We start from the raw sequence: 57,671 nt of genomic DNA on the forward strand, positions 1-57,671 counted from the left end.
CCACAAACCAGAGTTACTTTTCCCCTATAAGCGCATATTTGTTCTTACAGCGAACTTTCGAGCGTGATCTCACGACGATTCCACTCATTAAGCACATATGTGTGCTTAACCACCACAAACCAGGGTTGCTTTTCCTCTATAAGCGCATATGTGTTCTTACAGCGAACTTTCGAGCGTACTCTCATGACGATTCCACTCTATAAGCACGTATAGGTACTAACGCACCACAGTCTCCTATTGTCGTCTCTTATATAGCGACGTTTTCTGCGAATAGCCGCACAGATCAAAAAAGGGTTTCCCATAAAGTCTAGTTAGACTCTATGAGACACCCATCTCTAGTGGATCATATTATTTGATTGCTGCGAAGAACAAACGCTCTGACTCGCTGTCAGCTGGCTTCAGCTCAAAATCTGCGTAACGGTCAACCGTTTTAAAGCCCGCACGGTACAGAGCTGACTCGATCCAGTCTGGATCGTAAGCGCGCTGCACATGTGATTCTTCAAACCGATAAAACTTTGAATCGCGGTCACGCGAGAATATCGTTAGGTTATGCTCAATCTCGCAGCGCTCCTCTTCAAAGTCGCATGTCCATATATAGGCTACATCACGCTCATCAAGCACAAAGGGCTGTTCTTCCGCATAACGAATGAGCTGCTTTGGCGGATGCATATCGAATAAAAAGGAACCGCCGCTGCGAAGGCCAGCATAGGTAGCGCGGAAAGCCGCCTCAATATCCTCTTCCTCCGTCAAGTAGTTCAAGCAATCACAAAACGAAATGACCGCATCAACGGGCTCTTGCAGCTCCCATTCACGCATATCCTGTTGCAGCCACCGAATCGAACCGGAGCGCGGTCTCGTAACAGCCTGAGGCGTCTCATCCCACTTGCTGCGTGCAACGGTAAGCATGTCCGATGACAAATCAATTCCATACACATGGAAACCCGAGCGTGCTAACGGAATCGAGATGCTCCCTGTACCGCAACCAAGATCTACGACAGTAGCAGGCATGCCATAGCGCGACCAGCCGGCCCTTGCGAAGCCCAGCCATTCTGCATAGGGCATATCCTCCATCAGCTGATCATAGACAGTAGCGAACTGTCCATAAGAGCGTGTCATTGCCCGTCAGCTCCTTCAGCTGAGGAGCCTGAAGCGTTCGCTTGCTCTCCTGCTTGCTCCGTCGTCGCATCAGACGGTTCAGCCAAATAAGTCCAGCTGCCTTTCTGAGTGACAAGCCTTTCTCTCATCAGCTTGCCTAAAGCGCGTTTGAAGGCACCTTTGCTAATCCCGAATTTTTGTTTAATAATGTCGGCATCCGTCTGATCAGAGTAAGGCATTCCACCGCCTGGTCGTTCTTTAATGAAGGCAAGCAGTCGATCAGCATCCTCCAAACGTCCTACTTCCTTACGCTGCGCCATGGAGAGGTTAGCTCTGCCATCCTCACGAATGAAAGTAACACGAGCGCTTACACGCTCACCAAGTCTAAGCGGACGGATTCGTTCTGCGCTTGGAATAAGCCCATAAACGCCAAACCCTACAACGCCGCCATCAATCATGACGAACGAGCCGAGCTGCAGCGTTTTTGTTACCCAGCCTTCAACCCATTGATTATTCCAGCTCTCAGGTGCATGGAAGACAAGCTCCGAGAGTTCCTCTTCAAAAGCAATTTTCGCTACGAGTCTTCCTATTTTGTCATGCTTCATCACAACAAATACTTCATCGCCAGGAAGAGGTCTGTACTCAATGCTCTCCGGCAGCTCCGAAAGCGGAAGCAGCAATTGTCTGCCAAGCCCCATTTCTAGGAAGCAGCCAAGCCTTGGATGAACGTCCGCTACTTTCAGGCGAGCAAGCTCACCTAGCTGGAGAAGCGGCTTCTTCATCGTAGCAGCCAATCGATCCTCGGAATCGTAAAAAATGAATACTTCTACTGCATCGCCGATTTTTGGCTTAGAGCCTACAAGCTCGGTATAATGCATGAGCACATCCGATTCTTCATCGCTCAAAAAATAGCCGTAGGGCGACACCTCGCGTGCCACCCTTAAAGTCAAAGTTGTTCCGGCTACAAAACTCATGCAAACTCCACAACCTTCGCATCGGACCATAGCCGCTCAATGTTGTAATATTCACGCTCATCGCGATGGAATACGTGAACGATAACGTCGCCGAGGTCAATCAGCACCCATCTTGCCGAATCCATACCTTCGATTCCGCGCACGCGATTGCCATTTTTCTCAGCTTGTTTCCGAATTTCTGTTGCGATAGCTTGTACTTGTGTATCCGAGTTACCGCTGCAAATGACGAAATAATCCGCCACCAAGGAAATTTCTTTTAAGTTCAAAGCAACAACGCGCACCGCTTTTTTGTCTTCTGCTGCTGCGACTGTGATTTGAAGCAATTGATCCGAATGTAACGCCATAGCTCAGCCTCCTGTTAAATATTATTCTAATAAACTATTTCTTGCTTCTATTGTTAGCGGAAATATTCGTTTTCCTTTTTCTAATAAGAAGGAAATTGTAGAGTTAAAGCCAGCAAGCAATGCTTGATCCAATGAATGCTCGCTAAGCTCGCGAATTTTGTCTACTCCTGGAAACTCTCGCCCTGGCTCCATATAATCGGCAAGGCAAACAATTTTCTCAAGTTTCGACATGCCGCGGCGACCAGATGTATGGTAGCGAATAGCGTCCAGCACTTCGGTGTCCGCCACACCAAATTCATGTTCGGCTACCCACGCCCCAACGGGTGCATGCCACAATTCTTTATCATAAAGTAAAAGCTCTGCTGGCAATGCTTGATCGCGAATGACCTTCTGCATACGATCGACATTCCAGTACTTAGAAACATCATGCAAAATGGCAGCAAGCTCAGCTCGTACAGCATCTTCGCCAAACCTATTAGCTAATATGACCGCAGTTTCCATAACTCCCTGTGTATGCAGCCATCTTCGCTCAGGCATTTCCGCTCTTACTTTTTCGATCATTTGCTCACGATTCATACAGGTTGTACCTCCTCATGTAGCTATTCACCGAATCAGGCACTAAGTATTGAACAGACTGCCCAGCTTTCACCTTGCTCCTAATCGCTGTTGAAGAAATCGCAATGGCAGGCATGTGAACCAAGCTGACCCGCTCCTGCAAAAAAAACGGCAGTGCGGATATATCGACCGGATTGCCTGGACGCTCTAATCCAATAAATGATATCCGAGCAGCTAGCTGCTCGATTTCATGCCACTTCGGCAGGTCGTTGATGCGATCTGAACCGATAATATAAGAAAAAGAATGGTTCGGATAACGCCCCTGCAGCTCTACGATCGTATCGTAGGAATAGCTCACACCACCACGCTGCAATTCAACATCAAGCGCTCGAAAGGCCTTGTTGCTCTCGATAGCATCGCATACCATTTCGTAGCGCCGCTCTCCGCTAACGCCTGGCTCATTCGCTTTGAGCGGTGGTCCGTATGACGGGATAAACCACACCTCGTCCAAGCCGCTCTGCTCTCGTGCAGTTTCTGCAGCAATCAAATGACCGATATGGATGGGATCGAAGGTGCCGCCCATAATTCCTATCTTACTCACTTGTTGAACGCCTCCCTATCAAGCAAAGTCGAAGCGTTAACAGCTATCGTGTCTTCTAGTATGCCCTTTATGACAAAAAGCTGCATTCGCCGCACAAGTCTCGGTCCATATTATTTGCGAGCAGCTGTAGGAAGCTCGATTTGTTTGTTGTCCTTCGATTCTTTGTACAGAACGATCGTTTTGCCGATCACTTGTACAAGCTCCGCGCCCGCTGATTTAGCAACTTCAACGCCGATTTCCTTAGGATCGTCTAGACAGTTGTTAAGAACAGAAACTTTGATAAGCTCACGCGACTCAATTGCCTCCTCGATATGACGAACGAGGTGATCGTTAGTACCGCCCTTTCCGACTTGGAAAATCGGTGTCAAATGATGAGCTAGCGCTCTTAAATATCGTTTTTGTTTGCCTGTAAGCATAATAAGTGTTCCTTCTTTCATCTCAATAATTCGTCTGTTTGATTGCTTCAATAAATAAGTTTAGCCTTGCAATGAAGCAAGTACCGTTTCGCGCATCGCTGTGACGGGTGCTGGCTGGCCTGTCCAATATTCAAAGGCATATGCGCCCTGATAAATAAACATGCCAAGCCCGCCATGAATGCGGCAGCCGCGCAGCTCTGCTTGCTGCAAAAATTTCGTTTTCAAAGGATTGTATATTAAATCACTTGCAACCGCGCCCAGCTTCAGCCAGCTTGCATCAATTGGCGTCTCCTCCGTATGAGGGAACATGCCTACTGATGTCGTGTTAATCACGATATCGGCTTGCTCGCATGCGGTTTGCAGCTCATCATTCGAAATCGCTTCAATATCTACTTTATTTTGCAATGAATCTGCAAGCTCTTTTGCCCGGTCTACGGAACGGTTGGCCACCGTAATTCGCGCAGGATTCTCGCTTGCTAGAGCATAAATGATGCCGCGGGCTGCGCCGCCTGCGCCGATAACGACGATTCGTTTCCCGGCAAGCTCACGCTCCGCTTCTTCCTTCAACGAACGCACATAACCAATGCCATCGGTATTATAACCGATTAGGCGGCCAGCGTCGTTGACAATCGTATTAACCGCGCCAATCGCCTGCGCGCTTGCATCGATCTCATCAAGCACGGACATAATGTCCAGCTTATGGGGGATCGTAACATTAACACCTCGAATGCCCATTGCACGAACACCAGCGGCAAAATCTCCGATACGATCACTCGTAACATGAAAAGCAGTGTATACACCGTTAATTCCCGTTTCCCGAAAGGCACGGTTCATCATAATAGGTGATTTCGAATGCCTTATCGGATCGCCGATGACGCCGAACAAAAGAGTATTGCTGTCAATCTGGTTTCCTGCGCTCATATTCGTCACAGTGAATTCCCCTTCCAAGTGACATGTGTTTAGATCATCGAGTCGCGAAGCATGACCTTAACGCCCTTCGGCGCATAGATGTCAATAACAGCTCCACCAGTACCGTTCACTTGTATCCAGCCAAGACCGGATATAAATACGTCCTTATTCAAGCCGCGCTTAACGCGAAGTGAATGCCTAGTCCAAGCAGGAATCGTTTCTAGTTCTTCAAGCGATGGTCCTCCGAGCAATTGTCCACGGTGATCTGCATACAACTCATCCGCCCGCTCCAGCTTCGTACGATGCATGTTGAGCGCGTTTGAAACATAGAACGTAAAGGATTGGCGATCACCCTCAACAAAATCGAATCGAACAAGGCTGCCAATAAACAGCGATTGACCTGAGTTCAATTGATAGACGAGCGGTTTAATTGGCTTGTCCGGCAATAGTGAGCCTAGGAAGCTCCGCGGTACAACTTCTGTCATACGTGTCGTATAGACGATACCTGGGGTATCAATAATCGCTTTCCCATCCTCAAGCGGAATATGAACGGCATCAAGCGTTGTTCCCGGATAACGAGAAGTAGTCAGCTCACGTTCCATATCGCTGTAATCTCGAATTAGACGATTAATCAAGGTTGATTTGCCGACATTCGTCGCGCCAACCACATAGACATCTCGGCCATTCCGGTACTGCTCAAGCGCTTCAATAACCCGCTCGAAGCCCATATTCCGCTTCGCGCTGCATAGGACCACATCGACTGTGCGCAGTCCCTCTTCCTTTGCTTGCTTCTGAACCCAATTCCGAAGTCGATTGACGTTCATCGCTTTCGGCAGCAAATCAATTTTGTTCACGACTAGCAGCACTGGATTGTTTCCGACAAAACGCTGCAAGCCCGAAATCAAACTTCCTTCAAAATCGTACAGATCGACAATATGCACAACGAGGCTATCCGTATTTCCGATGCTGCCAAGCAGCTTTAAGAAGTCATCCTGATCAACCGCTACGGATGAAGCTTCATTATAATTGCGAATTCGGAAGCATCGCTGGCAAATAACCGGTTCGCGACCGACAGCCGCCTCCGGCAAATAACCTGGCAAATCAGAACTTTTAATCTGAAGCGCCACTCCACAGCCCGCACATGATCCATATGCCTGACTAAGTTGTTGTTCCATCACTTTGTTTCCCCCTCATACCATAACCCTTTTTTCCTTAAACGCACTAACGCTATTCGTTCAATACGACGATTCACTCGTGTCATTATACCTTCATCAGCAGGAGCGATTGGTGTGACAAGGATGGTGTATAACCCCATACGGTTACCCCCAAGCACATCCGTCAGCATCTGATCTCCGATTACGACGGTTTCCTCAGGTGCAAGGCGGAGTACACTAAGCGCTCTCTTGAACGATTTGCCAGCTGGCTTGCGAGCAGCATGAATATATGGAATATTCAGCGGCGCAGCAAACTTCCCGACGCGTGTCTCGTTGTTATTGGATACGATAACAACCTGAAAGCCCCGAGAACGTACGTAATCAAGCCACTGCACAAGCTCAGGCGTAGCTAACGCCTCCTTGGCACCGACAAGCGTATTATCCAAATCCGTAATGATGCCGCGAACGCCTCTTGCATGCAGCTCATCTAAGTTAATTTCATATACTGTATTGACGCGCATATGCGGCAACAGCCGTTCAAACATAATGGATATCCCTCTGCTTTCTGCTTGCTATCTTACGAAACTATACCATACAAACTAAATTTGTTGCAAAAAAATACCGCTACCAATTTCTCTGGCGAGCGGTATTTGTTCGTATGTTATCTTAATTGATCAATGAGTGAGCGTACTTTAACGACGAATCGATCCGCTTCTTCGGATGACGCCATAACAGGGCTGTATTTTGCTTGCTCAAACCCATTCAGCACAATTTTAAAATCTTCACGCAGCCGCTTCTGATTTTGCGACCAGCGCAATACGGCCTCGCGCAGCGTCTCATGGTCTTCGCGCTCCATTCCACGCTTTTTGCAAATGCGCAGCAGCTTTTGCGTCTCAAGTACGATTCGATCATTTGTTGTGTATGATCCATGGCGGAGCTTTCTCCAAGAAAAGATAAGCTTGTCACGACGAATAATGAGCCATGCAATTGCAGCAACGATGAGTAGTGATATGGAGCTCCATAACCAAACCTGCGAGCTTGATGAGCCTTCTGTATCTCCTGCTGCTGCAGCATCGTTATCGCTTAGTTCCAGATCTGGCAAAGCAGCAACCTCTTCTTCAGGCAGCGTATACGGGAATGAGAAACCCGCTGTTGCTTCGAAAGGAATCCAGCCAGTACCTTCAAAATAAATTTCTACCCAAGAATGAGCATCTGAATTTCGAACCGTGTAGGTGCCTGCTCCGCTTGGATTTACTTCTTCCTCCCTGTAACCGCCTGGAGGGCCGAAGTCACTAGCTGGCAGCGCACCAGGAGCAAATCCTTTAACCCATCTCGTCGGAAGGCCTAAGCTACGCGCCATAACGGCCATTGAAGTGGAAAAATAATCGCAATAGCCTTCTTTTAGCTCGAACAGAAATTGATCAACGAAATCGCTGGTAGATCCTGTGAGCTTCGATTCATCGGGCAAATTATTATAGTTGTAATTGAGCCTTAAATACGACTCCAACAATCTAGCTTTATCATAATCATTAGCAGCCCCAGCGGTGACCTGCTCTGCAAGCTGCTTGACTCGATCCGGCAATGATTCAGGCAATTGCAAGTAAAATGAATGGCGTGAAGCCTCTCCCTTATCTGACCAGCCAGCTTTGGATGTCCTCAGCAGCGCTTCATCTAAAACAGGTACTGACGACGTAACCGAATACGTTTGCGGGTATTTGCGGTTTTGCATGGACCAGTTCAGCAGCCGCAGCTCGCCTGAGCTAGGCTCCCATCTCAAGCTGGTTGGAATAGCTGCCTCTTCATTTTCAATCCAATTGATCTTCGAAAGTGGTGCAGCAGCAAAAAGAACCGGATAAACATCCTTTCGAATCATTGTAACAATCTGATTGACTTGCTTAACCCCAGCTTTTGGCGGATCATCTAATGAAGGGAATACTTCTCCCTTTACAACTGAAATATTTTCTTCGCCAGCAAGCCTGGGACTTACATCAATCCATCCGTCACCCGTGTAAAAAGCTTTGGACTCCCCGCGCCAGTAGCTGCGATGCGAGGTCGTGACGGTCATCATCGGTGAATAATCAAATTCAAATCCACCACCAAGCTTATCGTCGCTTCGACTATATCCGGAGCTCGCATTGCCTGATCGGTTCGGCGATATCACATCTGTGCCCTTATCGCCTAAAAACACCTGAACCCTCTCCCCTTTAGCTTCCTTCCAGATCGTATAAGGATCCTGAAGAATAGGAGCAATTGAGGGCATATTCAATCCTACAATCATGAGAATAGATAAAACGAGTGCAATCGGCACCATTAATCGCAGCGGATACTCGATTAGCTCTTTCCAGCTATTCGGATGCTCGCGCTTCAGCCTCGACAAGTGGCCAGCGACCATCCAGAGCAAACCAATAAAGACGACCATCCCTACTTCATCCCACAGCCAGATCGGCGTAAAGGAATCTGCGATGGTTAACACCAAAATGCTTACGCCTACAAATCCGAACATTCGAACTCTTGTGATCGTCCATATTCCAAACAGCACGTAGAGCATAAGCATCGCCCCACTTATCCATATAAATGGATTAAGCTGAACGAGATGTACCTGCAGCCACCACAGCCACTCTTGCCAGCCCTGTGGACTTGCAACAATCCATTCCATTCTTGCCCATTGCGTTGTAATAAAAATAGCTGCCATTACTTGAAAAAGAAGCTTCAGAAATTTCCAGCGGGGAGGAAGCAATATATCAATTGCTGCCGCCGCAAATAAAGTGTAGTAGGCAATGGCGTACGTTTCGTCCCACCAATAACCTTCAAATATTGTAATTACATTCGCTAAAATAATGGCAATAAATATAGATCTCAGCTTCTCAAACCAGTTCGTCGTTAAATACACACCAATTGATTTCATCATTTGCTTCATGCAATTCCGCTCCCTTCCAATACCGTTGGGAGCTCTTGCAGCTGACGAACTTCAAATACAGGCCAGCCGCGTTCGCGCAATACACGTTTCCAAGAAGTATTATGGCTTAATAAATCAACCGACGAGGAGATATGAATCAAGCAAGGGGTAATTCCTTTGCGTGAGAGCCACTCCATGCTTCGAATGACATCCGCGCCAGTCTCAGGAGTAATGAGGACTGCAAAACTTCCGGCTTCAATCGTAGAATCAGCTTGCTGAAGCGACGGATACAAAGGCCTCGCTGCATTTGCATCTACAAAGGTTAAATGCCTCATCACCATATTTCGTTGATCAATGCCTGATTTGGGTGTAACGAATGTCATGGAGTCTCCAATGGAGAGCAGCCCCATTGCCGTATCACTTTTGAGACCGTTCTCGAGCAATGAAGCTGCAACGGATACGGCTAATTCGAAGCGAGTCGCGAGTTCACCTTTGTAGCTGCTTGAATGTCGATCAAGGATGACTAGCGTACGCGGCAATGACTCACGCTCGAAAGCTTTCGATTTCCACTCGCCCGTCTTCGCCGTCGCATTCCAATGGACACGTGACAAACGGTCTCCGTATAAATATTCACGAACGCCGTTAATTTGTGTCGTTTCCTTCGCTGAGCGTGACGCGATGGCATGAGAGTAAGGACCGCGAATCCCGCGCTGAATGCCATTCCACTGCCTAAGCGGAACTGTCTGAGGCAGCACATTAAGCACCGTCTCTGATCCGAATTTCCCTGAATGCTCGAACAAACCGAAAACATCATAAGACAAGCACTCTGTATGAGTAAATCGGTACTCGCCGCGCTGCAGCGGAGGCGTTTGATACACGACATGGCCCGCACGCTTCCAATTCGGCACGAAGGAAGTCTCGAATGCCAGCCTTTGTCCATTATGACGATGCAGCTGATCTCTAACAATGACGTATGGAAGCGGATAATAGCCAGGTATTTTCATGGAAAGGCTTACTTCTAGCGTGCTGCCTGCTGATAAAGATTGATCGATTGTTGTTGCTCCAGGCATCGCATACACTCTGCTGCCCGTCACCTTGTTAATTCCGCTCCACCTGCCAAGCACTAAATAAATAATTAATAAATTCAAAATCATGAAGAGCATCATCGCGGTTTTGCCGCCTTGAAATAAAAAGTAGAACAGACTGGTCAAATAAATGACTGCGACAAGCTGCATCCGCAGCTTCGAAGATTTGGCCGCTGTCATACGACTAACGCTCTAGCCGAACCGGTACTTTCGTGGACTGAATCACCTGCTCGATGATATCCTCCGCTTTAAGACCGTTCATTCTAGCTTCCATTCTCAGAAGAAGTCTGTGCGAAAGCACGTATGGAGCAAGTTCCTTCACATCATCAGGCGTTACAAACTGTCTCTGCTGAATATAAGCGCTCGCTTTAGCCGCTCTTGCCAGCGCTAGCGCTGCACGAGGACTTGCACCGAGCATTACATTCGCGTTTTCTCTCGTTCCTCTTATTAATGAAACTAAATATTTGCCTACGGCGTCATCAATATGCACCTTAAGCGCTTGGTCCTGAATTTGGATCATATCGGATATATTAATCATTTGCTGAATGCGATCAGATGGATGTATTCCTTCATTAGAGAGCACCATTTGCTGCTCATCTGTTTCACTTGGATACCCGAGCGACAGCTTCATCATGAACCGGTCCAGCTGCGCCTCCGGAAGCGTATAAGTGCCTTCAAATTCAATTGGATTTTGGGTAGCGAGCAAAACGAACGGACGAGGCAGCTCATATGTATCGCCATCAACCGTTACATGTCCTTCTTCCATCGCCTCAAGCAATGCAGATTGTGTCTTCGTTGTTGCGCGATTGATTTCATCGGCTAGCAATATATTGGCCATAATTGGACCCGGACGAAATAAAAAGGTTTCTTGTTTGGGATGGTAAATGGAAACGCCTGTTATGTCAGTTGGCAGCAAGTCGGGATTGCATTGTATCCGGCGGAACTGGCCGCCTATTGACTTTGCCAACGCTTTCACTAATTGTGTTTTGCCCGTGCCTGGCACGTCTTCAAGCAGAACATGTCCACCTGCAACGACGGCAATTAACAATCTTTGGATCTCTTCCTGTTTGCCGAGGATACAAGATTCTAAGTTTCGGAGAATAGTAGAACATAATTGCATGTCTGCAGGACGAATATCCATTTCATAACCTCCCGAAATAACGCATGAGTTAGTATTCAATACTACTATTTTACAGTACTTCCTTTACAGTACACAAATTTTTTCGCTACAAAAAAAATTGGAAGATCCCACAGGACCCTCCAACTTAAGTGTATAAATGGTTATCCTTTTGGCCTGACGACAAGTGCTGCCAAGAAGGAAAATATAATCGCTGCCGAAATGCCGGCACTAGTTACTTTAAAGATACCCGATATAACGCCAATCCAGCCTTGCGTATGCAATTCGGTTAATGCGCCGTGTACGAGGGCATTACCAAAGCTTGTTATCGGAACCGTAGCTCCCGCTCCAGCAAACTTGACGAGCGGTTCATATAAGTCAAAACCATCAACGATAGCGCCAATGACCACTAAGGTCGACATCGTATGGGCAGGAGTCAGCTTAAGAACATCAAACATCAGCTGACCGATCACACAAATTCCTCCACCAACTAAAAAAGCCCACAAAAAGATCATATATGCTTGCTCCCTCCTGCGCTAATGGCAACAGCATGTGCTATACATGGAATACTCTCGCCTTGCTGGAACGAGAGCGGCGATAATAATGCGCCCGTCGCCACGACTAAAATTCGGTTTAATTCGCCTTTCTTGATTCGTTTGAGCAGATGTCCGTAAGTAACGACGGCTGAACAACCACATCCACTGCCCCCTGCCTGTACCTTCTGCTTCTGAACGTCATATACCATAAGGCCGCAATCGCCAAACACTGTTTCGTTCATCGGAACGCCGTTTTTCATAAGCAATTCCTTTGCAATGGGATGCCCTACTCCAGCCAAATCACCCGTTACAATTAAATCATAATCACGAGGAGATCGGCCTGTATCGTTAAAATGGGCTTGTATCGTATCTACAGCTGCGGGCGCCATTGCAGCTCCCATATTAAATGGATCTGTGATGCCGAGATCTATGACTTTCCCGATGGTTGCACATTCCACGACTGGGCCGTCACCTTCTGCAGCGACAACAGCTGCGCCAGAACCCGTAACCGTAAATTGAGCGGTAGGCGGCTTCTGTGAGCCATATTCCGTTGGATAACGAAATTGCTTCTCAGCTGTGCAATTGTGACTGCAAGTGCCTGCCAGCACATGAGTGGCTGAGCCTGAATTCACGAAGAGCGATGCAAGCGCCAATGATTCCATCGAGGTGGAGCATGCGCCAAATACGCCAATGTACGGTACTCCTAGTGATCGAGCAGCAAAGCTATTGCTAATAATTTGATTCATGAGATCTCCGCCGACAAAAAACTGAAGCTGGTCGCGTTCGATGCCGGCATTTTGAATTGCAAACTCCGAGGCTTGCTCCAGCAGCAGCCGCTCTGCCTTCTCCCAGCTTTTTTGCTGCATGTCTAGCTCAGGATGGACGAGATCAAAATCGGCTGCAAGCGGACCATCTCCCTCATCAGGACCGACCACGGTCGCTTCGCCGATTATTACCGGGCGTTTCTCAAACCACCATGATTGTTTCCCTCGCAGCATATTACTGACCCCCAGTTCCGAGAATAAGATGAGCGATACCTACGAAGAAAGCTGCGACTGTACCGAAAACAATCACTGAACCAGCCAGCTTAAACATATTGCCGCCAACACCAAGCACAAGACCCTCGCTCCGATGCTCCAAAGCAGCCGAACACATGGAATTGGCAAATCCGGTTACAGGCACTGCTGAGCCAGCACCAGCCCATTGCGCAATTTTATCGTACACGCCTAGGCTCGTTAAAATAACGGATATCAAAATAAGCGTGGCAACGGTTGGATTGCTTGCCGCTTCTTCGCTCATTCCCATCAAATGGACATAAAGCTCCTGTATAACCTGTCCAAATACACATACTGCCCCGCCGAAAACGAATGCTTTCAAACAATTCCCAAGTACAGATCGAGGCGGCTCCATCGTTTTTGCGAACGATTGATATTCTTTTGGTGACATGGACATTTTTTTGTAATGACTTTTGCTTTTGGTCGCCACAAAACCATCCTCCTTTTCCGCTACGGTTTTTCTCTATGCCTGAAGCTAAAGTTCCGTAACCGCTTTGCTTTCTTCTGGTTCATTATTTGTAATAGCAGGTTGCAATATTCCAACACAAACAAAAACGCCATCAATGTCCTCTGGATGCTGCATCAGCTTTGACGGAGATATACAAGATAATCTGGAGCAAATAATATTCTTTCTTACATTAAAAAAAGGATTGCCCCCGACTAATGATTTAGTCGCAGGCAACCCTTTATTTAAAGAAATATGGCTAATAACAAAAGAACGAGTAAAACATACATTATGAGCACGAGCAAGCTCAATAAATGACGTTGCCGCTTCGTAGACAAAAGTGCAGCTCCCCTCACACCGGGCTTTTATCAACAGCATATGCCAAACACCCAGCTGCGGAGCTTATCCAGGGCGATTTCAATAACGATTTCAATAGGCAAATGTTTTATTGTTCAATAATCATAACGCCTTTAGCAGATAAGCTGTAAGTGCCGCTGACAATCTCACCCGTGAGAAGCTCTGTTCGCTGCTGAGCGCCAAGCTGAAGCTCAGAAGGCTCAGAGTTATGGTTCAAAATAAAAGTAAAGGATTTCCCATCTTTATTTCTGCGTGTTACTTCGACCCCTGTATGTACGGACAAGATTGGCTCAATCCCTTTGTCCTTGCATAGGTTCGTGAGCAGCGACTGCAGAAACTCTTTATCAGGACTGGAAGCTATATACCAAGCTTCCCCGCTGCCAAATTTATTAACGGTAACCGCTGGCATGCCTTTATAGAAATCTGAGCCGTACTCAGCAATAACCTCAGCACCTTCAGAATGGATCAAATCACATAGCAGACTGCATGTATAGGTGCCGCTGAGAGCCCCATCAACTTTTTTCATCACCATTTGGTTGTGTTGGCCTGGCAGCAGCGCGTCGATCTCCTCCGCCCAAATGCCAAGAACCTTGCGCAGCTTGCCTGGATAGCCGCCCGTAGTTACGAGATCATTCTCATTAACGATGCCGCTGAAAAAAGTCGTAATGAAGGTGCCCCCGCGCTCCACGAACGCTTCAACCTTCTCCGCAAAACCCGGTTTAATCATATACATAACCGGTGCAATGACGAGATCATATTGCTCGAAATTTTCTTCAATGCTGATCATATCGGTTTGAACATTCAATTCAAACAAGGCATCGTAATACTTATGAACCTCGTCCACGTATTTTAAAGCTACGCTTGGACCGCTGGATAGCTCAACTGCCCAGCGGTTTTCCCAGTCAAATACGATGGCTGCCTTTGCATCAATTCGCGAATCAAGCAGCTTATCTGAAAGCTTCGTCAGTTCATGACCAAGCTCCGCGCACTCACGAAACACGCGCGTATGCTCATGGCCCACATGCTCAATGACAGCGCCATGATATTTCTCGCATGCTCCGATCGAGCGGCGCAGCTGGAAGAACATGACGGTATCCGCGCCATGCGCTACTGCCTGATAGCTCCAAAGCCGCATGACGCCAGGGCGCTTCAAAGCGTTGTAGGCTTGCCAGTTCTGCTGGCTCGGCGTTTGCTCCATCAGCATAAAGGGCTGTCCACTTTTCAAACCGCGCATAAGCGAGTGCGTCATTGCTGTATAACTTACGGGAGTGTCGATCGACGGGTAATTGTCCCACGAGATGACATCCAAATGTTTTGCCCACTTGAAATAATCAAGCTCAGGGTAAGTACCCATCATATTTGTCGTAATTTGAATGTTGGGCGAGTGCTTGCGAATTTCTTCGTGTTCAATTAAATAACAATCAAGCAGAGCATCCGATTGAAATCTGCGATAATCAAGCGATATGCTTTGGAAGTTGGTTCGATTGCCGCCCCATTCCTCGCTAAGCGCATTAGGCGGTTCAATTTCATCCCAGTCATAAAAAGTATGGCCCCAGAAATTTGTATACCAAACCTTATTCAATTGTTCAATCGTGTGATAACGCTTTTGCAGCCATATTCGGAAAGCGTCGGCGCAGTTATCGCAATAACAGTAGCCGCCATATTCATTCGAAATATGCCAAGCGACAATCGCAGGGTGATCCTTATAACGCTCAGCCAGCTTCCCAGCGATGCGTCCCGAATGCTGCCGGTAGGTTTGGCTGCTCGGACAGGAATTGTGGCGTCCTCCAAATTTACGTTTGCGGCCCTCATAATCGACACGAGTGACATCCGGATATCTCTTCGCCATCCATGCCGGATGAGCCCCCGTACTTGTAGCAAGGCAAACAGCAATTTGGTCGCCATGAAGTCTGTCAATTATGTTATCCAGCTCAGTGAAATCATAGGTTTCTTCACTTGGTTGAATCCGCGCCCAAGAAAAAACGTTAACCGTTGCAACATCAATGTTCGCAAGCTTGAACATGCGAAGATCCTCTGTCATCGTCTCATCATCCCACTGCTCCGGATTGTAATCTCCGCCGTACCATATTTTCGGAAGTTTCTCGTTTATCATTTTTATTTCAATCTCCCTTCAGTTTATGTTAATTAACAGCAAGGGAGAGAGCTCATTAGATGAGCCCTCTCCCTGCCAATTCACTTTGAGTCTTATTTCGACCAAAGTTCCACACGATCCTGCACCATTTTTGTAAATTCAGCATTCAGTTTTGCTACACCTGCATCATCAAGATCTTTTAGAAATGCATCATAGATTTTATCGAAGTCTGCTGGTTTAGCAAGAATCGCTTCAGGGATACGTTTTTTCATAATATCTTGTGTTTTTTGGAAAATAACGTTTGCTTGCGAGCCCGTCTCGAACGGAAGTGTCCAAGCTGCGCCATATTTGCGAACAGGGAATGCATCGTCAGCAGGCCATAGGTCTCTGTACGTTTTCGCATTGTATTTCGCTAGCGTCTTCTTGTCTTCTTCGGAATAAGCCGTTTGAATTTGCTCAGGGAATGTCGTCGTATAGTAGTTTCCAGAAGGATCCTTCACGCCATCGCCGTAGCGAGCAGAAATCAAGTAGTTGCCAATACCTGTCGTTTTCTTGAATGTATTGCCGTCATTTGATTTTTGAGCTTGAACATCTGCAGGAATAACACGTTTTCCGCCTTCTACATTGTAATGCTTGCCTTCAATACCCCAGTTCACTAATACTTGACCTTCATCTGATGCAAGGTAATCAAGGAATTTGATTAAGCGTACTGGATCTTTGGCATCCTTTGTAATCCCAATTCCATAACCAGATAGGTAACCTGTGCCTTGGAAGGAGTGATCTTGGAATGTATCATTCAGCGTTACAGGAAAACGAGCGTAAGTTGATTTAAAATTGCCAGCTGCTTTCAAAGCGTTTTCTGCTTCGCCATAATCCCAGTTTTGGTCAATCAGTCCAAGCACACGGCCGGAAGCAATTTTTGATTTATATTGATCATATTTTTGAACGAAGCTTTCTTTATCAAGCAAACCGATATCGTTCATATGGTTCAGCCAACGGAAATACTCTCTTTCCTCAGGACGCTGGTAATGCATGATCGCTTCATGTGTGTCTTGATTAACGAAAAACTCGCCATCATCTGGAGCACCTGTTGCATAGAAAGCCGGGTTTGTAACTGAAATTAGAATTTGCCATTCACCGCCGTTAAGCGACATGCCGATTGTCGGCTGGCCATCAGCTGTTTTAGGGTTCTTCTCAATATAAGCTTTGATTGCAGCTTCATAGTCTTGTACCGTTTTGATTTCTGGATAACCTGCAGCTTCAAGCACTTGATGCTGCAATTGGAAACCGCCGCCTGCTTCGAAGTAGGTTTGTCCTACGCCGTCTTGAGGAAGCACATAAATCGCGTCGTCATCTTTGCTCCAACGAAGACGATTAAAGTATTCGCCGTAAATCTTTTTCAAGTTCGGTGCGTGCTCCTCAATCAAAGGTCGAAGATCGATCAGTGCGCCAGCATCAACCAGTTTGCCTGCGCTGCCTTTTGGCATAACCATATCTGGAAACTCGTCGCTTGCTACCATAAGGGCAAACATATCTGTGTCACTGCCGCCAACAGGGAATTCTTGCTTAATCGTAATGCCTGTTTTATCTACAATAAATTGCCCTACATCTGACTTCATATCATCCCAGCTCGGGTTCGCGTCGCCAGAAGCGATACGAATCGTAATCGGATCACCCTTCTCCGGCTCTGCTGCATTTGTTGGTGAATTCGTGGAATTGCCTGGCGCGTTCGTTTCTTTATTTTTGCCGCCTTCATTATTCGAATTGCCGCATGCCGTGACAAATACGAATACAAGTGCCAATACCAAGCTTAAAGCCATTTGCATTTTTCTTTTCATTGCTTGAAAGCCTCCCTTTTTCTCGTTCATCATGCTCGTGTATATAACAGGAAACCTGCTATTACCAATATTAACTTTTTACTGCGCCAAGCGTCATGCCTTTGACAAAATACTTCTGAAGGAAAGGATAAACTAGCAAAATCGGTACCGTAACGACGATCGTAATCGCCATCTTGATAGATTCCGGTGAAACCGACGCCAGCGTTTGCTGCGCATTAGGGTCACGGTAATTACTGCCCGTTTGCGTGGATAGCAGCACCTTCATCAGCTCATACTGCAGTGTCGTATTCTCTGGACTCCTATTATTGAACAAGTAAGTATCAAACCAAGCGTTCCAGTGTCCAACAGCAATATACAAAGCAATTGTAGCGAGTACAGGCTGACAAAGCGGAAGGATAACCTTCCAAAATATAGTCCAATCATTTGCCCCATCAATTTTGGCTGATTCTTGGAGTGCATACGGAAGCCCGTCAATATAAGAGCGGACGATGAATACGTTCCAAACGCTCAAAATAGCAGGAATGATGTAAACCGAAAACGTACCAATCAAACCTAAGTTTTTCATAAGCAGAAACCCTGGAATGAGACCGCCTGAGAAATACATCGTGAGTGCGAATACGACGGACATCCATCTTCTTGCTTGGAAGTCTGGACGACTTAAGGTGTAAGCCATCATGGATGCCGACAACACCCCAATGAGCGTTCCCAAAACGGTACGAATAACCGAGTTTTTGAAGCCTACAAGCAGTCCCTCAAAGCCGAAAATCGTCTCGTAATTTTTGAGTGTAAATTCGCGAGGGTATATAGTTAAACCGCCTCTTACCGTATCTACCGAATCATTAAATGATATCGCTAGTACATTCAGGAACGGATACAACGTTACGATAGCAACGATGATCATGAATACATAAATGCATGTGTCAAAAACTTTATCGCCTGTACTTCTTCTCATAGCTCCTTGCATGTACCGCACCTCCTATATGATTGATTCTTTGGTGACTCGTTTGTAAATTCCGTTCGCGATAAACACTAATAGGATGCTGACGACGGAGTTAAAGATACCGATTGCCGTACCATACGAATATCGGCTCATTTGAATACCGTACTTCAGCGCATAAAGATCGAGCACTTCTGAAAAATCGGATACAAGAGGATTTCCTAACAAAAACTGTTTCTCAAAGCCAATGCTGATTAAATGACCGATCGATAATATGAATAGCACCATAAAGGTTGTTCTAATTCCCGGTAATGTAATATGCCACATTTTGCGGAATCGGCCTGCCCCATCGACAGTCGATGCTTCATAAAGCTCAGGATCTATTCCCGCCATCGCAGCTAAAAAGATGATGGAATTCCAGCCCATTTCCTTCCACAAATCCGATAAGGTTACGACGCTCCAGAACCATTCACCCTTGGCCATAAACTGAATCGGCGTATCAATGATGTTAAGATACATCAATAATTGATTAATCGCACCGCCGTCTGTTGACAGCATCTTCGTTACAAGCCCCGCAACAACAACCCAAGATACAAAGTGCGGCAAATATGAAATGGTTTGTACTGAGCGCTTAAAAAACTGCCCTCTTATTTCATTCAGCAATAGAGCAAAAATAACTGGAATCGTAAACCCTACGATAAGCCCCATCGTACTCATTGCCAGCGTGTTTCGCAAAACGATATAAAATCTTTCGTCTTGAAACAGCTCTACGAAATTGTCAAAGCCTACCCATTTTTGTTTCAATATCCCGTTTTTCGGCTTATAATTCTGAAATGCGGTCAACCAGCCCCATACCGGCACATAGCTGAATAGGAAGATCCAGATGACGAACGGCAGCGACATCATGTACAAGTAACGCTGCTGGATGGCTTTGAACCAAAATCGATTCCTTTTGTTTGTCGCCCTTAACTGCTTAGGACTATCTGTTAGCGGTTTCATAGCTGCTCCTCCTACTGTTTCTGCTTCGTGCAAAAACGTCTTCGCAAGCTACCTTATGTGGTGAGTAGCTTACCCTCTCTTATCTGTACTTATCATAAACGATAGAACCTATCCTCCGGCACCCATATAATTAGACCTAAAATCATATGAAAATACGTTCTTTCAAGCGCTTTCATAACCGTTGGTTATATAAAAAAATAAAAAAACATCTAGCTCGCCAGCGACTCTATCAGTCCTGTGATATAGATGTTTGTATTAATAAGATTATAGGAACAACAGCTTCCTATTCCAAAGCCGTTCTACCAGAAATACTTTTAAAGGATGAGGGCGATACCCCTTTATACTTTTTAAATTTACTATGGAAATAATCAACATTCGCATATCCGACCCGTTCCGACACCTGATGAACCTTGAGCCCCTCCTGCAGCAGCTCAATGGCATGCTGGATTCGCACTTGATCCAAATACGTGTTGAAATGCTCACCCGTATAGTTTTTGAACATTTTGCCTAAATAGCCGCTATTGTAATTAAAAAGATCAGCCAGCGTTTCCAGCTTAATATTTTCGCTATAATGACGTTCAATAAAGTCAGTCATTTGTTTCATGACCGACAAGCTGTCTGATTTCGAAGTTTTCATCGCCAGCTCCGACAGACGGGTTTGCAGCTGCGCAATCATTTCCTCATAATGATGGGCAAGGTACAGGGCGGTAATCATCGACAGATCCTCATGAAGTGATAGCTGCGGATTAGACAAGGCCGCTTTATTTAGTACGATCGTGAGAAGCTGCGCCCAGCTCGATTTGACGAACGGCTCGGAACAATCATAAGCGATAATTTGATTGGACGCCTCCTGCATCGCGTTGTCCATTCCCTCTTTGCTCCCGATATCCAGCATATAATAAATCTTTTGAGCAAGGCTTTCGATTGATAATTGATTGCTAAGCTTAGCCTCCGCCTGCTGTCTTTCCTCGGCTAAAGACGCCATATGGATGAACTGTCCTTGCAGCATGAACCGCTGCTTCAATAAGTCGTGAATGGGCATGGACCATTTTTGCAGCTCCGCGGGTTCGCGAACGGGTTCGCTTGCCGCAGCTGCAAATTTCACCTTCGTTCCGCAGCATTCCTCGATCCACAGCTTCATTTGCTCGCGCGAGCCATTTTGGAGCATATAATCTTTAAGCAATATCCCAATATAAGGCTCGGCAGAAAAAACCCAGCCGATTTGCTTCTCTTCAACAATGTCTGTCAGCTTCTTCTTGAGCGTTGCATTCAGTGTAAGGGAATGTTCCCTGCTGTAGAGCTCGATCAACATCAGCTGGTAATATTTCGCAGGCTCACCCAATAATGTTTTCAGCTCGTGACTGTTAGCCGTATTTGCATCCAGCTTCCCGCTTGAGAGCTGATACAGCATCTCCTCACGCAGTAAAGCAACCGATTGCTCTGTGTTTTGGCGCTGCTCCGACTGACTTTGGAGCTGAGCAGAGACACGTTCGACATAGCTCTCCAGCTCATCTTCATCGATCGGCTTTAAAATATAACCATCCACATTATGCGCGATCGCTTGCTTAGCATAATTGAACTCCGCATAGCCGCTCAAAATTAAAAAATGACAGCTATTGTCTGTTTTCCTTATTTCCTCAATCGCTTGTAGTCCATCCATGCCAGGCATGCGGATATCAATCAGAATCAAATCAGGACTCAGCACGCCGTGCTTCTCGACTGCCTCGCGTCCATTGGATGCTGTCCCTGCGACGGCAAATCCGTATTTGCTCCAATCAACTAATGTTTGCAGTCCTTCTCGAATCATCGGTTCATCGTCTACAATGAGTACTTTATGCAAGCGAATGACCCCCTATTGGAATTTCAAAAGTAATGCGTGTACCCGCTCCAAGCTCGCTCTTCAGCGTCAAGCCATATCCGTCCCCATAGATCATGACCAGCCGCTGATGGACATTGCGCAGCCCGATTCGGTATTCTTCCTCTTCTTCCATATCATGCAGCGATTCATTGATTTCATTAATCTTTTCATCGCTGATTCCTACGCCATTGTCGGATACCTCAACCCGAAGCATATGATCACTGACCTCTGTCTTTAACCATACGAATCCGCCCTCAGCAACATTTTCAAGACCATGCACAACAGCATTCTCGATGAGAGGCTGAATAATAAGCGGCGGAATTTCGATCTCCTGACCGTTAGCATCGATATCCAGGCGAAACGTCAATCGATCGTTACCGTATCTGAATTTTTGAATTTCCAAATAGCAGCGCACCATTTCGAGTTCATCCTTTAATGCAATTTTGCGCGCGCCTATTTCTAAATTTCGACGAATCATTTTACCAAGCATACGAACGATTGAAGAAATCTCTGTCTCGCCCTTGATATGAGCCTTCATTCGAATCGATTCAAGCGCGTTAAACAAAAAATGAGGATTGATTTGGCTGGCCATCATTTTCAGCTTAATTTCCTTTTGTCTAAGCTGCAGCTGGGCCTGTTGTTTATGCGATTCCGCTACCTCGTCCATTAAGCCGCGAATACTTACGACCATGTTGTTGAATTGCTTGGACAGGATGCCAATCTCGTCATTGCCTGTCACATGCGAAATCACGTTCAAATCTCCCATCGCTACTTTGTTCAAATCTTTATTCAGGACCAGCATCCGCTTCGATATAATCGCAGAAAAAATATAAATCATAACGAAGGCTATAACTAAGCTTAGCAAAATAATGCCTAGCCCAAGCAAGCTTATGCGATTAGCTCCACTTACAATACTATCAATTGTAAATACAGATACGATTTTCAACCGATTAAAGCTTGATTCAGGCTGAAGATCCTCGATAACAATTTTCGAAGGTTTTCCTTCGTATTTGAATTCATAGGTGCCTGCTGCTTTATTCGTCAGTTTACTGGCAAAGTCTAATTCAGAAATATTTTTACCTACCCATTCGGGGTTTTTCGCTGCAATCATATAACCATTGTCATCAATAATCATCGTATCAAACGGCTCTTGGCTAATCATCGCATTAAGCTCATCCTGATTCACGCCTATCACTAGTACGCCGCTTGTCCGATATGTTGGGAACGTGATCTTCCGAATCAGACTCAAATAACGGCGGTTATTTTTGGTTTCATCCTTAATGTATTCCCAGTGAATGCCGTCGCGCTTCATTGCTGACTTATACCAGTCTGTTTCCGCAATGGGATCGGTAACTTTCAGAAACTCCCAATTGTCGAGTATCGTCATATTCGTCGTATAAAAGCGTATGTTGTAGACTTCACTGTATAGTTTAATGTAATCTTTAAAATCACGGTAATCCCAAAACGCCTTAACGACATCAAACGTGGAGCTGTATTGCGTGTTGACGACGTTCGTTAACCTGCTATCGACCAGCAGCTTGTCGGAAATTTCGATTGGCATGCGTATAATATCCAAGGTCTGCTTCTTAATTCGCTCGACGTTATTCGTAATTTGCTGGGTCGCTTGATCAAGTACATTTTGCCTAAAAGCGACGGTAAGAAAAATGCCTACGATAAGCACCGGTACAAAAACAACGAGAATAAAAGAAATAATAAGTTTCTTTTTGATTCGAATATTGTTCATTCTTTGCCCCATTGTTCGAATGCTCTTCTTCATACAAACGGTTCCTCCTTAAAGCTTTGCGCAGCAAACTTCATTCGTTAGTATCGGCTGAGGTAAGCGTTTACTTTTTCGCGTAAAATTTTAAGGCATCTACATTATAATGCTGGTAATCTGCCGTGCCTACATCACTAATTCAATATTTTATCATATGAAAATTAGACAAAATGGAAGCGCTGCCTATACGATGCAAAAATCCCGCTCTTAAGAGAGCGGAATTCGGTAGGATGAGTGCTCTTCAACGATATGCTCGCCTTTGTTGTACAACCATTTGAAAGCAAAACGATCGCCTTCATAATTTGTTCTGCTGCGAATATCCGGCACAATAACCGTTTCAAAATGATCGATGATCGTCTGCTGAAGCGAGGCAAGGCGTTCTTCATTCGCATCCGCCTGCTGCGCTGCTTCCTCTTCCGATTGTGCGGTCTGCGAGAAGTAAGCAACTGCTGCCTCCCGATCGCTAATGGATTCAGGCAAAGGATGTCCTGACCCCCGGAAAATTTCTTTCACCGTATTTATCCAATCTTTATACAAGTTGATTTCAATGTCGTTTGCCATATGGACTAGCTCCTCTGTCGATGCTCATTGTTCATTTAAAGAATAAAGCGGCATTACATAAAAAGCAACCATAACCGCAAAAACGGAGCTGCAACAAGCGCTATACAGCACCTGAAGACAGCTCCTTATGAAGTTGCTCTTATTATTGAAAGCGGAAGAAGCTCAGCTTCACACTTTCCGTCAAACCAATAACCAGATCACCTCTCAGCTTGCAGCTTGGCAGATCAATACGAATCGTTTGCCATTCTTGCTCACCGCTTGATTCAACCGAGCATGAGCCTCTAAAAACAGCGGCCGGGCTGATCATCTGAATAGACAACTCTCCGCCTTGAGCGCCGCCGCAAACGCGAGCTTCAAATACACTTGGGCCGTTTGACCAATCAACATCATTAAATTTGATCCAGCCCTCTGCTTGCGATAAACGGACTGCCGTTCCGCCTTCCTTGCTCTCATCCAAATAAACATGCGCATAATCATCATAGTTTTCCGCGCGCGTCTGCAAGGATAACTGACGTTGTGGAATGGTCTCGCCTTCGATTGTTATTGTACCCTCAGTAAGGAGATGTGCAGAGGAGGCACCAGCTGCAAACGTATAAGCCGCCGATTCAAGGCAGAAACGGTCCCGTGTTACATCCCAAATAGCAAGCTCTTCTGCTGGAACTACAAGTTCTACTTGCTTCGTCTCTCCAGGCTGGAATGCAATCCGCGTGAAGCCAACCAGCTTCTTAAGCGGACGCTGTACCCTTGAGCCCTCCACTCGTACATATAATTGGACAACCTCATCCGCTGCGATGTCGCTCTCATTTGTAACCTGCAGTTTCACCGTTACACTGCCGTTCATACTCGCAGCGTTATTCGTAATCTCAAGCGGACCGTATCGGAATGAACCGTAGCTAAGACCATAACCAAATGGATACAACGGTTCACCATCGAAATAAAGATATGTTCGTTTTCCTTTCAAAATATCATAATCCATTAGATCGGTTAACTGCTCTTCTGATTTGTACCAAGTCATATTCAAGCGTCCAGCCGGCGAATAATCACCGAATAAAACGTCAGCAATGGCATTGCCCAGCTCTTGACCCGCATGTGATAAATAAACAATCGCTGGAACTTGCTCGTTTACTTTATTAAGTGCAAATGGGTAACTTCCAATAACTACGACGACCGTGTTCGGATTAGCAGCGAATACCGCGCTAATTAATTCATTTTGCGAAGCGGCAAGGTCAAGGCTTGGACGATCGATTTCTTCTTTCCCGTTAATAAGCGGATTATTGCCTACGAAAACAATTGCCGTTTCTGCTGCTTTGGCTGCAGCTGCCGCTTCTGCAATTCCGTTCGTAATGACATCTTTAGAGAACAGCTCGCTTGCTCCAATATCCGCTAATTCCGTAACTTGAAGGGAATCTGGGCCGCCATTAGGAGCAGTGACCAGCTTGCCGTTCCAAGTTCGTATCGCAAATTTCTCTTCGGATTGCTCATCAAGCTTGAACACTTCCTTCACATACCAGCCAAAAGCTTCGCTTGCAGCTGCTGCAATGTTGACATCATCTGCGCTTGTAAGCAGCTTGCCGGAATCCATGCTCTCTAGCGTATAACTGCCCCAGCCCCAATCCGTCACCTCAAATGTATCGCCTTCCTCATCCAAATCAGTCGCTTGCAGGCGGTTTGCATGGTCTGTGGATGTGCGCAATACTTTTCCATTCGCAGCTGATTTCAATCGAACGCGATCATTGCCGCTGCTGAATGTTACTTCTTTGCCGGCAAGCTTGCTCTTGATGCCTTCAAGTGGTGTTACTTTGTACGGCAGTGATCCAGAGTACCAGTCTCGGTATACAACGTCAGCAAGCGGCCCGATCACTGCTACACGGCTTAACTTTTCTTTATTCAACGGCAACGTTTTGTTCTCATTTTTGAGCAAAACAATCGACTCTTGTGCAGCTCGCAGCGATAATTGTCCATGCTCCGGCGCACATAGTTTCGATTCCGGCATATCCGCGTATGGATTCCCTTCAGCGGGATCGAACTCTCCTAAGCGGAAACGTACACGGAAGGTGTTAATGAGTGCTTTATTCAAATCCTGCTCTGACAGCAGCCCTTCTGACAAAGCTTCGCGAATAGCCGCACATGATTTTTCTTTATCATCCGTTATGCTGTCGATGCCTGCTTTGATGGAATGAGCTACTGCCTCCTTATAAGAATCATAATAGTGATGATCGTTGACGATACCAAGCAAATCTCCCGCATCGCTGACGATGAAGCCGTTCATGCCCCATTCCGCTTTCACTACTTTGTTTACATCCTCGTGCAAAATAGTAGGCGTGCCATTAACCGAGTTGTACGAGGTCATCATCGAATGAGCGCCGCCCTTGACGAAAGCAGGCTTGAACGCTGCTTGATAATATTCCTTCATATTGCGCGGATCGATGCTTGCCGAGCAGCTGCCGCGATTGATTTCATTGTTATTGCCGATAAAATGCTTCAAGGTCGCTACCGCTTTAAAGTACAGCGGGTGATCGCCTTGAATGCCCTGTACCAGCGAGGCTGTTAGCTCACCTGTCAGCTTAGGATCTTCTCCATAAGCCTCTTCTGTTCTTCCCCAGCGCGGATCTCGCTCCATATCCACCGTTGGCGCCCACAGCGTCAAGCCGTTGATGGCCGGGTTTCGCTGAAAGTAAACGCGTGCTTCGTCACCGATTGCAGAACCTACTTCCTTCAGCAGCACGGGATTCCAAGTGCAGCCAAGCCCGATGGGCTGAGGGAACGTGGTCGCTTCGCCTAACCACGCCATTCCATGAGCTGCTTCCGTCCCATGTTTGTACGGCTTTACGCCTAATCGCTTTATTTCAGGCTGGTATTGAACCATCGATTCAATTTTCTCAGCTAGCGTAAAACGTGAAACAAGATCGGTTACCCGTTCTTCAAGCGGAAGCTCTAAATTTTCAAATGGAAAACGTATACTGGTCGTCATAACGCTTACTCCCCCTCTATCGTGGATGTTAATATGCTATACCATTCATTTTTGTTTGTTGAAAATGGCTTTGACGCATCGATAGCTGTACCGTCAGAAGCAACAACGGTAATGGATTCCTTCGATCGCAAGCTGCAAATCGATCCGTGTGTGGATTGCATGCGCCCAGCCGTCAGCTTGCCATCTGTCCATTCCATATCGACAACAAACCCTCCACGCGCTTTAAGACCTTTCACGCAACCTGCCGGCCATGCACCCGGAAGCGCTGGCAGAAGCTCGATATAACCCAAATGGCTTTGCAGCAGAAGCTCTGCAATGCCCGCCGTACCGCCAAAGTTTCCATCGATTTGAAACGGTGGATGATCATCGAACAAATTCGGATGCGTAGAGCGTGCAAGCAAAGTATGGATAAAATGATAAGAAGACTTCGAATCCTTCAGCCTCGCAAATAAGTTAATTAACCACGCACAGCTCCAGCCTGTATGGCCGCCTCCGTGGTTTATGCGGCTCTCAAGTGAAAGGCGGCCCGCTTCCACAAGCTCCGAAGTTGTATCTTGATTGATGGACGTACCTGGATATAAGCCATATAGATGAGATACGTGACGATGCCCAGGCTCATGCTCCTCAAAATAATCATGCCATTCCTGCAATTGTCCATTAGGTGCAATTTGCAGAGGAGGAAGCTTGCTCCTCGCTGCTTCTAGCTGCTGCTTGAAAGATGCATCGATTCCGAGCAAGCTCGCAGCTGCTGCGCAATGATCAAACAGCTCGCCAATTAAAGTAATGTCCATAGCAGATGATTCAGCAACACTGCTAACCTCGCCTTGTGCGGTCAGAAATTTATTCTCTGGCGACGTCGATGGCGAAGTCATCAGCTGCCCTTTGTCGTTCTCCTGCAGTAAGTCCAAACAAAATAAAGCTGCGCCCTTCATTAAGGGATAAGCTTTTTCTCTCAAAAAGGCTTCACTCGGATGATATAAATAATGCTCCCATAAATGCTGCGTCAGCCAAACGCCGCCAAGCGGCCAGAAAGCCCAGCTAGGATGACCGGCTGTCGGCGTTGATGTCCGCCATAAATCCACATTATGATGCGCTACCCAGCCTGCACTGTTGTAATGAATAGCCGCGGTACGGGCTCCCGTGATGCTGAGTTCCTCAATCAAGCGAAACAAAGGCTCATGGCATTCGCTCAAATTTCCTATTTCCGCCGGCCAATAATTCATTTGCGTATTAATATTCGTCGTATAGTCGCTGTTCCAAGGCGGCTGAACCCGGTCATTCCATATGCCTTGCAGATTAGCCGGCTGCGTGCCTGGCCGTGAACTTGCCATAAGCAAATATCGGCCGTATTGGAAATATAGCGCTTCCAATGCTGGATCTTGTTTGCCTTGCTTATAGTTTTCCAGCCGCTCATCTGTCGGCAATTGAGCTTGTGCCGTCCGCCCTAAACCGAGCTGCACACGTTGAAACAAGCTTCGATGATCCTCTACATGGCGCTCTCGCAGCTGTTCATAGCTGGATGTTAATGCTTTCTCCAGTAGGCGATCGTTTTGCTCGGCCAGATCAGCAGCAGTTTTGTCTGGATGAACATCAAAACTCACAAAGCTTGTTGCTGCGCTTAATAGAAATGTAGCCGAGCTTGCCCCTTGAATATTTATTTGCTTATCGCTGTTTATCGATAGTTTGCCGCCTTCTATCTTAACCAGCAGTTTTCCTTGAAACGTAATGCCGCGATCATTCTCATACTGTACAGCCAGCGGATGATCGCCCAAATAATTGTCTGCTACATGACTTGGACAACGACCGTGAAGTACGATAGCGTCGCTGCCTGCTGCCTCGATTCCATACTGTACGGAGGAAGTCATCGTTGCTGTAAGCTCTAGCAGATCTTCTCCTTCTGACTCGTATCTAACGCATAACACTTGATCCACCGCGCTAACGAACATCTCGCGCGAGTAAACCGTTTTACCCACTTGAAACCGTGCAGCAGCGATGCCTGCATCGATATCAAGCTTGCGAATGTAATCTGCGGCCTGATCATGCGCGTGTTCAAAATGCTGCTCTATAAACAAGTCGCCCATCGGTTGATAGGACTCTGTGTTTGTTCCGAGCATCTTCGCCTCGATTAACTGTTCCGCCTCAACAAATCTTTTATCTGCTATGAAGTCCCGGGCTCGCTTTAAATAGCGCAGCGCTTCGTAATTGTTCGTATCCCGCGGAAAGCCTGACCACAATGTATCTTCATTTAATTGAATGCGTTCTTGTTCCACGCCGCCAAATACCATACCGCCTAACCGGCCATTCCCAATGGGCAGTGCTTCCTCCCATCGTGAAGCCGCCTGCCTATACCATAGGTTTAACGGATGAAGCTGCTCTGCTTTATATCCCATGTTTTTGGTCTCCTATTATCGCTCTGTTCACAGCGTTTTAAAAAACAGTTATTATTCATCATAACGGAATAGCCCTGCTCAACAGTACCCAATACATTTCATGAAAAATCATGTCAAAATTAGCTTTTTTTCAAATTCTCGCTAAATAATAAAAAATCGCTGCAAGCACGATGATGTGTGCTTGCAGCGATGTAATTCACAGCCAAATTATATTTGAAGGCGTATTTCTTACAGACCAGCTGCGCCAAATACTTTATCAAAGCCTGCTTTGGAGCGCTGCGCCAGCTCTTCCGGCGTTTGCAATTCCGCTTCTGATGATAAGATCTCCTGTGACACAGCACCTTTATAGCCAATACGATTAAGTGCTTGCAGGAATCCGACTAAATCAATTACACCTTCACCAGGATATACGCGGCCGTTGTCGAGTGCTTCCTCAACCGGTACGTCCGGCGCGTCATTGATATGAACATGGACGATTTGCTCTTGACGAAGCGCTTCAATATCAGCAACAGTCAGGCTGTTCGTATACCAGTGATAGGCATCAAACAACAATCCTACATTGCTCTCACCGATTGCGTCGATCCACTCCAATGTTTCCTCGAGCGTCCAAATAAATGGATTTTCCCAACGCGTCCGCAAATGATGCGGGCCAACAAATTCAAGGCCAAGGCGAATGCCATAAGCGCCTAGAATTTGAGCGCAAGTACGCAATCTGCGAGTTGCAAGTGCCATGAAGCGAGCTGCTTTCAAATCTGTTGAAGGCAAAATATAGGTGCAGCAGCTTGTACAGCCTAGCGCCGCAGCCGCAGCCGCTGAGGATGCCAACTTCTCCAATCCTTCAAGAAAAGCTTCTTCCGTTGTTCTCCATTCTACTGGAAGACCAATGGAGCCAATTACTACGCCATTGCTTGCAAGAAGCTCACGCGCTTGCTCTACACCATAGCGATTAATTAGTGACGCCGCATCCAAATCTACAGCTTGAAATCCGTACGCGCCAGCGAGCTTAATTAGATGCTCATCACTTTCGATTCGACCAAGACCCGCTCCAGTTAAACCTCTCAACATACAAATTCCTCCTCATTCTACAATCAATTATGATTAATTTAGATTCCAGTCCAGCTTCACTTCATTGCCTGTGCGCGATGATTCATAAATTGCATCAAGCACAAGATTGTTCGTCAAACCAGTCAATACGGAAGTAATCGGCTGTTTACCTTCACGAATACATGCAAGGAAGTGACGGCTAAGACGAGCGCGCTCACCTTCATCATTGTCTGCTTTGCTCAAAACACTTTCAATCGGGCGATCAAATTTTTCTGTAAGCAGCTTGCCTTCAGCACCGCGATAGCTTGCGCCGCCTTCTGAGCCCATTACATGGATAAACGGTGAATTGTCCGTATCCATATGAACAGCCCAGCTCACTTCAAGCGAGAGTGTACTGCCGTCTTCCATTTTGATTAGCGCCGTAGCCAAGTCCTCAACATCATACGTTCCGTCCCAATCCGGTGTACCCCATGTGCCAATCCCTTTACGGTTTGGGCCAAACTCTGCATAGGTTGATCCATATACGGAAACCGGCTTTGGATTGCCCATCAAATACAGCGCAAGGTCAAGCATGTGAACGCCGATATCGATAAGCGGGCCGCCGCCTGATTGATCCATTTGTGTAAACCATGTGCCCCAGCCTGGAATGCCCTTGCGGCGAAACCAGCCCGTTTTGGCTGTATAAATTTTGCCAAGCTCACCACGGTCGATTTGCTCTTTAATTTGCATCGCAACAGATTCCCAGCGCATTTGATGAGCGACCATGACAACGCGGTCTGCCGCTTCACTAGCTCTCAATATTTGACGAGCAGCATCGCTGTTAATGCCCATCGGCTTTTCTATCAATACATGCTTGCCCGCTTCAAGAGCTTGAACGGCAAGCGGAGCATGGAATTGGTTAGGTACACCGATGATGACCGCATCGATGTCATCTCGCTGAATCAACTCTTCATTGGAAGCCGCAACATGCTCAATACCATATTGCTTGGCTGCTTTCTCTGCTCGCTTCAAATCCAAATCAGTAATCGCCGTAATGATACACTCTTCGCCAAGCTTAGAAAATTCTCCTGCATGGACGTTGCCAATATTTCCTGCACCGATAATACCTATTCTAATCTTATTTTCTGTAGTCAATGAAATTCCTCCTATAATTTTGAATGAACCCTTGCTCAGCAATAAGCACTCGTTTTTGGTAACGCTTGATCTCTTCATTTATGTTAGAATAAACGGGATGAGAAATCGTGCTTGTTTTTCGATAAAAGTCTCAGATTTTCGGAGGAATGCATTCATTCATGACCTACATACCTGACTATTTGAAAACGTATCCAAATATGAATACCTCTTCTCCCCTCCATATTAGCCTAAACCGTCTTTACCATGGCTTTAGGCCGCATCGCCATGATTTTTTGGAGTTCTCTTATGTTATAGACGGAAGGGGCTCTGAATCGATCAACGATGCAAAACATCAAATGCTGCCCGGCACCTTTACGTTTGTGCTTCCTTATCAGGTGCATGAACTATTTACAGAGCCCGGGAGTACACTTGTTCTTTATAATTGTATGTTTAGCATGGACTTGCTGATGGAGCCTGGACAAGAGGAAGGCCTTATGGACCTCATCGATCAGAATACTCTGCCGCCATCCGTTCAACTTAGCGGTGCTGATAATGAACGAATGAAGCATTTAATAGAAGATATGTTTCGTGAGTACGCGGGGCAGGAGCCTTGGCGCCGAACGATGCTGCAAGTGCGGTTGAAGGAAATATTAGCTTTCTTTGATCGTTATCGCCGCAATATTGCGCCGTCTGCTCCAGCCTCAAGGCTTGCTTCCAAATCGAGTGCCTCGGTTTGGCCAATCATTCATTATATTCATCAACATTATCAAGACGAGCTTGCGCTGTCTGACCTTGCAAGCCGCTTTTCACTGAGCATGTCTCGCATAAGTGAAGTAATTAAACAAACGACTGGACAAACATTCGTACATTTCCTGCATGATTTGCGCTTGCGGCATGCCTGCAGCCTGCTTGTTTCTACCGATATGAGCGTCGCTGAAATTGCGCTGGAGGTTGGTTATGGCTCATACAAAACCTTCTCCCGTATTTTCCGTGAAACCAAGGGCGTCGTTCCGAAGGATTACCGTAAAATGAAGCTTAGTCAGGAGCAGCCAGGCAAGTAGCCGAGGCTAATAAACAAACAAGGGCTGCCTAGAGTAGATTAATCTACTTCTAGGACAGCCCTTGCTCTGTTATGTGTTTAATGAAAAATAGACAAAATGAGGAATAAGATAGCTAGCATGACATAAATGACAAGCGAAACGATCATTAAAGTCCGCTTATTCACAGCGTTACTCCCCTCCCAGCACCAATTAGGCTATACACCAACATTGTATGTGGGCGGGGAATGCGCGGAAATTGTCCTAATGAGAAAATCGTCCACGCGGATTAAACGGCTGCTTTGGCTTTGCGATCCGATGGCAGCAAAATCGTCAGCATGCCGAGCAAAGGCAAATAGGACGTGCAGCGAATGACAAACTCAATACCCATGGAATCTGCCAAATTGCCGAGCACCGCCGAACCAATGCCCCCGAGACCAAACGCCATTCCGAAAAACACACCTGATACGAGGCCAACCCGCCCAGGCAGCAATTCGTTCGCATAAACTAAAATAACAGAAAATGCCGACGCCAAGATTAAACCGGCAAAAAAGATTAAAATAACGGAAAATGTTAAATTAGCATAAGGAAGCAGCAGCGCAAATGGTGCAGTTCCTAGGATCGAGAACCAGATCAAGCTGCGACGGCTGAACTTATCTGCGAGCACCCCGCCGAGAAGCAAGCCAATAACATTCGCTGCAAGAAAGACAAACAATACGATTTGAGCATGACTGACGGAGAGTCCAAAATGCTCGATGGCATAAAACGAGTAATAGCTGCTGATCGCAGAAATATAGACGTTTTTGGAAAACACAAGAATCATTAAAATCGTTATGGCAAATACAACTTTACCAGTGGACACATTAAGTTTGGAAACCGGCTTTGCCGCTTGCTTCGTGCTCTTGCTTGGCTCAAGTGCGAGCTGCTTTCCGTACCATTTGGCTACATTAAATTGAATGATAATTCCTATCGTAACGACCAAAGAAAACCAGATCACACCGCGCTGACCTGTGTGCACGAACAGAACAGCAGTCATGATTGGTGCAAGCGATTGTCCAATATTTCCGCCAAATTGAAAGATCGACTGCCCTGTACCTTTTTTCGTCCCAGCCGCCAAATAGGAAACCCGCGCAGAAGCTGGATGGAAAACGGCTGAGCCAATTCCAATTAACATAACAGCGACCATGACCATCCAGAAATGCGAAGCATACGAAAGAGCGGCAACGCCCCCCATTGTGAACAGCATGCCAATAGGCAGCAGCATCGGCTTCGGATGCGAATCAGATAAAATGCCGACAACAGGCTGCAGCAGCGCTGCAGTTAAATTAATCATCAAAGAGATCAATCCAATTTGAGCAAAGCTCAGTGAAAGCGAGTCCTTCAAAATAGGAAATAATGCCGGCACGACCGATTGAATCGTGTCATTAATCAAATGCACGAAGCTAATAGCGAACAACAATGGGTATATCGTTTTTAAAGCGGACGGTGATGTTGCGATTGAAGCTTGAGTACTAGACATACAGTTTTCTCCTTACTCCAAATAGAATGTAATATGTAATATATCGCATATTATATTTCCTTAAGCAAATAAAAGCAATAAATTCCTTTTTAAAATTTTTGGCATTTGCTTCAATGAATGAACCTGCGATATATTATATATTGTCGAAACTGTTATCCTATCACTTTCATAATGAAACCAAAAAATAAAGGAGGATCCCCTCTGCCTATTCCAACTGATTATTCAACACCCGTTAGACTATCCGCCAAGGAGCGTACCTTAAGCCAGCTGCAGAAATGGATTATCGACGGCACGCTTCAGCCCGGAGAGAAGCTTAACGATTCAGAGCTTGCCGAGGCACTTGGCGTCAGCCGCACACCGATTAGGGAAGCCTTTCAATTGCTTGAGGTTCAAGGACTCATTCAAATGTTTCCTGGCAAAGAGACGCGAGTCACGACGCTAGCCAAGGAAGATATCCTTAAGCTGTATGCGCCACTTACAGCCCTTCAAGCATTAGCAGCTGAGCTTGCTGCCGACAATATTCAGCCAGAGCATATTGAACAGCTGCGTGCTATTAATGCCAGCTTTAATGAAAAAGTTAGTGAAGAGCAGCTCTATGAAGCGATGGAATATGATGAAGAGTTTCATGAAACGATACTGCAAATTGCCAATAATCAGCATATACTCACCTTCTGCTCCTCGCTTCAATTACATATAAGAAGATACAAATATATTTTCTTCAAACGGCCGAGCTGGGAGACCCATACGGCTGCAGCGGATCATGAGTACATCATCCAAGCGCTTGAAGCACGTAATGGTGGAGAAGCCTCACGTTTGATGAAGCTTAATTTAAATAGGCCTCTTGAGCATCTGGACAAAATTCTTTGAGCGATCCGTACCACATCTGATAATAGCCAAAAAAGTGATTAAGCCGACCAGTAAGTCGCTTAATCACTTTTTTTAGTTAAACCGATCCTTCCATAGCATGCTCTACGTCTGAATCCGTTGCCCCGTCTGGAATGATTCAATCGCTGCATGGGCTAGCTGAAGCGCTCTGCGCCCCGCCGCAGCGTGAATTGGCGGTGCTTCACCCGCACGAAATGCACCGAGCAAATGTTCAAAATGTTTGTCGAACGTAAGATGGAATTCTCGCTCCTTATCATTGAAGTAACCCGCTTGCCATACTTCGGCTGTTTCGCTGCCCGAGCGTTGAAACGTAAATTTCTTCACTGTATCTTCAATGGTCACTCTGCCCTTTAAGCCATTAAGCTCCATCGCATGAGTCTGTGCGTATGCATACGAGGAGTCATAAGATCCGAGCATTGTTCCTACTGCGCCGGATTGAAATTGCAGTGCTAATGCCATGGTAGAGAAACCGTTTCCGGTTTTATCTGTCATTTGTGCCATCACCGATGCAATCGGGCCGCATAAATGCTCAAGCATATCAAATCCGTGACACTGGGTTTCGATTAAGTTGCCGTGCGGATGATCACTTGTTCCTTCACCGCCAAATCGCCAAGAAGCGAATATAAGCTCTCCTAACTGTCCCGCATCCATCGCTTCTTTAGCCTTCTGAACAGCTGTCGCATAGCGGTGATTAAAATTAATCGCAAAAAACAGCTCCCGCTTCGCTGCTTCCGCAAGCAATAAATCAGCTTCCCCTAGATCAAATACGAGCGGCTTTTCCACCAATAATGGAACACCTGCTTGAATAACCTGCAAGGTCGCATCAAAATGTCCTTGATTCGGCAAGCATAAGCTGACGAGGTCAGGCCGTTCCGTCTCCAGCATCTCCGCGATGCTCGTATAGGCATTTGTCCCAAACTCATCTGCTCTTGCCCTGGTTCGGTCAGCATCTCGTCCAACAACGGCACAAAAATCAACATCCTTACGCGCATTAAAAATACGAGCATGGTGGTATCCCCAGCCGCCAGCCCCGATTAAGGCAACCTTCACTCGCCCCTCACTGCTCATTGCTCAATGACCACCTTTCCCGTATCCCCTTTGAAAAACAACTCAAATGCTTCTTGTATCGATTGTGGTCCAAAACGGTGCGTGATGATTTGACTTAAGTATGGCAGGTGTTCACCCATCAAACGATGATTAGCCTCTAGCTCGCTAAACGGAAAATACTCACTGCCAAGCACGGCTCTCTCTGTTGCTATCAAATCGGAGGATACTTGCAAATTTAGCTGCTCGCCATGACCAATGCATACGAGTACACCGCGATGATTCAGTGCATGCAAAGCTGCTTCGCGAGCTGTTGTTCTACCGCTCGTATCGAATGCTGCATCTATACGGCCCAAGCCTGCGGCTGCCAATCCCGCTTCAAGTGTTGTTTCCCCCAAATGGATCGGAATAGCACCCATTCTCTCTGCGAGTTCTAAACGATACGGTGTAAAATCCATAATGAATACAGGCAGCTCTTTGCCCAGCAGCAGCTTCGCCATCGCCAGCACCGCTAGACCAATCGGACCTGCACCGGCAATAAGGATGGATTCGATATCGCCATGCACAAGCTGCGCTCTGCGAATCGCATGACCGCCTGTCCCCATGATATCAAGCAATATCGTTGCTTCTGCCAACGGAATGGCAGCATCCACAGCAAAAAACACATTTTCGTTCACGACCATATAAGGCCCGTAACCGCCATCATGAGAGAAGCCATAATCTGCACGCTTGCTTAAGCATTGGTTCGTGTACCCTCGCTTGCAGCTGCGGCATTGCCCGCAAAAATCCATTAAGAAAACAACGCCATGTGTACCTAGATCCGTTTTGGTATTTGTGCCTGCTGCGACAACGATGCCTGCTGCCTCATGACCAGGCGTCGCTTCAGAACCGCTGTAGAACTGTCCACGCTCTGATCCGCATAAAGCGTTTGCTTTGACCTGGAGCAGCAGCTGGCCTGGTCCAGGGGCAGGCACCGATTTCTCGATATAGTCAATTTTCCCGTTTCCCAAAAATCTTGGTGCACTCATCACGTCAGGTATCATTAAGCTCATTCGTATACCCCTCCATTTTCATGTCATTATCCTCGATAGTTTCTATTGCTTACCTCTATAATAAAGCTAATAATAAAGGTAATCATGTAAAAAACATCGAAATAACTTGTCAAAAACAATGATAATGATCGCACTAATCGTATGAATTGGAGGCAATTAGGTATGAATACGCAGCTGCATAACTGGAATGACCATCCCGTGCTGCCGTTTATACGGCTTTGCTATCGCTTTAAAAAAACGTCATTTTTTCAAGGTGAACGGCGTCTGCTCGATTATTTGTTTTTATATATGGAAGAAGGCCGTTATTTGCTTACGGTTGAGGGGATTGAATATGAGCTGCTACCTGGCGACTTTGCACTTATTCAGCCTGGAATGCTCTTCACAACGAGAGGATATGGAAGCTGCGTAGTACCAAACACTCATCTTGATTTCTTTTATAATCCGAACCGAGAAAGAAGCTTTGTAACGACGCCCGGTCAGACAAACTTGGAGCCTTATTCGGTTCTGAAGCAGCCGCAATTAAACGAATTCCCAAACCTGCAGCTGCCCGTCAAGCTGAAGCCGCGACATCCAGAATCGTTCAAAAAGCTGCTGAACCAAATGATTGAGCATTTTAGCCACAACGATATACAAAACGTGCTACATGCTCAAAAGCTGGCAATGGAGCTGCTCCTTCTATTAATCGGCGACTTTGAGACGACAGGCTCTTTGGCATTCGAGGATCAGCAGTTCGTAACGAAGATGAAAGCTTTTATTTCCTTTCACCTATCTGGAACAATCACGGTGGAGTCGATGGCGAAGCATGCAGGATATTCCGAATCCCATTTCAACGTTATTTTTCATCACTATTTTGGAGCAACGCCCCATCAGTTTCTCGTTCATTTACGTTTGGAGAAAGCAAGCGAGCTGTTAGCCACAACCGGACTTAAGCTCGACTTAATTGCGGAGTATTGCGGATTCGCCAACGCCTCACATTTCTCGAAAGCGTTCAAGAAAAGTTATGGCCTATCACCAAGGGAATTCAGAAATGCGCAAGAAAAATCCTTTTCATAAAATAAAGGCAGTCTAAAACACAGATTACGTGTCTAAGACTGCCTCTTCAATATATTTATACTTCCTTGCCTTCAGTACGCTCATAATAACGTCCAATTTCGATTACTAATGCGCCCATTCGCTCCAGCTCTGGAACGATGATTCTTTCCACGCCGTACTCCTTCAAAGCTGCAGCCGTTACTTTTCCGACTGCGGCAGCCACGATGTGCTGATTAAAGATGTTCAACAAAAGCTCCTTGCGGCCCGTTTCGATTGCATCCTTGAACAAATAGTGCACCTGCACCGCAGTCGTAAAGCAGACCGTATCGACTGTGCCGGCAGAAAGCTCGCTGAGCAGCAGCTCGACTGTAGCAGCATCCGGTGGAACATGCTTATAGGGCAGCACCGCTTCTACTTGCGAAGCACCCTTATTTTCGAGAAAACGTACTAGTTTCGGAGCTGGCTCACCATGAAGCTGTATCCACACCCTTTGCCCTTCAAAATCAAAGGCTTCGAGGTTTTCTATGAGTCCATCCATCGTTCCATCATCCGTGCTAACGATCGCTTTCAGTTCTGAACGTTTAAGAAATGCAGACGTTTTGTAGCCTCTTGTCGCGATTTTCGCCTCAGCCAGCCTACCAAGCACCGCTTGTTTAATGCCGATGCTGTCGGCTGTGTTGACGATCTGATCCGATCCCATGCCTGTGGTCAAAATAACCCAATCCGCGCCCTGCTCAGCGAAGTTTCGCAATGGCTCTTCCAACAGCGCTTCATCAAACATCGTCAAGCCTTGAAGCGAACGCACAATTGGAACGCCGCCTTGTTTTTCAATAACCATGCACATCTCATCCGTTTTCCGAGATCCAGCAATTACGATTTGTTTCCCTTGCAATGCGTTTATCCCCATCGTTATCAAGCCACCGTACTTTCGGTAAATTTGCCTTAGCCGACGTCATTATAACAGATGATGCCATAATACGCACCCATTATGTGACAATCTCAGTTAAGCATTTTCCCATTTCTGCTTGAAGAACAGCTCATAAACTTTGCTATAAACGATTTTCAAAATCATATACACCGGAATAATAAGTACTATGCCTAAAATTCCTGCAATATCTCCGCCCATGAGCACCAAGATGATCGTCGTCATCGGATGAATATCAAGCTGCTTCCCAAAAACATAGGGCGATATAAGATTATCCTGAATTTGCTGCGCTACTGTAATAATGACAATAGACCAGATCGCGATTGACGGCGCTTCGATGAAGCCGATGATAACAATCGGGATGGAAGATAAAAAGGAACCGATAAACGGAATAAAGTTCAAGATGACGGCCACTACGGTCAGCAGCATCGCATAAGGCAAATCAATAATTAGAAAGCCTACATACATAAGAACGCCGAGTGCTACATTCACGATAACTCTGCCAACGATAAAGCTGCTAAGCATATGATCGATATCGTCCATGACCTCTTTACCGTGGATACGGAACCTTTTGGGTATAAAGCTTACAATTTGTTCACCAAACTTCCCGCCTTCCTTCAGCATATAGAACAGTAGAATCGGGAACGTTATGAGCACAATCGCGAAATTTGAGAAAAAAGAAAAGAGTCCGGTCAAATATTCTGTAAATACCGTAAAGCCTTTGTTCAAATACTCCGTAAGCTTAGATAACAGATTCGAATCCTGCGGCAAAAACGACGATAAAAACCCATTATGCTCAAGCTCTGCAACTTGCTCGCTTAAAGTAGTAAACAAAGCGGGTGCATTTTCGACCAAATTATTGAGCTGCGTACGCAAGGAAGGCCATACCAAGATGCTGAAGCCAACCATCATAATGGCGAAAATCAAATAAATAAGCAAAATTGCGAGCGTACGATTAACCTTATGCCGCTCCATCACATTAACGAGCGGGCGCAGCAAGTAATAAAAAAAGCCTGCCAGCATAAGCGGAACGATAATCATACTGAATAAGGAAAGCACAGGTTTAAATATAAATGAAACGCGCGACCCCAAATAAATAATAATTAATACCAAAATAATCGTGAAGCACCATCTAAAAAATCGATTATGTCTGGCCATACCTGCACCTTCTTCTCTTTTTAACTGATCTTGTCATCTATAGGTTACATAACCTTTACCCTTCCTACCATGAATTGAATCGTTTGGAGTACTGGTCATTTCTCCCTGCTGCCCGCAATCACACTCGTTTTTATTACAAAATAAAAAAAGCTGGGTCAACGGCAGTAATCCGCCGACCCAGCTTCTTGCTTTATTCTCGGAATTAAGAAAATTCACTTCATTACATCATGTTTAAGCCTGAAACTTCTTCAAAATAATTACGGCATTATGACCACCGAAGCCGAAGGAATTGGACATCGCTATATTAATCTCAGCTTCGCGCGCAACATTTGGCACATAATCAAGATCACAAATTGGATCTGGTTGTTCTTGATTGATCGTTGGCGGGATTATCCCCTCCTGCATGCTCTTCACGAGTGCGATAGCCTCTACTCCGCCAGCTGCACCAAGCATATGACCTGTCATCGATTTGTTTGCTGTCACCGGAATTTGATACGCGAGGTCACCAAACAGCTTCTTAATGGCTGCCGTTTCGGAACGGTCTCCGATTTCCGTACTGGTGGCATGTGCGCTTATTAAATCAATTTGATTAGGCTCCAAGCCAGCTTCCCGCAGCGCATGCTTCATTGCCTGATAAGCACCAATTCCCTCGGGATGAGTGGCGACCATATGATACGCATCTGAACTTGCGCCATAGCCGATAACCTCCGCATGAATGCGGGCTCCTCTTTGCTGCGCATGTGACAGTGATTCGAGTATGAGAATGCCTGCTCCTTCGGCCATAACAAAGCCGTCGCGTCCTGCATCAAAGGGTCTGCTTGCCGAAGCTGGCGCTTCGTTCCGCGTTGATACCGATGTTGCATTGCCGAAGCTCGCTAGCGAAATATCCGTCACTGCCGCTTCCGTTCCTCCTGCAATAACGACATCTGCGCTGCCTGATCGAATAAGCCGCCAAGCCTCACCAATTGCGGTATTACCAATCGAGCATGCGGTAACTGGCGCCATTGACGGCCCCTGCGTACCGAACCGAATACTGATCATCGCCGCTGCCATATTCGCAATCATCATCGGAACAAGCGTTGGACTAACACGATCTGGCCCTCGATCATGCAGCACTTCAGCTTGGTCAAGCAGCGTCTGTATGCCGCCGATGCCAGAGCCTACATAAACACCAACACGTTCCCGATCTGTCTCTTCAACCTTAAGTGCTGCATCCTCCAGCGCTTGTTCAGCAGCTGCTATCGCAAACTGGCTAAACCGATCCATCCGACGGGCTTCTTTTTTCCCAAATAAAGCTTCTCCATCAAAATCTCTTACGACACCTGCAATTTTCGATTTATGTTTGCTTACATCAAATGTATCAATCGTGGAAATACCAGATTGTCCATGCACCAATCCGTCCCAAAAACGCTCCACACTGTTCCCTAGCGGCGAGATGACACCCATCCCCGTAATGACGACACGTTCCATCTTATTTCCTCCTTCGCAAAATCCTTTATGGGTAGTAGTTTGTCATACTCTTTATCCTATTACAAGTTGTTGTTTATTATAGTATAATGAGTACTACTATAAAGAGAGTACGGAGATGGAAATCATGATTAATCGAGAGACAAGACTACAAGCATTATCATCCTTTCTAAAATCAAAGCGTGCCAAAATCATGCCGGAGGACGTTGGTTTCCCTATCGGAACACGGCGGAGAACACCTGGTTTACGACGTGAGGAGGTCGCTCAGCTTGCTGGCGTCAGCACAACTTGGTATACCTGGCTAGAACAAGGCAGAGATATTCAAGTATCGGCGTCTGTTCTGGATTGTGTTGCGGCGGCTCTGCAGTTAAATGACGATGAACGGGAATATTTGTACGCCCTCGCCCTCGGTTCCGGTTATAGCGCTCTGCCTATTAATGAGGAGCAGACCGAAATTACGCCCTCTTTAAAAAGAATTTTAAAGGAGCTCCGCTTCTGTCCAACCATAATATCCGATCGGCGCTGCCAAATCGTCGGTTGGAACGAGGCCGCCTCGCATGTGTTTATGGACTTTGACCAAATTCCAGCTGAACAGCGAAATATGATTGAGTTATTGTTCACAAGGAAAGAATTCCGCAGGCTAGCGGGAAATTGGGAGCATTTTGTAGGGGGATTTCTAGCTATCTTTCGCGCCTATTACGGTCAATATGTGCAGGATGATTGGTATGAGCGGTTTATTGATGAAATGAAGCGAAGCCATCCGGAGTTTCAATATCTTTGGGAGCAAAGCCAGGTCAGCTCTGCTCCAGATGTATTGCTGGAATTTCGACATGCACGAGTCGGAAAGATGTTGTTTCACCTGACCTCATTTCAAGTAAAGGGAAATACCGATCTACGATGCAGCGTCTATACGCCTGCACCTGAAACATCAACCGAAGCTAAGCTGCGCAGACTAATGGGCGGACAAGATTAGCGTTCGCCCTTGAATGAAATGGTTCGATTGCAAATTTTGTTTACAAGCGCATGATCATGACTAATGATAAGCAAGCCCATTTGACGAGCACGGACAATTTCAAGCATCTTATGCCATATTTGCGCCTGCGTAATTGCATCAAGCATGGTCGTCATTTCATCTGCGATGAGAAATTTGGTATCTGGTCCGAGAGCTCTCGCAATACAGCAGCGCTGGAGCTCTCCGCCTGACAGCTCATTTGGATAACGACGCAGCCACTGCTCCTTAATGCCTAACGCTTCAAGCAGCGCAGCATCCGGGGACCAACCTTCTGTCATTGTTTTGGCCATCCGCCATCTTGGATTAACCGCGCGCTCTGGATGCTGAAAAATCATTTGGACAGGATCAGAGCCTTTATTACTCTTACTCCGTCCATCAACCGACACCTCTCCTGCAATAGGGTTCAAATAACCAGCCAATAATCGGCCTAACGACGTTTTTCCGCTCCCGCTAGGTCCAATAAGGCCGACGACCTCTCCTGACTGTATCGAAATGCTAAAATCTTTAAACAACCAAGGACCGTCCGCATAACGCCAGCCGAGATTCCTTCCTTCAAGTCGCATGAACACACCTCACCATTCCACTCCGAAGGCTGCGAGCCGCCGGCCTGCTGTCAACACATCGTTCTGTAGCCAAGCTGCAGCGTTCAGCAAAGAGACAGCCTGAAATCGCAGAACTCCTTGCAGGCTGCGTCCCGGCCAGCGGTTCAAAACCATTTTGAGGAAGCGCACGCCACAAGGCGCGGCTGTATGGATGCCTAAGCTGCTCACCATTTCCGTGAAAATCTTTGGCCGAAGCGACCTCAACAGCGGTTCCCGCATAAAATATAGCGACCTTATCGGCAATTCGAAGAGCCGCTTCAATATCATGTGTAATAAACAACACGGCACAGCCGCCTTCAGCGAGCTGCTTGAAGTGGCCGAGCGCCTCTGTAACATCATCCGGATGCATGCCTGGCGTAGGTTCATCTGCAATGATCAGCCTTGTTCTTTCCAGCGCTGCCGTAGAGACAAGCACCTTACGAGCCATGCCTCCTGAGAGCTGAAAGGGAAACAGCCTCTCCACATGTGCTCCAAGCTGAAGCCGCGCAAATAACCCTCTCCGTTCCTGAAGCTGCTCAGCGCCATCTTCGCGCGTGCGCAGCTGCTTGCCTACTCGCATTAACGGATTAAGGAAGCTTACCGATTGCGGTACTAAGGCAATTTCCTTACCGCGGTAGCGCTTAAGCTTAGCTTCATTCAGCACTTCTCCGCCGTATGAGATGCTTCCGGTCATCACAACATTTTTAGGCAAAATGCCCATAATCGCATGAGCGAGCAGGCTTTTTCCCGATCCGCTCGCTCCAACGACGGCTACGATTTCACCTTCATTTATCGCGAAATCCAGCTCATCAATAATCGAAACCTGTTCCTGCGAGCTGCCTTTCACATAGTGCATAAAGGAAATGGATAGTTTATTCACCTCCAGCAGCGGCATATGGGCACCTCCCTCCATATTGATCAATATTGCCTTCCTTTAGCGTCATAGCTGAGCATTCCGCGGGTCAATGAGCAGCCGCAAATGGTTGCCTAGCTTATCAAACGCGCGTACAGTCAGCAGCAATCCGAGTCCCGGAAATAACGCAAGCCACCACATTCCCGTCGATAAGTAACGCATGGATTCAGAAAGGATAATTCCTATTGCGGGCTGATGCGGTGACATGCCAAGGCCAAGGAAGGTTATCGCCGCTTCATGCAGCACAGCATGTGGGAACAACAGCAGAAAACCAACCAACAACTGCGGAAATAAATGCGGTGATAAGTGCCTCGCAGCAACAGACAAACGTGATCTTCCGAGCTTCCTCGCAACTAGCACATATTCCGCTGACATGAGCTGCATCGCCTCCGCGCGAATCACTCGAGCAAGGCTTGGCCAATGCGTCAGCATGATGCCGATGGCTACCCCTTTAAGGCCGCCCCCGCAAACAAAAGCTATCAATATAAGCAATACGAGATGAGGTACGCTTAGAAAAACATCAATAAGCCAGGAAATAATGCGATCAGCTGTCTTCCCAAGCGTTGCCGCCATCAATCCCATCATCGCTGCAATAAGTACACTGGAAATCGAACCGAGCAGCCCAACTTGAATGCTAAGTGCCAGTCCCTTTACGGTGCGGGAAAGCATATCCCTCCCCAGCCAATCGGTTCCGAACAAATGAGTTAGCGAGGGAGGCAAGTTCCGATTATTCAGCTGAACTGAAAGTCCCGATGAATCAAGAAGCCAGCTACCTATGCCGATGCTTACAAGCAGAAGCGCTGCACCTATTGCCGATATAAGCATTCGTCGCCGTTCGTTTGAACGCTTCCGAGCAGCTGGTTTCTGTAAAATCGTAAGCTGATTCATCCTTGCGCCTCCTTCCCGTACCTCAGCCTTGGATCAACCATACGGTAAAAATAATCAGCTATCGCATTGCCAGTGAATACAAAGATCGTACTGCATAAGACAAGCCCCATAAGCAGCGGCACATCACCGCGAAGACCCGCTTCTACCGTCGCTTGACCGAGTCCCGGATAAGAAAACACCTGCTCTGCAAGAACAGCTCCACCGAACAATTCGCCAAATGAAGCAAACTGCAGCGTAATCGCAGGCAATGCAATGTTGCGAAGACCATGTCTAAGAAACAAACTCACACCATATTCACCTCGTGCTCTGGCAAACAAATAATAATCGCTTTCCATCACATCAATCAGCTTCTGGCGTGTATGGAGTGCAATCGGTGCGATGCCCACGACACTCAGAGTAATACCTGGCAAAATCATATGACGAATATAATCGGCAGCCGTTACGCTCCCTGCCAATACCCCAGCAGGAACACCAAGCCCTACTGGCAGCCAGCCGAGCCATACAGCAAATACCATCATAAGCAGCAGGCCGATCCAAAAGGCAGGCGTCGAAGCCAGCGTATAACAATAGCTTTTGATCAACCGATCCAACCATGAATCCTTCTTTATAGCTGCGGCCACGCCAGCGGCAAACCCAATAATGCCTGACAGCGTCCATGCGAATGCCATGAGCAGTACCGAGTGCAAGAAACGATCCGCAATCACCTTCGTTACAGCCTCTCTGTATATCATTGAGGTGCCCATATCTCCTTGCAGCAGAGCAGACGCCCATTTTATAAATCGTTCAGCGAATGGTCGATCAAGTCCCCAATAAGCAGCAATCTGCTCCCTTTGCTCTGCACCGACACGCATGACATCTGCTCCAATATACGATTGCACGGGATCAATCGGCGATAAAGCAACAAGCGCAAAAGTAATGATGCTGACCGATGCAAGCAGCGCAATTAATCGGATAAACTTTTTCCCTACAAAAACAATAACCACCTGTAGCATGCTGACAACCTCTCCCGCCCGTTACTCTTCCCAGCGCCAGCTCTCAATATTGTCCGTTACAGGCCATCCGTGACCATGCGGCTGAATACGCTGCTTTCCGATATTAAGCTTGTCCTTCACGAGAAACAAATGATCAATATTTACGAGCCATGCCCATGGAGCATCGCCTTTTGCACTCAGTCCCGTTTGTCCATCCCATTGCGCTTTTTTCCAATAGGCCTGTGCTTCTTCCTCCGTACGTGCGTCCAATGCTTGTTCAAACAGCTGATCCACGGTCTGGTTGCTGTAATAACCCGTATTGTAATAGTCAACGCCACCAAATGTGCTGCTGTATAGATTGTACATTTCGAGCGGGTCATGACTTCCCCAGCCTAGCAGCATAGCATTCGAATGCATCAGCTTCTCAAGCTCGTCCCAGCTTTTACCTTCAACTAAAATGTGAATGCCGGCAGCTTTCACCATTTCCGCCGCAGCCAGCGCTAACGATTGCCGTGTAACGTCACCTGAAGGATACAGAAGTGTAAACTGTGCTTTTAACATCCCTTTTTCGACGATACCATCACCATCGCTGTCCACCCAGCCTCCATCCGCTAATATTTTTGCGGCTGCAGCAGCATCATTATCCTTGACCTTCGTCTCATCATTCCACCATGGAAGACCATCATTCGCTGTATAGGCAGGTGAGCCATGTCCGTCCAAAATGCCATCGACCAGCTGCTGACGATCAATTACTGTATTGATAGCCAGGCGTATTGCTTTATCTGCGGTTACATCATTTCCAATGGGATAACCTTCTTCCGTTTTGCCGCCAGCTTTGACATAGGGGAATGCTATTCCGCGGTTATCTACTGTTTTTACTGCTTCAATCCGCATGCCAGCAACCTTTTGTTTGCTAAACGTGGACGGTATATAAGCAAGATCAACGCTTCCAGCCTTTGCCGCCGCGAATGCGCCGTCTTCATTTAAAAATAAGAAAGTCAGCTTCTGAAAATACGGCTTGTCTCCGTAATAGTTTGCGTTTGCCTTTACGATTAGCTGCTGTCCGCGATCCCATTGTACGAATGTAAACGGACCTGAGCCGATCGGATTTTCCGCATAACTGCTCGAATAAGCATGTTTAGGTACAATACCTGTCGTTATAAGATAATAAACAAATGTCGATTGCGGTTTCTTTAAATGAAACACAACTTCGTTATTTCCTGCTTCTACGTTTGCTAAATTAGTGAGATCAATCGCAGCTCCATTGCTGGCAGCTGTATCGAATGTAAACTTCACATCCTCTGAGGTTAACGGCTTTCCGTCGGAGAATACGACATCCTCCCGCAGCTTGACCGTCCACGACTTGCCATCCTCGCTTACGTGATAGTCAGCAGCCAAATCCTTCACAATATTCAAATCATCATCTCGTTTAAGCAGTGTACTTTGGAACAGCGGAGAGCCGTACCGTCCCCAGCCCTTAATCGGATCAAAACCGGTGTCCGGCTCTGATCCTACCGCAACAATTAGCTCATCTGTTTTGGCAGTAGTGTCTGCCGGCTTCACGCCGCTGCATCCTGTGATGATGAATACAACAATGATTGCATAAGTGATAGCTGAAACGATAGTTTTCAACCCAACCCCTCCTGTGGCGTTACATTAAGTAACACGATTATGTGATAGTGTAACACGACTTTGATAGAGTTTCATCCTTTTTCTTCAAAATTCGCTCAAAAAACGCCAGAAAAAAAAGAGGACCTAACATCGACAGCGTCGACATGTTAGAAATCCTCTTAATTGTACAATCCTATTAATAGATTCAAATATAACAGCTTCCGATCTCAAGTATGAGTATGCTCTTTGGCAGAATCATGTTTATCCGCATAAGTAACGGAGAGCTCGGCATAAATGACTCCCTTCTGTGCTTGAATCTGCTGATGCAGCGACCGCAGGCGCGACAGCTGTCCTCTCACGACGATGACCTCCAAGCATTGATCATGGTTTAAGTGGACATGCATGTTGGAAATAATATCGTGATGAAAGCGATGCTGCACCTCCATCAGAACAACGGGTAAATCACTGACATGGTGATCATATACGAGAACAATTGTACCTGCAACATGCTCCTGACCGTTCATTCGGGTTGGCTCAAGCAAGGCTCGCCTAACCAAATCACGAATGGCTTCCGATCGATTATGATAGCCAAGTTCGTCTGTATATCGATCAAATTGATCAATCAGCGGTGCCGGAAAGGACACGCCAAACCGAACCAGCTCTTCCTTTTCAGCCATTTGCTCACCCTGCCTGCTTCAGATTCGACATCTAGTTGATCGGTTTATTCAAGATAGGATAATCAACAACGATTACGTTATCAAGCAGCCCGTCCAGCAAACCTACAAAATGCTGATGTGCAGGATGTGGACCGTAGTCGAGCAAAGACTGCTGATCTTTAAAGGTAACTCGCAAGCCCAGTGTGTAACCTTGAATATTATCCGTTTCTGTCGTTGCATTACAGCCTGCAGTCAATTCAATGATGCCTGGAACTTCTGTTTGCAAGGAATAAAGAGCGCTCAGCAGCTCTTGTTCTTTGGTGCTAGAAAGCTTCTCTTTAAACTTAAATGATACGAGATGCTCGTACATATTCGAATAACTCCTTTCTTTTGTAAAATACGACGTTCTCCCTATCATATCATGGACTTCTATTCTATTGTTATCACGAATGTATTCACTGCCTTATGCTTACCTCGGCCATCGCTCATTAGCCGGGGGCAGCTGAGGAAATGGGGCATGCGGCTCCATCTGATACCAATAGGCTACGGATGAAATGTCGTCGGAGCGTTCGAACAGCTTCGTATGGTCGTGACCGATTTGCTGAATCGTCACACGCAGATCATTTTCAAATCGAATCGGATCGGGCAGATGCCAGCGGTACATGCCATGCATGGGTACATTATGACCATACCAAGGGTCGACCTCCGTCGTTTCCTTGTAAAACTTATAGCCCAAATACGCCGTGGAATACGATTCGGGTTCATTTGTCCGTGTATTGCTGAAGCACCATGCGCCTCCCACATAATCCTCCGTGCCCGTTCCACAAATCGTAGGCCAATCTTGATCGCCATCCATATAAAATTTGATCTCGCCTTCTCCCCACCAGTTCCGCTCGAGTGCGGCCCATGCAAGGTATGTGCCGATATATTGTCCTGCACCTTTGACATTATCCAGAATCGTATAGTCTTTGCCTATTTCCGTCACTTTCTCACGGCGCCACTGCGCGTGAAAATACGCTGCATTCTCTGGCAGCTCATCAACGAGCGAATAATTAAACGTATAGAAAAAACCATCTATGTTAGCAGCATGCTGATTTACAATCGTGATTTTCGCCGATTTCCGGAACGGCATTGGAATATAACAGTTCATGCCGCCCGTCGGAACGACAGCAATTGGAAGGGAATGAACGTTGGTTCGCACACCGAAGCCATTGCAGAAAAAATCACCGAGCGGAACGTCCACCGATGGGCTCGTCTCATCATCCCAGTACATGCGCAGAATAAGATCACGAAGCACGTATTGTGCCGCATGCCCTCTGCCTGTTTTGTCCGCGACAGTAATCCAGAAATGTTGAATTACTCCCGTCCCTTGAATATGGGCAAGCGTCACTTCTTCACCTTGACCCAGTGTTATGGCAGGCCTGCCTTTTCTTCCAATGCCCAAGTTGCTCGCTTCTTTACCGCCTTGCCCCTTCTCACCATTCACATTTTCTGCTGAAATGGATCGGGTACGCGCATTCGTGACGAGCGGAGCGGAGGATAAACCAAATCCTAGTCCGTGCTGCTGCAGCATAGTCCATCACCTCATGTATCAATTATTGTTTATTATCGAGCCTATTATATAATGATAGATATGATTATCCCTTACCTTTTATTGTTAAGTTGTTTATCATAAATTGCTGAGGTGATCGATATGCAGGTCGATAAACTGTCCCCCTATATTCGGGTGGCTATGGACAGTGTGCTGGAGCCTACGTGGAAGATGGATGAGCGGGTTATTTGGGATTATGAACTGCTATACCTCATGGAGGGTCAAATGCTCGTAACCGTGGAGGATGTTGTCTATCACGGAAAGGCTGGAGACTGCTTCTTCTTTAAGCCCGGGCAAAGACACGCTATTCAAAATATTGGCGGAACGAGAGTCCGCCAGCCCCATGTTCATTTTGATCTGTATGTTCAGCCTGACAGCCAAGATGTTGGCGTTTCCTTTAAACCGCTCCGTCAGATGAATACGAAGGAGAAGGGCTGGTTTCGTGATAATGAGCTATCCGCATCACCGTTTCTTATGCCTACTCATTTTCGCCTTGGAGACCCATTTCCTTTGGAACAATCGCTCTTCGAATTGATTCGCGAATTCGAAACGAAACCTCCCTTTTATGAGATCCGTATCAAAGGCTGTTTGCTGGCGATTCTGTCCCTCATCATGAGAGAGCAATATTGGGGCAGCAAAACGAAAAGTGATGGACAGCTGGGGCTGCTTACGGATGTTCGTTCATACATCGAGCATAACGTGCACCGCTGCATCAAGCTGGATGAGCTGTCTGAGCGATTCCATATAAGCAAATTCCATTTGATCCATTTGTTCAAAAACCTGTTTCAGCAAACACCGATTCAATATCATCAGCAGATCCGTATTGAAAAAGCTAAAATGATGATTCAGTTTACTTATTTGCCGATGCAGGATATCGCTGAGCAGCTCGGCTATTCGAACATTCATGCTTTCAGCCGCGCATTCAAAGGGAGTGAAGGCTGCAGTCCTTCCAAGTATCGGCAGGAAAAATAAATAGAGGCTGCCCCTAAAGTAGAATGATCTACATTGGGGACAGCCTCTCTTCATTTTACATAGCCTTGTTCATAAACATAACTTATACGCGATGAATATTGAATTCAAACGCCAACTCTTGATTTGCTGGAATGAGATATTCGTCATGGACTGGCGCACCCCAGCTGTCGTCACCGCCAACACCCATTTGTCTGCCGGCTACGGTAACTACCGTATAATGTACGTTCGGCAGCTCGTAATGATGGCTGGCACTTTCAAGCTCAAATGCTGTATAAGGCGAAATATTGCATTCTACCGGCTGCGCTGCAGGCGCTGTAATTCGAATGCCGCGACCATAATCATTCGTAATATTTACACGGCGAACGCCCGTGCGATTACCTGATTCTTGCGGCACGACATAGCCGGAAACATTGTCAGCGGCATTGTTGCTAAACTCACAAAGCTTAGCACCAAATGCCCGGTCAATGTAGTTCTCTTCCGGCCCCATGGCATACCAATCCAAATGGCTATAATCTGCGGGAACCTTGAATGATAATGCGAATATTGGCAGCTTCGGCAGCCCTTCCGCTCCATTGTAGCGGGATTTGACGTTCAAGCTGCCGTCTGCGAACACGGTATAAGCTACGGTGACAAGCACTTCCGTGCTAATGCTCAGCTTGTACTGGAAGGTAACGGTTGCACTTCCAGACTGCTCGGTAAGTTCAACTTGAGTACATTTGCGTGTCAGGCTTGCCGCAAACCATACGCCGGAATCGAAGCCGAGCGAGAAGCCTTTATCATTATCCGTTGTTGCACGCCAGAATAATGGCGCCGGTGGAATAGCAATCATCTCTCTGCCCGCATAATTGACCGATGTGAGCGTGCCTGCCTGCTTCGAGAACATGATGCTAAAGTCGCGACCATGCATGCCAATGTTAACATCGCCTTCGACAACTCGAAGTGAACCTTCCGGCAGCACGGCTTCCACACGATTTTCCACTACAAACACAAATTGTCCGAAGGAAATCTCATAGCCCGCTTGTGCCCATAATTGATCTTCTTTCAATGTGAGCGCAGCATGCAGTACATACTCCCCTTGCTCCGCTGCCTCAGGAAGCTCAAGCTTCACATATGATTCGCTTTGTGCAGCCACATCAACGGATAATGTACTGCGGAATATTTCTTTACCTTCAAGATCGAGGCAAACAACTAAATCATATGCATACGTACCCTCGAACAAATTCTCATTCTTAATCGTCACGCCATGGCGATCAGGAATAAGCTTCAAGTTCTGATAAAGAAATTTTACTTCCTGCATCTTCGGTGATTCCTTGCGATCCGCATAAACAATACCATTCGTACAGAAGTTATAATCCGTCGCGCGATCATCGAAGTCTCCGCCGTAAGCAAGAAACTCTTTACCATAGCGGTCCTTCTTCACGATGACCTGGTCAATATAGTCCCAAATGAAGCCGCCTTGATACATCGGATACTTTTGTTCAAGCTCCGTGTATTTATGCATGCCGCCTACTGAGTTGCCCATGGCATGCATATATTCACAGCTAATATAGGGCTTTTGCGGGTCATCGTTCAAATACTCTTCGATATCAGCGGGCTTAGCATACATCCGGCTCTCCATGTCGCTTGTGTCGTTATATTTGCGGTTATGGAATACACCTTCATAATGAACTAAACGGCTAGGGTCCGTCTCGCGGAAATAATTCGATACGTTCAAGAGCACCTCGCCTGCATAAGCTTCATTGCCCACTGACCAAATCAGAATAGATGGATGGTTCTTATCGCGTTCAACCATGGAAATCGCACGATCCATCACGATAGGCTGCCATTCCGGCTTGTTTTCCGGGATGTTCCACGAAGGCTCAACTGCGCCCATTTTCTGCCATGAGCCATGCGTCTCCAAATTCATCTCATCGATGACATATACGCCATAAATATCACATAGCTCATACCATAACGATTGGTTCGGATAATGAGAGGTCCTCACCGCATTCAGATTGTTGCGCTTGAGCGTTGCAATATCCCAAAGCATATCATCCTTCGAAATCGCTCTTCCTTTGCGGCTATTGAATTCATGGCGGTTAACGCCCTTAAATACGATACGCTTGCCATTTAGATGCATGATTTTATTGATCATTTCAAATTTGCGGAAGCCAACCCTTTGAGGAATCGCTTCAATGAGATGACCTGCTTGATCATAAGCCGTAATATAAAGCATATACAAATAAGGCTTTTCTGCACTCCAAGGGATCACTACACCTGCATCTAATGAAAGGGATAAGGATGGACCTTCGACCGAATCAGAGGAAACCGTCACAACAGTTAAACCGTCTGCATCCTTTAGTTCCATCCTTATTCTCGATGGCTGCTGTCCTTCGAGTTTCATATCTGCTTGAATACTGCCATTAGTATAGTCATCATTTAAATCTGCATGAACAAATAGATCACGGACGTGGATACTTGGAACGGAATACAAATAAACATCACGGAAAATGCCTGAGAAACGCCAGAAGTCCTGATCTTCCAGCCAGCTGCCCGTACTGCGCTGATAAACTTCAACCGCAAGCTTGTTTTCGCCATCCACCAAATAAGGCGATAAATCAAACTCCGCTGGCGTAAAGCTGTCCTCGCTGTATCCCACAAATTCACCGTTCAACCATACATAAAACGCTGACTCCACACCTTGAAACGAAATGTAGACTGGTTTTTGCTGCATATTAGCTGGTACCTTAAAATATTTAACATAGCTGCCGACAGGGTTATGATCCTCCGGAATAGCTGGTGGACGAATATCATGATGACCGTCCCAAGGATACATCGTGTTTACATATTGCGGTTTGCCGTAACCCTGCATTTGGATATGTCCCGGCACGTTAATATCTCCCCAGCTATCGCAAACATAATCCAATTGGTAGAATCGCTCTGGACGATCCTCCGGTTTCACGGCATAGCTGAATTTCCAGCTTCCGTTTAGATCATAGCGAAGTGCCATTTGGTCATCAGCGGCTGCTTCCTCTATTGATTCGTAATAGCGATGATCAGAATGTGCTGGCAGCCGGTTCACAGCAAATACGCTTAAATCGGTAAGCCAATTTATCGTCGGTTTCATTTCATTCATTTTATTTTCCCCTTAAATGGATTTAAAAGTCAGGCGGGCTGCGGTGAAACAAGCAGCCCGCCTGACTCTGATTATGCTTATTTTACTGAACCCGTCATCCCTGCTACGAAATGCTTCTGCATTAGGAAAAACACTAGCGCAGTTGGAATCGTGGATATAACGATCGCTGTCATAATAATGCCGTAATCCGGTGAATAGCTCGATCCTAGATTGGATATGAGCATCGGAATTGTTTTCTTCTCCGGCGATTGCAATACAATGAGCGGCCATAAGTAGTTGTTCCAGCTCGACATGAACGTAATAATTCCTGCCGCTGCATAGGTCGTTTTCATTGTAGGCATGAAGATACGGAAGAAAAGACTGATTTCGTTAAGCCCATCAATTCGGCCCGCCTCCAGCAGCTCCCGCGGAAACATCTTCGTGTTCTGACGGAAGAAGAAAATAAGAAATGCTGTGGTAAAGGTCGGAAGGACTACACCAGACAACGTGTCTATGCCGAGAAAGGGAACAGCTTGCGATATGCCTGCAAACATTTGATACAACGGTACCATGATAGCCGCAAAAGGTATCATCATGGATAACAGCAGGATGTTAAATACAACATCCTTTGCTTTGCTCTTATAAATCTCAAAGCCATAACCAGCGAGTGAGGCAATAACCATGGCCAATATGGTTGTTGTGACCGATATTTTTGCCGAGTTCAACAATGCTGGAACAATATCTACCGTCTCAAATAACTGACTTAAATTTTCAAACAGCTGGCTGCCGGGAAGCAATCTTCCCTTCGTTACGTCAGCCGACTTATTCGTAGCGCTGATAATCATCCAAAGAAATGGAAAGATGGACACGAACGCAGCGACACTTAGAAAAATATAAACAAAAATGCGTTTTAATTTATCCATTTTTATCACCTGCCGCTTTAAACTGTACAAATGCCAATATGATGATCATGATGACGATGGAATACGACACGGTTGCAGCATAGCCGAAATCGGACGAATACTTGAATGACAAATTGTAAATATATTGCGAAATGGACATCGACGCATTACCTGGTCCACCCTTCGTAATATTGACAACTTCATCAAACAGCTGCAAGGTTCCGATCGTTGAAGTAATGGATGTAAACAATATGATCGGTTTAAGCAATGGCACCGTAATGCCAAAAAACTGTCTCGTAGAGGAGGCGCCATCAATTTTTGCTGCCTCATAAATCGAGTGATCAATATTTTGAAGCGCGGACAAGTAGAAAATCATATTATAGCCAGTCCAGCGCCATGTGATTGCAATGATAACTGTTATTTTTGCCCAGAAAGGGTCCGTGATCCATTGAATCGGTGTCGAGACCAAATGGAGATTAGTCAGCATTTTATTGACCAATCCGTCTGTAGCAAACAAGTATTTAAAAATAACGGAATAAGCAACGAGTGAGGTAACGGCCGGTAAAAATATTGCCGTACGGAAAAAACCTTTAAATTTCAGCTTGCTGTCATTTAGTAATACAGAAATAAACATAGCCAAAACAATCATAACGGGTACTTGAATAATCAAATAAATAAATGTGTTTTTAACGGCAGTCAAAAACGTTTTATCGCTGAATAGCCGAACGTAGTTATCAAATCCTGTAAATGATAGATTCATACCTTTACCGGATTTAAACGATAAAATGAGCGCTTGAATCATCGGATAGAAATAGAACGCCGCAATCATAATGACGGCTAGTATAACGAACATCCATCCAGTTAAGTTGGCTCTCGTGCGAATACTCACGCCAGGCCTCGCTGCTTTCACGTTAGCCTAACCCCTTTCTTTACGGAAAAAATAAAACCTTTAGACTCCTCCAGCTCCTGCTGCCGGAAGCCGAACATGCGAATCAGGAGTAGGAGAAGCCCCAGGTTTTATTCACTTGCCGTATGCTCTGATTTATTTAACTTGCGTTTCTGCTTGTGCTTGAGCATCGCTTAACACTTTATCGATTGTTTTGCCGCCTAAGAAATTTTGCATTTCTACAACGAGAATATCTTCAATCGCGTACGTGTGCATGCCGTAGTTCACTTTTGGAATTTTTTCTGTCCATTTAGCGAAATCTTCAATGACCTTTTGTCCGCCGAAAAATTCATCCGATTGCTTGTACGCATCGCCAGCAGCTGCTGCTTTAAGTGTACCGATTGCGCCAATCTCTGTTACAAGCTTCTGATAAAGATCTACATCCGAACCAAATGTTTGTTTCAAGAATTCTGCCGCTGCTTCTTTGCCGTCAACGTTCATGACATACCATGAGCTGCCGCCAAGGTTAGAAGCATTTACGGAATTCGGGTTGTTCGTTAGTTTAGGGAATGGCACGACTGCCCATTTGCCGGACTGTGATGCTTCAGCCTTAACGGAAGCTGTAATCCAGTTGCCGGTAGGGATCGTTGCTACATCACCGCTATTGAATCCACCAACAAATTGGCTCCAGTCAGAAATAACCTTCACGATGTCAGCGTTCATAATTTCTTTGTATGTTTCAAAAGCTTCTTTAAGCGCTTCGTTGCCTGCTAAGTTAGGTGTAGTACCGTCTTCCTTCAAATACCATGAGCCAGCAGATTGGATCATCATGCGAATGAGTCCAAGGTCATTCGGATCTTGTGTAAGAAGTGCTTTGCCTGTTTTGGCTTTCACAGCTTTACCGATCTCGATAAACTTCTTCCAGTCAATATCTTGAAGGTCAGCTAGCTTATAGCCTGCTTCTTCTAAGTAGTCTTTTCTTACGTACAAGCCTGCAGCGCCCGTATCAAATGGTACGCCGTATTGCTTGCCATCTAGGCTAGTTGGCCCGATTTTGTAATCGGCAAAATCGCCTGGCTTAATGAAATCTGTTAATTCGAAAAATGCTTCTGGGTAAGCTTGCAAGAAGCTTTGTGCACGGTAATCTTCAATCAACACGATTGTTGGCAAGCTTTTTGTTGTACCTGCGTTCAAACCAGCATTCAATTTTTGAATAATATCCGCTTGCGCATTTTCAACGATGTTAACTTTTAGAGTGGAATCCGGATTTTTTGCTTTGTAGGCTTCGCTTGCGCGCTCCATAGCACCGATGTTAAAAGCTTTATCCCACGCCCATACTGTAATTTCCTTCGTCCCCTCAGCAGGTGTACCGCCATTGTTAGGAACATTGTTTTCTTTACTAGAACATGCGGTCAGCAGTACGAAGCTGGCCAACATAATTGCAAGTAGTTTTTTCAATTCATTCAACCCCTTGGATACTTATTTGAAAGCGTTTGCCGGCTAACGATTTTAATTATATCAACTCGATAAATTGACCCGTTAGCAATATATTTGTGTGCTTTTGTCATTCTATTGTTACCTTTCCAATCGTTATTATGTAATTGTGATTTATTTTGTTTATTGGTATTTTTTTTAGGAGGATTTGAGCGGAATCCTAATTTTCACCCGTGTTCCCTCACCGATATCACTCACAATTTCAACGCCAAATTCCTCACCATAGAGCAAAACGATCCGATCTTGAACGTTTCGAATGCCAATTCCAGAGAAAAAATGGCTGCCGCTGCTCGAGCTGTTGTCCTGATTTTCATGGTCATAATCCTTCATGCCAACCCCATTGTCGACGACTTCAATCACTAATGCATTTTCCTCGCGCGAGAAAAGCACATAAATATGTCCGTCATTTCGCTCTTGGAAGGCGTGAAAAAAGGCATTTTCAATAAATGGCTGGATGATGAGCTTCGGCAAATGATACCCATAACAATCATTCGAAACAAAATAATTGACGACAATTTGCTCGCCGTAACGAACATGGTTAATGAAAACATAGTGTTTTAAATTGACGAGCTCTTGCGCTACGCTGATTGTTTCGCTGATGTTGCTTACTGTATTTTGCAATAATGAAATAAGTGAATTGATCGTGGCTGCTGCTTTTTCCTTGTTGCCCTGCTGCACTAATATTTTGACGGATGCTAATGTGTTATAAAGAAAATGAGGATTAATTTGCATTTGCAGTGCTGAAAGCTCTGCATTGCGCTGATCCTTCTGCGTCTGAATCAGCTGCTTAATATAATCATTTAGTTCATCCAACATATAGTTGTAAGCATTTCCGAGCTGCTTAATCTCATAGCTGCCTGTG

General features: G+C 46.2%; 51 protein-coding genes (1 of these 51 running past the window's edge). 5 read left to right on the plus strand and 46 right to left on the minus strand.

All coding sequences use genetic code 11. The features are described 5' to 3' along the window. Positions 1-348: 348 nt before the first annotated feature. From AC1DOV_RS28015 to AC1DOV_RS28145, 27 genes are all read right to left on the minus strand, one after another. On the minus strand, positions 349-1,116 hold the full coding sequence (locus tag AC1DOV_RS28015) for a class I SAM-dependent DNA methyltransferase (protein ID WP_076270065.1): 768 nt from the start codon (positions 1,114-1,116) through the stop codon (positions 349-351). Then, the gene (locus AC1DOV_RS28020) at positions 1,113-2,069 is read right to left on the minus strand and encodes a CvfB family protein (protein WP_339208547.1); all 957 of its coding nucleotides are present in this window, start codon (positions 2,067-2,069) and stop codon (positions 1,113-1,115) included. Before AC1DOV_RS28020 ends, AC1DOV_RS28015 begins: the two co-directional genes overlap by 4 nt. After that, on the minus strand, positions 2,066-2,413 hold the full coding sequence (gene rsfS / locus AC1DOV_RS28025; protein WP_054027809.1) for a ribosome silencing factor: 348 nt from the start codon (positions 2,411-2,413) through the stop codon (positions 2,066-2,068). The genes AC1DOV_RS28020 and rsfS overlap by 4 nt, the downstream gene beginning before the upstream one ends. A gap of 21 nt (positions 2,414-2,434) precedes the next feature. After that, positions 2,435-2,989: a bis(5'-nucleosyl)-tetraphosphatase (symmetrical) YqeK gene (yqeK, locus tag AC1DOV_RS28030; protein WP_477551591.1), complete on the minus strand. Its 555-nt coding sequence runs from the start codon at positions 2,987-2,989 to the stop codon at positions 2,435-2,437. Next, positions 2,979-3,569, minus strand: a complete 591-nt coding sequence (gene nadD, locus AC1DOV_RS28035) for a nicotinate-nucleotide adenylyltransferase (protein WP_477551592.1) — start codon at positions 3,567-3,569, stop codon at positions 2,979-2,981. Before nadD ends, yqeK begins: the two co-directional genes overlap by 11 nt. A gap of 110 nt (positions 3,570-3,679) precedes the next feature. Continuing rightward, positions 3,680-3,985, minus strand: coding sequence for a ribosome assembly RNA-binding protein YhbY (gene yhbY, locus AC1DOV_RS28040; RefSeq protein ID WP_076270069.1), 306 nt, complete (start codon positions 3,983-3,985; stop codon positions 3,680-3,682). Positions 3,986-4,045: 60 nt separating this feature from the next. Then, positions 4,046-4,906 (minus strand): shikimate dehydrogenase, encoded by an 861-nt coding sequence (aroE, locus tag AC1DOV_RS28045; RefSeq protein ID WP_475449568.1) that lies wholly within the window; start codon positions 4,904-4,906, stop codon positions 4,046-4,048. Positions 4,907-4,944: 38 nt separating this feature from the next. Next, the gene (gene yqeH, locus AC1DOV_RS28050) at positions 4,945-6,069 is read right to left on the minus strand and encodes a ribosome biogenesis GTPase YqeH (RefSeq protein ID WP_076270070.1); all 1,125 of its coding nucleotides are present in this window, start codon (positions 6,067-6,069) and stop codon (positions 4,945-4,947) included. Further along, the gene (locus tag AC1DOV_RS28055) at positions 6,069-6,593 is read right to left on the minus strand and encodes a YqeG family HAD IIIA-type phosphatase (protein ID WP_076270071.1); all 525 of its coding nucleotides are present in this window, start codon (positions 6,591-6,593) and stop codon (positions 6,069-6,071) included. The genes yqeH and AC1DOV_RS28055 overlap by 1 nt, the downstream gene beginning before the upstream one ends. Positions 6,594-6,709: 116 nt before the next feature. Then, positions 6,710-8,965, minus strand: coding sequence for a transglutaminase domain-containing protein (locus tag AC1DOV_RS28060; protein WP_477511207.1), 2,256 nt, complete (start codon positions 8,963-8,965; stop codon positions 6,710-6,712). Next, positions 8,962-10,209: a DUF58 domain-containing protein gene (locus AC1DOV_RS28065; protein WP_339208542.1), complete on the minus strand. Its 1,248-nt coding sequence runs from the start codon at positions 10,207-10,209 to the stop codon at positions 8,962-8,964. The genes AC1DOV_RS28060 and AC1DOV_RS28065 overlap by 4 nt, the downstream gene beginning before the upstream one ends. Before the next feature lie 4 nt (positions 10,210-10,213). Then, complete coding sequence (locus AC1DOV_RS28070) at positions 10,214-11,170, minus strand: AAA family ATPase (RefSeq protein ID WP_076270074.1); 957 nt, start codon at positions 11,168-11,170, stop codon at positions 10,214-10,216. A 140-nt stretch (positions 11,171-11,310) separates the two neighbouring features. After that, entirely contained in the window at positions 11,311-11,661 is a 351-nt protein-coding gene (spoVAE, locus tag AC1DOV_RS28075; protein ID WP_076270075.1) for a stage V sporulation protein AE, read from the minus strand. Then, positions 11,658-12,680, minus strand: coding sequence for a stage V sporulation protein AD (gene spoVAD / locus AC1DOV_RS28080; RefSeq protein ID WP_076270076.1), 1,023 nt, complete (start codon positions 12,678-12,680; stop codon positions 11,658-11,660). The genes spoVAE and spoVAD overlap by 4 nt, the downstream gene beginning before the upstream one ends. 1 nt (position 12,681) lies before the next feature. Further along, positions 12,682-13,167 (minus strand): stage V sporulation protein AC, encoded by a 486-nt coding sequence (gene spoVAC, locus AC1DOV_RS28085; protein ID WP_076270077.1) that lies wholly within the window; start codon positions 13,165-13,167, stop codon positions 12,682-12,684. Between the two features lie 45 nt (positions 13,168-13,212). Then, complete coding sequence (locus AC1DOV_RS28090) at positions 13,213-13,560, minus strand: hypothetical protein (protein WP_441882152.1); 348 nt, start codon at positions 13,558-13,560, stop codon at positions 13,213-13,215. 67 nt (positions 13,561-13,627) lie between these two features. Beyond that, a complete protein-coding gene (locus AC1DOV_RS28095) occupies positions 13,628-15,652 on the minus strand; it encodes a beta-galactosidase (protein ID WP_477551593.1) in 2,025 nt (674 codons plus the stop codon). A 92-nt stretch (positions 15,653-15,744) separates the two neighbouring features. Beyond that, positions 15,745-17,469 carry an ABC transporter substrate-binding protein gene (locus AC1DOV_RS28100; RefSeq protein WP_339208536.1) on the minus strand — a complete coding sequence of 575 codons (1,725 nt, stop codon included), beginning with the start codon at positions 17,467-17,469 and terminating at the stop codon, positions 15,745-15,747. Positions 17,470-17,539: 70 nt separating this feature from the next. Then, complete coding sequence (locus tag AC1DOV_RS28105; RefSeq protein ID WP_430061753.1) at positions 17,540-18,433, minus strand: carbohydrate ABC transporter permease; 894 nt, start codon at positions 18,431-18,433, stop codon at positions 17,540-17,542. 12 nt (positions 18,434-18,445) lie between these two features. Continuing rightward, positions 18,446-19,405, minus strand: a complete 960-nt coding sequence (locus tag AC1DOV_RS28110) for an ABC transporter permease (RefSeq protein ID WP_477551594.1) — start codon at positions 19,403-19,405, stop codon at positions 18,446-18,448. 283 nt (positions 19,406-19,688) lie between these two features. After that, a complete protein-coding gene (locus AC1DOV_RS28115; protein ID WP_477551595.1) occupies positions 19,689-21,245 on the minus strand; it encodes a response regulator transcription factor in 1,557 nt (518 codons plus the stop codon). Next, positions 21,238-23,040 carry a cache domain-containing sensor histidine kinase gene (locus AC1DOV_RS28120; RefSeq protein ID WP_477511212.1) on the minus strand — a complete coding sequence of 601 codons (1,803 nt, stop codon included), beginning with the start codon at positions 23,038-23,040 and terminating at the stop codon, positions 21,238-21,240. The genes AC1DOV_RS28115 and AC1DOV_RS28120 overlap by 8 nt, the downstream gene beginning before the upstream one ends. 207 nt (positions 23,041-23,247) lie before the next feature. Further along, entirely contained in the window at positions 23,248-23,601 is a 354-nt protein-coding gene (locus tag AC1DOV_RS28125) for a hypothetical protein (RefSeq protein WP_477551596.1), read from the minus strand. Between the two features lie 142 nt (positions 23,602-23,743). Further along, the gene (locus AC1DOV_RS28130) at positions 23,744-26,572 is read right to left on the minus strand and encodes a glycoside hydrolase family 3 C-terminal domain-containing protein (protein WP_477551597.1); all 2,829 of its coding nucleotides are present in this window, start codon (positions 26,570-26,572) and stop codon (positions 23,744-23,746) included. A gap of 5 nt (positions 26,573-26,577) precedes the next feature. Next, positions 26,578-28,962, minus strand: a complete 2,385-nt coding sequence (locus tag AC1DOV_RS28135; RefSeq protein ID WP_477551598.1) for a glycoside hydrolase family 95 protein — start codon at positions 28,960-28,962, stop codon at positions 26,578-26,580. A gap of 228 nt (positions 28,963-29,190) precedes the next feature. Continuing rightward, positions 29,191-30,027, minus strand: a complete 837-nt coding sequence (locus AC1DOV_RS28140) for a sugar phosphate isomerase/epimerase family protein (RefSeq protein WP_477551599.1) — start codon at positions 30,025-30,027, stop codon at positions 29,191-29,193. 33 nt (positions 30,028-30,060) lie between these two features. Then, positions 30,061-31,140 carry a Gfo/Idh/MocA family protein gene (locus AC1DOV_RS28145; protein ID WP_477551600.1) on the minus strand — a complete coding sequence of 360 codons (1,080 nt, stop codon included), beginning with the start codon at positions 31,138-31,140 and terminating at the stop codon, positions 30,061-30,063. Positions 31,141-31,298: 158 nt separating this feature from the next. Here AC1DOV_RS28145 and AC1DOV_RS28150 point away from each other — a divergent pair, with 158 nt between their 5' ends. After that, on the plus strand, positions 31,299-32,180 hold the full coding sequence (locus AC1DOV_RS28150; RefSeq protein WP_339208525.1) for an AraC family transcriptional regulator: 882 nt from the start codon (positions 31,299-31,301) through the stop codon (positions 32,178-32,180). 265 nt (positions 32,181-32,445) lie between these two features. On the opposite strand, the gene AC1DOV_RS28155 is transcribed toward AC1DOV_RS28150, so the two are convergent. Then, entirely contained in the window at positions 32,446-33,675 is a 1,230-nt protein-coding gene (locus AC1DOV_RS28155) for an MFS transporter (protein ID WP_477551601.1), read from the minus strand. A gap of 171 nt (positions 33,676-33,846) precedes the next feature. Between AC1DOV_RS28155 and AC1DOV_RS28160 the strand changes: the two genes are divergently transcribed. Further along, positions 33,847-34,542 carry a GntR family transcriptional regulator gene (locus tag AC1DOV_RS28160; RefSeq protein WP_477551602.1) on the plus strand — a complete coding sequence of 232 codons (696 nt, stop codon included), beginning with the start codon at positions 33,847-33,849 and terminating at the stop codon, positions 34,540-34,542. Between the two features lie 102 nt (positions 34,543-34,644). Here AC1DOV_RS28160 and AC1DOV_RS28165 read toward each other — a convergent pair whose 3' ends face one another. Together AC1DOV_RS28165 and AC1DOV_RS28170 are read right to left on the minus strand one after the other, a co-directional pair. Further along, the gene (locus AC1DOV_RS28165) at positions 34,645-35,628 is read right to left on the minus strand and encodes a Gfo/Idh/MocA family protein (protein ID WP_477551603.1); all 984 of its coding nucleotides are present in this window, start codon (positions 35,626-35,628) and stop codon (positions 34,645-34,647) included. Then, positions 35,625-36,656 carry an alcohol dehydrogenase catalytic domain-containing protein gene (locus AC1DOV_RS28170; protein WP_477551604.1) on the minus strand — a complete coding sequence of 344 codons (1,032 nt, stop codon included), beginning with the start codon at positions 36,654-36,656 and terminating at the stop codon, positions 35,625-35,627. Before AC1DOV_RS28170 ends, AC1DOV_RS28165 begins: the two co-directional genes overlap by 4 nt. A gap of 162 nt (positions 36,657-36,818) precedes the next feature. Here AC1DOV_RS28170 and AC1DOV_RS28175 point away from each other — a divergent pair, with 162 nt between their 5' ends. Beyond that, positions 36,819-37,709, plus strand: coding sequence for a helix-turn-helix domain-containing protein (locus AC1DOV_RS28175; protein ID WP_477551605.1), 891 nt, complete (start codon positions 36,819-36,821; stop codon positions 37,707-37,709). A 55-nt stretch (positions 37,710-37,764) separates the two neighbouring features. On the opposite strand, the gene AC1DOV_RS28180 is transcribed toward AC1DOV_RS28175, so the two are convergent. The 3 genes from AC1DOV_RS28180 to fabF form a co-directional block, all read right to left on the minus strand. Continuing rightward, on the minus strand, positions 37,765-38,595 hold the full coding sequence (locus AC1DOV_RS28180) for a uroporphyrinogen-III synthase (RefSeq protein ID WP_477551606.1): 831 nt from the start codon (positions 38,593-38,595) through the stop codon (positions 37,765-37,767). A gap of 96 nt (positions 38,596-38,691) precedes the next feature. Further along, on the minus strand, positions 38,692-39,771 hold the full coding sequence (locus tag AC1DOV_RS28185) for an AI-2E family transporter (RefSeq protein ID WP_477551607.1): 1,080 nt from the start codon (positions 39,769-39,771) through the stop codon (positions 38,692-38,694). 231 nt (positions 39,772-40,002) lie between these two features. After that, positions 40,003-41,241 (minus strand): beta-ketoacyl-ACP synthase II, encoded by a 1,239-nt coding sequence (gene fabF, locus AC1DOV_RS28190; protein WP_477511224.1) that lies wholly within the window; start codon positions 41,239-41,241, stop codon positions 40,003-40,005. Between the two features lie 127 nt (positions 41,242-41,368). Here fabF and AC1DOV_RS28195 point away from each other — a divergent pair, with 127 nt between their 5' ends. Further along, complete coding sequence (locus AC1DOV_RS28195; protein ID WP_339209573.1) at positions 41,369-42,211, plus strand: helix-turn-helix transcriptional regulator; 843 nt, start codon at positions 41,369-41,371, stop codon at positions 42,209-42,211. Here AC1DOV_RS28195 and AC1DOV_RS28200 read toward each other — a convergent pair. The 8 genes from AC1DOV_RS28200 to AC1DOV_RS28235 all read right to left on the minus strand — a co-directional run bounded on the left by AC1DOV_RS28200 (position 42,208) and on the right by AC1DOV_RS28235 (position 49,443). Beyond that, entirely contained in the window at positions 42,208-42,813 is a 606-nt protein-coding gene (locus AC1DOV_RS28200) for an ABC transporter ATP-binding protein (RefSeq protein WP_477551608.1), read from the minus strand. The genes AC1DOV_RS28195 and AC1DOV_RS28200 overlap by 4 nt on opposite strands. Then, on the minus strand, positions 42,803-43,726 hold the full coding sequence (locus AC1DOV_RS28205; protein ID WP_430061780.1) for an oligopeptide/dipeptide ABC transporter ATP-binding protein: 924 nt from the start codon (positions 43,724-43,726) through the stop codon (positions 42,803-42,805). Before AC1DOV_RS28205 ends, AC1DOV_RS28200 begins: the two co-directional genes overlap by 11 nt. Positions 43,727-43,771: 45 nt before the next feature. Continuing rightward, on the minus strand, positions 43,772-44,632 hold the full coding sequence (locus tag AC1DOV_RS28210) for an ABC transporter permease (protein WP_477551609.1): 861 nt from the start codon (positions 44,630-44,632) through the stop codon (positions 43,772-43,774). Further along, positions 44,629-45,624 carry an ABC transporter permease gene (locus tag AC1DOV_RS28215; RefSeq protein ID WP_477551610.1) on the minus strand — a complete coding sequence of 332 codons (996 nt, stop codon included), beginning with the start codon at positions 45,622-45,624 and terminating at the stop codon, positions 44,629-44,631. The genes AC1DOV_RS28210 and AC1DOV_RS28215 overlap by 4 nt, the downstream gene beginning before the upstream one ends. A 21-nt stretch (positions 45,625-45,645) precedes the next feature. Continuing rightward, on the minus strand, positions 45,646-47,187 hold the full coding sequence (locus tag AC1DOV_RS28220; RefSeq protein WP_441882209.1) for an ABC transporter substrate-binding protein: 1,542 nt from the start codon (positions 47,185-47,187) through the stop codon (positions 45,646-45,648). Between the two features lie 254 nt (positions 47,188-47,441). Further along, a complete protein-coding gene (nikR, locus tag AC1DOV_RS28225; RefSeq protein ID WP_339208511.1) occupies positions 47,442-47,891 on the minus strand; it encodes a nickel-responsive transcriptional regulator NikR in 450 nt (149 codons plus the stop codon). Positions 47,892-47,922: 31 nt separating this feature from the next. Then, entirely contained in the window at positions 47,923-48,240 is a 318-nt protein-coding gene (locus AC1DOV_RS28230; protein ID WP_083682390.1) for a Dabb family protein, read from the minus strand. A 99-nt stretch (positions 48,241-48,339) separates the two neighbouring features. After that, positions 48,340-49,443 carry a glycoside hydrolase family 172 protein gene (locus AC1DOV_RS28235; protein ID WP_477511226.1) on the minus strand — a complete coding sequence of 368 codons (1,104 nt, stop codon included), beginning with the start codon at positions 49,441-49,443 and terminating at the stop codon, positions 48,340-48,342. A gap of 120 nt (positions 49,444-49,563) precedes the next feature. Here AC1DOV_RS28235 and AC1DOV_RS28240 point away from each other — a divergent pair, with 120 nt between their 5' ends. Then, a complete protein-coding gene (locus tag AC1DOV_RS28240; RefSeq protein WP_477551611.1) occupies positions 49,564-50,433 on the plus strand; it encodes a helix-turn-helix transcriptional regulator in 870 nt (289 codons plus the stop codon). A gap of 82 nt (positions 50,434-50,515) precedes the next feature. Here the strand turns inward: AC1DOV_RS28240 and lacZ are convergent, their stop codons facing one another. The 5 genes from lacZ to AC1DOV_RS28265 all read right to left on the minus strand — a co-directional run. Continuing rightward, positions 50,516-53,548: a beta-galactosidase, LacZ type gene (gene lacZ / locus AC1DOV_RS28245; protein WP_477551612.1), complete on the minus strand. Its 3,033-nt coding sequence runs from the start codon at positions 53,546-53,548 to the stop codon at positions 50,516-50,518. A gap of 77 nt (positions 53,549-53,625) precedes the next feature. Next, positions 53,626-54,450: a carbohydrate ABC transporter permease gene (locus AC1DOV_RS28250; RefSeq protein ID WP_076270107.1), complete on the minus strand. Its 825-nt coding sequence runs from the start codon at positions 54,448-54,450 to the stop codon at positions 53,626-53,628. After that, positions 54,443-55,282, minus strand: a complete 840-nt coding sequence (locus AC1DOV_RS28255; protein WP_372239025.1) for a carbohydrate ABC transporter permease — start codon at positions 55,280-55,282, stop codon at positions 54,443-54,445. The genes AC1DOV_RS28250 and AC1DOV_RS28255 overlap by 8 nt, the downstream gene beginning before the upstream one ends. A 189-nt stretch (positions 55,283-55,471) precedes the next feature. Next, positions 55,472-56,773, minus strand: a complete 1,302-nt coding sequence (locus tag AC1DOV_RS28260; RefSeq protein WP_441882073.1) for an ABC transporter substrate-binding protein — start codon at positions 56,771-56,773, stop codon at positions 55,472-55,474. Between the two features lie 174 nt (positions 56,774-56,947). Further along, positions 56,948-57,671, minus strand: the end of a protein-coding gene (locus AC1DOV_RS28265; RefSeq protein ID WP_477551613.1) for a sensor histidine kinase. It continues 1,052 nt past the right edge of the window; 724 of the gene's 1,776 nt are visible here — the last part of the coding sequence; the start codon falls outside the window, past its right edge — the gene reads right to left on this strand; the stop codon is at positions 56,948-56,950.

Source organism: Paenibacillus sp. 01T47 (genome assembly GCF_056398245.1).

Excerpts from the sequence above, each read along its gene's own strand:
- AC1DOV_RS28210 (WP_477551609.1), bottom strand. The coding sequence starts at position 44,632 with ATGAATCAGCTTACGATTTTACAGAAACCAGCTGCTCGGAAGCGTTCA.
- AC1DOV_RS28095 (WP_477551593.1), bottom strand. The coding sequence starts at position 15,652 with ATGATAAACGAGAAACTTCCGAAAATATGGTACGGCGGAGATTACAAT.
- AC1DOV_RS28060 (WP_477511207.1), bottom strand. The coding sequence starts at position 8,965 with ATGAAGCAAATGATGAAATCAATTGGTGTGTATTTAACGACGAACTGG.
- AC1DOV_RS28160 (WP_477551602.1), top strand. The coding sequence starts at position 33,847 with ATGAAACCAAAAAATAAAGGAGGATCCCCTCTGCCTATTCCAACTGAT.
- nikR (WP_339208511.1), bottom strand. The coding sequence starts at position 47,891 with ATGGCTGAAAAGGAAGAGCTGGTTCGGTTTGGCGTGTCCTTTCCGGCA.
- AC1DOV_RS28110 (WP_477551594.1), bottom strand. The coding sequence starts at position 19,405 with ATGAAACCGCTAACAGATAGTCCTAAGCAGTTAAGGGCGACAAACAAA.
- fabF (WP_477511224.1), bottom strand. The coding sequence starts at position 41,241 with ATGGAACGTGTCGTCATTACGGGGATGGGTGTCATCTCGCCGCTAGGG.
- AC1DOV_RS28250 (WP_076270107.1), bottom strand. The coding sequence starts at position 54,450 with ATGGATAAATTAAAACGCATTTTTGTTTATATTTTTCTAAGTGTCGCT.
- AC1DOV_RS28170 (WP_477551604.1), bottom strand. The coding sequence starts at position 36,656 with ATGAGCTTAATGATACCTGACGTGATGAGTGCACCAAGATTTTTGGGA.
- AC1DOV_RS28090 (WP_441882152.1), bottom strand. The coding sequence starts at position 13,560 with ATGCTGTTGATAAAAGCCCGGTGTGAGGGGAGCTGCACTTTTGTCTAC.
- AC1DOV_RS28215 (WP_477551610.1), bottom strand. The coding sequence starts at position 45,624 with ATGCTACAGGTGGTTATTGTTTTTGTAGGGAAAAAGTTTATCCGATTA.
- AC1DOV_RS28105 (WP_430061753.1), bottom strand. The coding sequence starts at position 18,433 with ATGCAAGGAGCTATGAGAAGAAGTACAGGCGATAAAGTTTTTGACACA.
- AC1DOV_RS28055 (WP_076270071.1), bottom strand. The coding sequence starts at position 6,593 with ATGTTTGAACGGCTGTTGCCGCATATGCGCGTCAATACAGTATATGAA.
- AC1DOV_RS28155 (WP_477551601.1), bottom strand. The coding sequence starts at position 33,675 with ATGTCTAGTACTCAAGCTTCAATCGCAACATCACCGTCCGCTTTAAAA.
- AC1DOV_RS28240 (WP_477551611.1), top strand. The coding sequence starts at position 49,564 with ATGCAGGTCGATAAACTGTCCCCCTATATTCGGGTGGCTATGGACAGT.
- AC1DOV_RS28135 (WP_477551598.1), bottom strand. The coding sequence starts at position 28,962 with ATGGGATATAAAGCAGAGCAGCTTCATCCGTTAAACCTATGGTATAGG.
- AC1DOV_RS28185 (WP_477551607.1), bottom strand. The coding sequence starts at position 39,771 with ATGGCCAGACATAATCGATTTTTTAGATGGTGCTTCACGATTATTTTG.
- yqeK (WP_477551591.1), bottom strand. The coding sequence starts at position 2,989 with ATGAATCGTGAGCAAATGATCGAAAAAGTAAGAGCGGAAATGCCTGAG.
- aroE (WP_475449568.1), bottom strand. The coding sequence starts at position 4,906 with ATGAGCGCAGGAAACCAGATTGACAGCAATACTCTTTTGTTCGGCGTC.
- AC1DOV_RS28165 (WP_477551603.1), bottom strand. The coding sequence starts at position 35,628 with ATGAGCAGTGAGGGGCGAGTGAAGGTTGCCTTAATCGGGGCTGGCGGC.
- AC1DOV_RS28205 (WP_430061780.1), bottom strand. The coding sequence starts at position 43,726 with ATGCCGCTGCTGGAGGTGAATAAACTATCCATTTCCTTTATGCACTAT.
- AC1DOV_RS28070 (WP_076270074.1), bottom strand. The coding sequence starts at position 11,170 with ATGGATATTCGTCCTGCAGACATGCAATTATGTTCTACTATTCTCCGA.
- AC1DOV_RS28175 (WP_477551605.1), top strand. The coding sequence starts at position 36,819 with ATGAATACGCAGCTGCATAACTGGAATGACCATCCCGTGCTGCCGTTT.
- AC1DOV_RS28180 (WP_477551606.1), bottom strand. The coding sequence starts at position 38,595 with ATGGGGATAAACGCATTGCAAGGGAAACAAATCGTAATTGCTGGATCT.
- AC1DOV_RS28100 (WP_339208536.1), bottom strand. The coding sequence starts at position 17,469 with ATGAAAAGAAAAATGCAAATGGCTTTAAGCTTGGTATTGGCACTTGTA.
- AC1DOV_RS28020 (WP_339208547.1), bottom strand. The coding sequence starts at position 2,069 with ATGAGTTTTGTAGCCGGAACAACTTTGACTTTAAGGGTGGCACGCGAG.
- AC1DOV_RS28200 (WP_477551608.1), bottom strand. The coding sequence starts at position 42,813 with ATGCGACTTGAAGGAAGGAATCTCGGCTGGCGTTATGCGGACGGTCCT.
- AC1DOV_RS28015 (WP_076270065.1), bottom strand. The coding sequence starts at position 1,116 with ATGACACGCTCTTATGGACAGTTCGCTACTGTCTATGATCAGCTGATG.
- rsfS (WP_054027809.1), bottom strand. The coding sequence starts at position 2,413 with ATGGCGTTACATTCGGATCAATTGCTTCAAATCACAGTCGCAGCAGCA.
- AC1DOV_RS28130 (WP_477551597.1), bottom strand. The coding sequence starts at position 26,572 with ATGACGACCAGTATACGTTTTCCATTTGAAAATTTAGAGCTTCCGCTT.
- spoVAE (WP_076270075.1), bottom strand. The coding sequence starts at position 11,661 with ATGATCTTTTTGTGGGCTTTTTTAGTTGGTGGAGGAATTTGTGTGATC.
- yqeH (WP_076270070.1), bottom strand. The coding sequence starts at position 6,069 with ATGGAACAACAACTTAGTCAGGCATATGGATCATGTGCGGGCTGTGGA.
- AC1DOV_RS28140 (WP_477551599.1), bottom strand. The coding sequence starts at position 30,027 with ATGTTGAGAGGTTTAACTGGAGCGGGTCTTGGTCGAATCGAAAGTGAT.
- AC1DOV_RS28120 (WP_477511212.1), bottom strand. The coding sequence starts at position 23,040 with ATGAAGAAGAGCATTCGAACAATGGGGCAAAGAATGAACAATATTCGA.
- AC1DOV_RS28235 (WP_477511226.1), bottom strand. The coding sequence starts at position 49,443 with ATGCTGCAGCAGCACGGACTAGGATTTGGTTTATCCTCCGCTCCGCTC.
- yhbY (WP_076270069.1), bottom strand. The coding sequence starts at position 3,985 with ATGCTTACAGGCAAACAAAAACGATATTTAAGAGCGCTAGCTCATCAT.
- AC1DOV_RS28255 (WP_372239025.1), bottom strand. The coding sequence starts at position 55,282 with ATGTTCGTTATACTAGCCGTCATTATGATTGCGGCGTTCTATTTCTAT.
- spoVAD (WP_076270076.1), bottom strand. The coding sequence starts at position 12,680 with ATGCTGCGAGGGAAACAATCATGGTGGTTTGAGAAACGCCCGGTAATA.
- AC1DOV_RS28230 (WP_083682390.1), bottom strand. The coding sequence starts at position 48,240 with ATGTACGAGCATCTCGTATCATTTAAGTTTAAAGAGAAGCTTTCTAGC.
- lacZ (WP_477551612.1), bottom strand. The coding sequence starts at position 53,548 with ATGAATGAAATGAAACCGACGATAAATTGGCTTACCGATTTAAGCGTA.
- AC1DOV_RS28125 (WP_477551596.1), bottom strand. The coding sequence starts at position 23,601 with ATGGCAAACGACATTGAAATCAACTTGTATAAAGATTGGATAAATACG.
- AC1DOV_RS28150 (WP_339208525.1), top strand. The coding sequence starts at position 31,299 with ATGACCTACATACCTGACTATTTGAAAACGTATCCAAATATGAATACC.
- AC1DOV_RS28065 (WP_339208542.1), bottom strand. The coding sequence starts at position 10,209 with ATGACAGCGGCCAAATCTTCGAAGCTGCGGATGCAGCTTGTCGCAGTC.